The organism is Microbacterium oleivorans NBRC 103075 (assembly GCF_001552475.1).
In the GTDB taxonomy this organism is placed as follows: Bacteria; Actinomycetota; Actinomycetes; order Actinomycetales; family Microbacteriaceae; genus Microbacterium; species Microbacterium oleivorans.
On the sequence record NZ_BCRG01000007.1, the window covers coordinates 112,052 to 165,628 of the forward strand.

The window sequence follows — 53,577 nt, forward strand, 5'->3', positions numbered from 1 at the left end:
CGATGACGTCGAGCGCCCTCCCGTCATCGTCCGCGCATGGCTGGGCCTCGCCCACATCGCGGGCGGGATGTTCCGAGCGTTCGGATCCGAGGCGCTCGAGAAGGAGCAGCGACGGGACGGGTTCCCGTTCCTCCTGGTCCTGATGGCGATCGCGGGGGCGGTCGTGGAGTGGTTCCTCATCGGCACCGACGTCGGCACGAACGTCAGCGCCTACACCGTGGGAGCCCTGATCGGGCGCGAAGCGTTCGTCTTCCCCGTCATCCTGCTCCTGCTCGCCGGGTGGCTGTTCCGGCATCCGCCGTCCGTGAACGACAACGGGCGCATCGGCATCGGCGCGGGACTGTTCATCCTGGCTGTGGCAGGGTTCTGCCACATCGTGGCGGACCGTCCGAAGCCCAGCGAGGGCCTGGTCGCGCTGAGCGCCTCCGGCGGACTCTTCGGGTGGGCCATCGGTGAGCCGCTGACGGTTCTCACCGAGATCGGTGCAGGAATCGTCCTCGGGCTCCTGGCGTTTCTGAGCGTCCTCATCCTCACCAAGACACCGCCCAACCGCATCGGTCGCCGCCTCGGCGACCTGTACGCCTGGTTGTTCGGCGCCGAGCGACCCGATCCCGACGCGGCTCCGGCGAAGGGACAGACCGGACCCACGGTCGCTTTCGACGCGCCCGACGAAGAGGGCGACTCGTTGCCCTGGTGGCGCCGCAACAAGTCGGGCCGCGAGGAGGATGCCGACGGAGGCCTCGGTGCCGACGATCTCACTGCGCTCCTCGAGGCGAGCGGCGACGGCAGCTTCGACAACCCGGTCACGACGCCGACCCCTGAGGTCATGCCCGACGCGGTGACCGAGATCATCGCGCCGGCGCCTCCTCGCACGCCCGGCCGCAAGCGCGACGCGATTCCCGACGCGCCTCCCATCCCACCGGTGCCGGACTTCGTGGCGGCCAACCTCGACTCCGTCGATCCCGACGCTCCCGACTACACGCTCCCGTCCTCCGACGCCCTTGCCGCAGGCACGCCGCACAAGGCGCGGTCCGAGGCGAATGACGCGATGGTCCGCGCGATCATGGGCGTCTTCGAGCAGTTCTCGATCGACGCCAAGGTGACCGGTTTCTCCCGCGGCCCGACAGTGACGCAGTACGAGATCTCGCTCGGCTCGGGCGTCAAGGTCGAGCGCATCACGGCGCTGACGAACAACATCGCCTACGCGGTCGCCTCCAATGAGGTGCGCATTCTCGCGCCCATTCCCGGCAAGAGCGCGATCGGCGTCGAGATCCCGAACACGGATCGCGAGATCGTCACCCTCGGCGACGTCCTCCGCTCGCCTAATGCTCAGCAGGCGACGCACCCGATGACGATCGGTATCGGCAAGGATGTCGGCGGCGGGTACGTCGTCGCGAACCTCGCCAAGATGCCTCACCTCCTCGTCGCCGGGTCCACGGGCTCCGGCAAGTCCAGCTTCGTGAACTCGATGATCACGAGCCTCCTCATGCGGGCGAAGCCGTCGGATGTCCGCATGGTGCTCATCGACCCGAAGCGCGTCGAGCTCACGTCCTACGCCGGGGTGCCGCACCTCATCACGCCCATCATCACGAACCCCAAGAAAGCCGCCGAAGCGCTGCAGTGGGTCGTGAAGGAGATGGACATGCGCTACGACGACCTCGCGTCGTTCGGCTTCCGTCACATCGATGACTTCAACCGCGCCGTCGTCGCCGGCGAGATCCAGCTTCCCGTCGGGAGCGAGCGCGTACTCAAGCCGTATCCGTACCTCCTCGTCGTCGTCGACGAGCTCGCGGACCTCATGATGGTCGCGCCTCGCGATGTCGAGGACTCGATCGTCCGCATCACGCAGCTGGCGCGTGCCTCCGGCATCCACCTCGTCCTGGCGACGCAGCGCCCCTCGGTCGACGTCGTCACCGGTCTCATCAAGGCGAACGTCCCGTCCCGACTCGCCTTCGCGGTGACGAGCGTGACGGACTCGCGCGTCATCCTCGACCAGCCCGGCGCCGACCGTCTCATCGGCCAAGGTGACGGGCTGTTCCTCCCGATGGGGGCCTCCAAGGCCGTCCGCGTGCAGGGTGCGTGGGTCGCCGAGAAGGAGATCGAGAAGGTCGTCAACCACGTCAAGAACCAGGCCCGACCCGAGTACCGCAAGGATGTCGAGGCGGTCATCGAGAAGAAGGAGATCGACGCCGACATCGGTGACGACCTCGAGCTCCTCCTGGCTGCCGCGGAGCAGATCATCACGACGCAGTTCGGGTCGACCTCGATGCTCCAGCGCAAGCTCCGCGTCGGCTTCGCCAAGGCGGGGCGCCTCATGGACCTCCTCGAAGCGCGCGAGATCGTCGGACCCTCCGAGGGTTCGAAGGCTCGCGACGTTCTCGTGACCCCCGATGAGCTCCCCGCCGTGCTCGCACGGCTCCGGGGTGAAGAGCCCCCGCAGGATGCCGTTCCCACGGCGGCACCGGCAGCTCCGGCGCGCGCGGCGGACCCGTACGGTCCCGACGCGGTGACGGAGCAGTTCGAGGGCTACGAGGTCGTCGAGTCCGAGGGTGACGAGGATGCCTGGGGCCTCACCGGCCGCGACTGAGACCGTCGGCGCCTCGGCTCGATAGGCTCGAGGCGTGACGATTCCGCGGCAGCTGCCCAACGCCATCACGATCGTGCGCATCCTATGCGCACCGGTGTTCGTCTGGCTCCTCCTCGCCGACGACGGGACGGACGGGGCGCTCCGGTGGTGGGCGGCCGCGCTGTTCATCGTGGCGATCGCGACCGACGGAATCGACGGCTACCTCGCCCGTCGGTACGAGATCGTCACCGACCTCGGCAAACTGCTCGATCCGATCGCCGACAAGGTGCTCACCGGGTGCGCATTCGTCGCCCTCTCGATCCTCGGTGAGTTGCCCGTGTGGGTGGTCGTCCTCGTGCTCGTCCGCGAGCTCGGGATCACCCTGCACCGACTTCTGGTCGCGACCGACCACGTGGTCGCGGCGGCGTGGATGGGAAAGCTCAAAACCGTCGCGCAGGCCGTCGCCCTCTCCCTCGCTCTGCTTCCGCTGTGGACGCTGGTGGGGGAGTGGATCCACATCGTCAACGCGATCACCATGACGATCGCCGTCGTGCTGACGGTCGCCAGCGGCCTCGACTACGTCGTCACCGCCGTCCGCGCCCGCACGTCCCGGCGGGCATGATGCGCCGGAACCCCAGTGAGCTGCCCGATGAGCTCGAGGAGACCGCGGTCGCGAGCGGACCGCGGTCCGATCCCGAGCGTCTCGTGGAGCGGCTCAAAGAGCTGGGATGGACCCTCGGAGTCGCCGAATCGCTGACGGGGGGTCTCGTCGCGGCATCCGTCGTCTCGGTCTCGGGAGCGTCCGCGGTGTTCCGCGGCGGGATCGTCGCCTATGCAACCGAGCTCAAAGAGCGGCTGCTCGGTGTGGACGCCACGCTCCTGGACGCTCACGGGCCCGTGCACCCTCGCGTTGCGCGGCAGATGGCGGAGGGCATCCGGAGAGCGGTGGGCGACGATGAGCCGGCCGATGTGGGCATCGCGACGACGGGCATCGCCGGGCCGGTGTCGTCGGACGGCCAGCCGGTCGGGACGGTTCACATCGCCGTCTCGACACCGCTCGGGTCGAGGGTGGAGTCCCTGATCCTGGAGGGCGATCGGGACGAGATCCGGACCGCCGCGGCGGCCCGAGCGATCCTCCTCGCCGTCGAGGCGTTGTAGGGCGGGAATAGGCGTCGTTCCGGGCATGTTACGTCTCGGTGATTCCCATCCATTCCCCAGCGCTCGGGGTCTAGGGTGACATCCAACGTGTTGTACCGTGGTTCTCCCGTCAGGGACTCGGTGGATCTAAGCAGAGGGAGGGCCCACGCATGATCCTGGTTCGTCAAGAGATCGGCGACGTCCTCCGCGACTTCCGGCTGCAGAAGGGCCACACGCTTCGTCAGGTGTCCGGCAAGGCGAGTGTTGCGCTCGGCTATCTCAGCGAGGTCGAGCGTGGCCAGAAAGAGGCGTCGAGCGAGATCCTCGCTGCCGTCGCCGAAGCCCTCGACGTACCGATCTCGGCGATCATGCGCGAGGTGGGTGACCGCATCTCGGTCCTGGAGGGACTGCACCCCATCACCGATGTCGTCCCCGACGACCTCGCTTCGCTCGGTGACGGTGTTCCCGCGCCGGAGCTGTCGCTGCGCTGACCCTCGATGCGTCACAGCGAATTCGATCGCGCTGTCGCCGATGAGTTCGGCGCGGGCGGCGCCGCCCTCGTCGCCGATCTCGTGCTGACCGCGGTCGGCAACCGCACCGCTCGCGAGGCCCTTGCGGAGGGCGTCGCGCCGCGCGAGGTCTGGTACGCGCTCTGCGCCGAAACCGATGTCCCGTCCGCCCGCCGTCATGGCGCGGGAAGGCTCGAGCCGCGACGCTGAATCGGCGTGTCGCATCGAAGATGCGTTCGAGTCGGCCTAGTCTCCTACACAACGGGTGTCGTAGAGACGTCGTCCACCGAAGAGCTCGTTCCTGCCTCGATGTCGGAACCCCCTCCTAGCGTGGGACACGTCAGATGACACCCACGCCCTGTCGCAGCATCCGATCCATCGGTGACGAGCGCGACAGCCTACGGGCGACGGAACCGCGAGCACCAAGGAGCACGACATGCCATCAGTTGCCGACCGCGAGAAGGCCCTCGAATCGGCCCTCGCCCAGATCGATCGCCAGTTCGGCAAGGGATCGATCATGCGACTCGGGAGCGACGAGCGCGCACCGGTCGAGGTCATTCCGACCGGGTCCATCGCCCTCGACGTCGCGCTCGGTATCGGCGGTCTGCCCCGCGGCCGCGTCGTCGAGATCTACGGTCCGGAGTCCTCGGGTAAGACGACCTTGACGCTCCACGCCATCGCCAACGCCCAGCGCGCCGGTGGCATCGCCGCCTTCATCGACGCAGAGCACGCGCTCGATCCGAATTACGCCGAGAAGCTCGGCGTCGACATCGACGCGCTCCTCGTCTCCCAGCCCGACACGGGCGAGCAGGCGCTCGAGATCGCGGACATGCTGATCCGCTCCGGTGCGATCGACCTCGTCGTGATCGACTCCGTCGCGGCACTCGTGCCCGAAGCCGAGATCAAGGGTGAGATGGGTGACTCTCACGTGGGTCTCCAGGCCCGACTGATGTCTCAGGCTCTCCGCAAGATCACCGGTGGTCTGAGCCAGACCAAGACCACTGCGATCTTCATCAACCAGCTGCGCGAGAAGATCGGCGTTTTCTTCGGTTCGCCCGAGACGACCGCCGGTGGTAAGGCGCTCAAGTTCTACGCGTCGGTGCGGCTCGACATCCGCCGCATCGAGACACTCAAGGACGGATCCGACGCCGTCGGTAACCGCACGCGCGTGAAGGTCGTCAAGAACAAGATGGCCCCGCCGTTCAAGCAGGCCGAGTTCGACATCCTCTACGGTGTTGGCATCTCTCGAGAGGGCAGCCTCATCGACTTCGGTGTCGAGCACGGCATCGTCAAGAAGTCCGGTGCGTGGTACACGTATGAAGGTGAGCAGCTCGGTCAGGGCAAGGAGAACTCGCGCAACTTCCTGTTGAAGAACACCGACGTCGCGGCAGAGATCGAGAACAAGATCAAGCAGAAGCTCGGGATCGGTCAGCCGAAGGTCGAGGCTGTCGCCGCGCCCGACGAGCTGACGGCTCGCCGCCCGGCCTGATCATGACGGAGTCGACCGGGGGCGAGCGGGACTCGCTCGCCCCCGTCATCCCCCTGTTCGGGAGCCGCGCGGATCGCACTCCGACCCCGTCGCAGACGGGTGACAGCGACGGGGCCGCGACCTGGCACGCGACGTGGATCGCGGATCGTGCCGCGTCCGACCGCTCGGCTGCTCGCGCGGCTCATCCCGCAACCGGCACCGTCCCCGTTGTCGCACCCGCGGGTGAAGACGACGCCGCTGCAGTGGCGGAGCGGGTGCTTCTTCGCAAACTCCGGACCCGGTCGCTCTCGATTCGAGAGGCTCGCTCGGTTCTCCGGGAGCATGAGCTCGAGGAGAGCGAGATCGAGGGAATCGTCGATCGGTTCCTGTCGCTCGGGTATCTCGACGACGCCGCCCTCGCGGAGCAGCTGATCGATAAGGCGACCTCGCGCAAGGCGCAGGGTCGCATGGCGATCGCGCAGGGGCTGTCGCAACGTGGCATCCCTCGCGAGGTCATCGACGAGGCGCTCGATCAGCTTCCCGATGACGAGGCCGAACGGGCGCTCGAATTCGCACGGTCCAAGGCGCGGGGGCTCGAGGGTCTCGACCGGGACACGGCGCTGCGACGCCTGGCGGGTCAGCTCGCGCGGCGTGGTTACGGCTCGGTTGCGCTCTCGGTCGCCCGTCAGGCTCTGGATGAGTTCGCCGCGCCCCCGCGGCGGGGAGTTCGCTTCGAACCCTGAGCACGGCAGCGCGGGGTCTGACACACTCGGGCTACGCGCGTCCGGCGCGAGGGGGAAGGGCGCACGTGGCGATCGAGGTCGAGGGTCTGGTCAAGTCGTACAAGTCGGTGACCGCTGTGGACGGCATCACTTTTTCGGTGCCGGACGGTCAGCTGTTCGCATTTCTGGGAGCGAACGGTGCAGGGAAATCGACGACGATCGGGTGCCTGACGACTCTGCTCCGCGCAGACAGTGGCGTCGTGCGCGTGGCCGGCCACGACGTGCGGAGCGACAGCGAGAGCGTGCGGGCGAACATCGGGGTGGTGTTCCAACGCTCGCTGCTCGATGACGGGCTGACGGTCCGAGAGAACCTGGCTCTTCGCGCCACACTGTCGCGCATCGATCGTCGGCGCTTCGCTTCGCGGCTCGCGGAACTGTCGCAGCTCATCGAGTTGGATGACTTCCTGGACCGCGCGTACGGCCGGCTGTCCGGCGGACAGCGCAGACGCGCGGACATCGCACGGGCCCTCATGCACGAGCCATCGATCCTCTTCCTCGATGAGCCGACCGCGGGGCTCGATCCCGCGAGTCGGGTCGCCGTCTGGGCGGCGATCGACCGGCTGCGGTCCGAACGCGGCCTCACGGTTTTTCTCACAACCCATTACATGGCGGAGACGGAAGAGGCCGACCAGGTGACGATCATCGACTCCGGGCGAGTCGTCGCCACCGGCACCCCGACCGAGCTCCGCGCGCGACACAGTCGCAGCATCCTCACCGTGACGACGCGTGATCCCGAGGCCCTGGCTGCACTCGCGGGTCGGGAAGGCCTCGCCGTCGGGCGTGAAGGCAGCATCCTCACGGTGGAGGTCCCGGATGCGCTCCCTGCGCGCCGCCTCCTGGCGGCTCATGGCGACGACGTCGTCGACTTCGAATTCCGACACGGCCGCATGGACGATGTCTTCCTGGCGCTCACGGGCCGCAGCGACGTCGTGGAGCACGTCGCGTGAGGGTCGTCGGGGCCATCGTCCGCCGTAATCTGACGCTGTTCTTCCGCGATCGGATGAACGTCTTCTTTTCGCTCCTGAGCGGCCTCATCCTCTTCGTCCTCTACACACTCTTCCTCTCTCGCCTGCAGGTGGACGGGCTTGGCCAGACGCTGCCGAGAGCGTCGCGCGAGGATATCGAGGCGTTCGTGGACAGCTGGATGCTGTCCGGCATCGTCCTGCTCACAACGGTGACCTCGGGGATGGGAGCCGTGTCCGTCTTCGTCGACGATCGCGCCACCGGCCGGTTCGCCGACTTCCTCGTGGCGCCGATCCGGCGGTCGCAATTGGTGCTCGGCTACCTCCTGTCTTCGGTGACCGTCTCGATCATCATGTCGGGCGTCATCTTCTTCCTGACCGTGCTCCAACTCGGCCTCGCCCGCGGCACGTGGCTCAGCCCCGTTCAGATCCTGGCTGCGATCGGCGCCACTGTGCTCTGCTGCGTCGCCTTCACCGCGCTCGGCGCGTTCGGCGCCTCCTTCCTCAAGACGACGGGCGCGTACTCTGCGTTCTCCACCGTCGTCGGAACGGTTCTCGGGTTCATCGCAGGCTCCTACATCCCCGTCGGCTCGCTCCCCGAAGGAGTCGCTTCGACGATCAACGCGTTCCCCTTCGCGCAGGGCGCGATGCTGCTGCGCCTGCCCTTCACCGAAGACACCCTCGCCGCCCTCGCCGGTGGTGACAGCGAGGCGGTCACGGACCTCCGAGAGTTCTACGGGGTCGACCTCTTCGTCGGGTCCACTGCCGTACCGGTGTGGGTGGCAGTCTCCGTCCTGGCCGCCGTCGCGGTGGTCTTCAGCGCGATCTCGGCTGCCCGCATCCGCTCGCTTCTGCGCTGAGCGAGCGAACGGTTTCGCGTGAGGCGGCTCGTAGAATGGCCTGATCATGACCAGCCCTTCCGCTGCCCCCACCCTCATCGCCCCGTCCACCGCGGCCGTCGCCGCTGACGGTCGCTCACGCACCTACGAGGTGCGGACGTTCGGGTGCCAGATGAACGTCCACGACTCCGAGCGGCTCTCCGGATCGCTCGAATCGGCCGGCTACGTCCGCGCCGATGCCGGGACGGACGCCGATGTCGTGGTCATCAACACGTGCGCCGTGCGCGACAACGCCGCAGGCAAGCTGTACGGCACCCTCGGGCACCTGAAGAGCCGCAAGGACAAGCACGACGGCATGCAGATCGCCGTCGGCGGATGCCTCGCGCAGATGGACAAGGATGCCGTCCAGCAGAAGGCCCCCTGGGTCGACGTGGTGTTCGGCACCCACAACATGGGTTCGCTGCCGAGCCTCCTCGAGCGCGCGCGCCACAACGGCGACGCCGAGCTCGAGATCCTCGAGTCACTCGAGGTGTTCCCTTCGACGCTGCCGACGAAACGCGATTCGGCCCACAGCGGCTGGGTGTCCATTTCGGTCGGCTGCAACAACACCTGCACGTTCTGCATCGTTCCGAGCCTCCGCGGCAAGGAGAAGGACCGCCGCCCCGGTGACATCCTGAACGAGATCCGCCTCCTCGTCGACGACGGCGCCATCGAGGTCACCCTCCTCGGCCAGAACGTGAACAGCTACGGTGTCGAGTTCGGCGACCGCCAGGCGTTCAGCAAGCTGCTCCGCGCGGCGGGGGAGATCCCCGGTCTCGAGCGTGTGCGCTTCACGAGCCCGCATCCGGCAGCGTTCACAGACGACGTCATCGACGCCATGGCCGAGACGCCCGCCGTCATGCCGCAGCTCCACATGCCGCTGCAGTCCGGATCCGACCGCATCCTCAAAGCGATGCGTCGCTCGTACCGGAGCGAGAGGTTCCTCGGTATCCTCGACCGCGTCCGCGAGAAGATGCCGCACGCGGCGATCTCGACCGACATCATCGTGGGTTTCCCCGGCGAGACCGACGAGGACTTCGAAGACACCATGCGCGTCGTCGAGCAGGCGCGCTTCGCCAGTGCGTTCACCTTCCAGTACTCCATCCGCGAGGGAACCCCGGCGGCGACGATGCCCGACCAGGTCCCCAAGGAGGTCGTGCAGGAACGCTACAACCGGCTCATCGCGCTGCAGGAGCGCATTTCGCTCGAAGAGAACCAGGCCCAGCTGGGCCGTACTGTCGAGGTGCTCGTCTCCACGGGCGAGGGCAAGAAGGATGCGGCGACCCGCCGTCTGACGGGCCGCGCCGAGGACAACCGCCTCGTGCACTTCGAGGTGCCCGAGGGGTCGCCCATGCCGCGTCCGGGAGATGTCGTGACGACCGTCGTGACGCACGCCGCTCCGTTCCACCTGCTCGCAGACAGCCCGGACGGCGCGCCGCTGCGCATCCGCCGTACCCGTGCGGGGGATGCCTGGGATCGCGCGCAGGCCGACTCGTGCGGCGTGCCCGCACCGGTGGGAGCCGCGGGTCCCCGCGCCGTGTCGCTCGGCCTTCCGGCGATCCGCACCGCGACGCCCGGACTCTGAGCAGGTGGGCGCGCCGCGCCTGTGGGCGATCGTCGGGGCGACGGGCACCGGCAAGACCGCCCTGTCGTTGGACCTCGCTGAGGAGCTGATTCGTCGGGGCCGCGGTGCCGAGATCATCAATGCCGACGCGATGCAGCTGTACCGCGGCATGGACATCGGCACCGCGAAGGTTCCGGTCGCCGAACGTCGCGGCATCCCGCACCACCTGTTCGACGAGTTCGAGGTGACCGAGGACGTCGCCGTCGCGGTGTACCAGGAGCGCGCACGGGCCGCGATCCAGGATGTCTTCGATCGGGGGAGTGACGCGATCCTCGTGGGCGGGTCCGGACTGTATGTCTCGAGCGTCGTCTTCGACTTCCGATTCCCACCGCGCGACCCCGCCCTTCGGACGCGTCTCGAGGCTGACTTGGCCGAGCAGGGTTCGTCGGCCCTGATCGACCGAATCCGCGGAATCGACCCCGCTGCGGCCGACCGCCTCGATCCCCGCAACAGTCGTCGCGTGGTGCGGGCGCTCGAGGTCGTCCTGCAGGGAGCCGAGACGCACGGTGCTGCCCTTCCGGACGCTCCCGTGCTGTGGCATCCCGATACCGTCCTCGTGGGTGTCCACCTCGATCGTGCGACGCTCGTCGGACGGCTCGACGAGCGCGTGCAGGGGATGTGGTGTGACGGGATCCTGGCAGAGGTCGATTCGCTCCGCTCCCATGGGCTCGAGTCGGGGCCGACCGCGCCGCGCGCTATCGGATACGCGCAGGCACTCGCGCAGCTCGCCGGACGGATGACGGAGGCCGAGGCCATCGCGGAGACCCAGGCGCTCACGCGACGATATGCGCGCCGGCAAGTCTCCTGGTTCCGTCGCTACCCCGATATCCGGTGGGTGGATGCCGGCACCCCCGCAGCCCGACTCGTCGAGGACTTCCTTGCTCCGAACGCTTGACAAGCTAAAGCTAATAGCCGTAGCCTTCAGCCATCGAACACGATGCTGAGGAGACGGCGATGAGCGAGAAGTTGAGCGTGGCGGGCGGCGAGATCGCCTTCGATGTGGCGGGGGAGGGTCCGTTGGTGGTTCTGGCGCACGGGATGGGCGACTCGCGTCGCTCGTACCGCTTCGTGATGCCGGCGTTGGTCGCGGCGGGATACCGCGTGGCGAACGTCGACATTCGCGGCTGCGGCGAGTCGAGCTCGACGTGGGCGAGCTACGGACGCGGCGACATCGCCGGCGACCTCCTCGCCGTCATCCGTCATCTGGGAGGACCGGCGGTCATCGTCGGCCAGTCGATCAGCGGTGGCGCCGCGACGGTCACGGCCGCGACGGCACCTCAGGATGTCGCGGGAGTCATCGAACTCGCGCCGTTCACCCGGCTCCAGCGCTTCGACGCGAGGGGCTTGCTCCGAAACTCCCACCACCGGAAGGGGATGATCCGCCTCGCCGGAATGCTCCTGCGTGGCAGCGTCTCCGCGTGGCTGAGCTATCTCGATCTCGCAATTCCCCGCAAACCCGTCGATTGGGAAGAAGAGCGGGCGAACATCTCCCGCGACCTCAGTGATCCTGCCCGGATGGCGGCCCTTCGAGCTATGGGGCGGACGACCCCCGCAGACGCGGGTGCGCAGCTGCCTCACGTCTCCGTGCCGGTGCTCATCGTCATGGGGAGCGCCGACCCCGACTGGGCCGACCCACGCGCCGAGGGTGAAGGAGTGCTGGGGGAGCTGCCGACGGGCATCGGGGAGCTCGCGGTCATCGACGGCGCTGGGCACTACCCTCACGTCGAACGACCCGACGAGGTCGTCGACCTCGCCTTTCCGTTCCTCCGCACCGTGTTCGCAGCCCATGCGGGGTCGACGGATGCCTAGGGTCGGTCTCGATACCGCGGCCGTCACCCGTGCCGCGGCGGATTTGGTCGACGAGCAGGGGCTCGCTGCCCTGACGATGACGACCCTGGCGGAGCGGGTCGGGGTTCGACCCCCGTCTTTGTACAAGCACGTCCCGGGCGGGCTCGCCGAGCTCGTGCACCGTGTGGCCACGCTCGCGGCGGAAGATCTCGCCGACGTGTTCCGGACGACAGCGTCGGGGCAGAGAGGAGAGGCCGCCCTCACGGATGTGGCGGACGCCTTTCGGCACTACGTCCGTGTGCACCCGGGGCGCTACGCGGCGACGGCGGCAGCGGATCCGGTGGACGATGAGGACCCGCTGAGCATCGCGCTCCGCGACAGCCTCGACGCGCTGGGCGGCGTGCTGGAGGGATATGGGTTGCCGCAGGAAGACCATGTGCATGCGCTCCGGATGCTGCGGAGCCTGCTCCACGGCTTCGCCGTCCTGGAGGCGTCGGGCGGGTTCCGCATGGGGGTCGCCGTCGAGGAGAGCGTTGCGTGGTCGCTGCGCCTCATGGACGCGGGGCTCCGCACGGGAGGCCGCGCCTAGACTGGGCGGGTGTCGACGATCGCATTCACCAAGGGTCACGGAACCGGCAACGACTTCGTCATCATCGCCGACCCCGACGGCTCGCTTCACCTCACCGGTGAGCAGATCGCGGCGCTCACCGACCGTCGATTCGGGATCGGCGGTGACGGACTGCTGCGCGTCGTCCGCTCCGCTGCCATCGACGCGGGAACTGCAACGCCAGACGCCGAGTGGTTCATGGATTACCGCAACGCCGACGGCTCGATCGCGGAGATGTGCGGCAACGGCGTCCGCGTCTTCGTGAAGTACCTCCTCAGTGCGGGATACGCCACGCTCGGCTCGGGTGACACGCTCCGGATCGGGACTCGCGCGGGAACGAAGACCGTGACGCTCTCCGAAAACGGCTTCGAGGTCGACCTCGGCCTCTGGCGGTCGACGTCCGACGAAGTGTTGGTCCGGGCCCACGGGCTGAAGGTCGCCCGTCCAGGTCTCGGCATCGACGTGGGCAACCCGCACGTCGTCGTCGCGCTGTCGAGCGAGGCGGAACTCGACGGCCTCGACCTGATGGTCCAGCCGATACTCGATCCCGTGCCTGCTGACGGCGCGAACGTCGAGTTCGTCGTCCCGGCTGAACCGTTGATCACCGACGGTGTCGGTGCGATCCGGATGCGGGTCTTCGAACGCGGCGTGGGCGAGACCCTCTCGTGCGGGACCGGGGTCGCGGCATCCGCTCTCGCCGTCCGCCACTGGGCAGGCGCCGGCGCTCCCGACCGCTGGACCGTCGACGTCCCCGGCGGCCGTCTCGGCGTTCGGGTCGTGCGAACCGACGCGGGGGAGCGGGTTCTGCTGTCCGGGCCCGCGTCACTCGTCTTCTCGGGCGAGATCGCCCTCGCCTGACTCGCGCCGAGGGGCGTCAGGGAAGCGTGATCGTCCCCGTCTCGGTCGAGCCGTGGCGACGCACCTTCAGCACGCGGAAGCCTCGTCCCGTCGCCGCGCGGGTCACCGAGTACCCGCGATCGAGGGATGCCGCGAGCCATCGCTGCAGCGAATCCGAGCCCAGGTTCCGCTGCACGACGAGCCACGCATCGCTGCGTTCGGCGAGCCGCGGAATCCACGTCTCCAACATCCCGTGCAGCACGTCCTTACCCACACGGATGGGAGGGTTCGACCGGATCGTGCGGAAGGTCACGTCGCTCGGAACATCCTCGGGCTGAACGGCGTTGACGTTATCGAGGCCGAGTTCCTCCGCGTTCCGACGCACGAGGTCCAGAGCCCGCTCGTTGACGTCGACGGCCCAGATGGTCGCCCGCGGAGCGTCGATGGCCAAGGAGAGCGCGATGGGGCCCCAGCCGCATCCGAGATCCAGCAGGTGTCCGCCCGCCGGCGGAGGAGGAGTGTTGGACAGGAGCACGGCAGTCCCGCCGTCGACGTGCTCGGGACTGAAGACCCCGCCCGCCGTGGTCACCTCGACATCGCGACCGGCGAGGGACACACGGATGCGGCGGAGGTTCTCAGAGCTGGACGGGGACGCGCTGAAGTAATGGTCGCTCCCCATGCGACGAGCGTAGCGGAGGCGGTGGAAGCCGCGGGAAGCTAGAGTGCACGGATGGCCGAGAGGCCGCGAAAGGAACACATGACAGACACCACCACCCCTGCCGCGACGGACGAACCGGTGGACCCGGTCGACCGCGTGCTGGCGCACGCTGAGGCGCGTTCGGGGGTGCGCGTGTTCGGCGCGGCACAGGCGCTGCAGGACCAGAGCACCGTCGCCTACGGCGACACGGACGGCGACCAGTGGGACCGCGAGGAGCGCGCTGCGCTCCGCCGCGTGCCGGGGCTGTCCACCGAGCTCGAAGACGTCACCGAGGTCGAGTACCGGCAGCTGCGTCTCGAGAACGTCGTCCTCGTGGGTGTCTACCCGCAGGGCTCGACGGAGGATGCCGAGAACTCGCTCCGAGAGCTCGCCGCGCTCGCCGAGACCGCGGGAGCCGTCGTCCTCGACGGTGTCCTCCAGCGACGTCCCACGCCCGACCCGGCGACCTACATCGGTCGCGGTAAGGCCGCAGAGCTCCGCGAGCTCGTCGTCGCCGTCGGTGCAGACACCGTGATCGCCGACACCGAGCTGGCACCGAGCCAGCGCCGCGCGCTCGAAGACGTCGTCAAAGTCAAGGTGATCGACCGGACCACCGTCATCCTCGACATCTTCAGCCAGCACGCCAAGAGCCGTGAGGGCAAGGCGCAGGTCGAACTCGCCCAGCTCGAGTACCTCCTCCCGCGCCTTCGCGGGTGGGGTGACTCGATGAGCCGTCAGGCCGGTGGCCAGGTCGGTGCCGGCGGTGCCGGTATGGGCTCTCGTGGTCCGGGTGAGACGAAGATCGAGCTCGACCGCCGCCGCATCCGTACCCGCATGGCGATGCTCCGCCGTCAGATCCGCGACTACAAACCGGCGCGTGAGGCGAAGCGTGCTGAGCGCAGGCGCAACACGATCCCTTCCGTCGCGATCGCCGGCTATACGAACGCCGGTAAGTCGAGCCTTCTGAACAGACTCACGAGCGCGGGGGTGCTTGTCGAGAACGCGCTGTTCGCGACGCTGGATGCCACGGTCCGCCGCGCGCAGGCTGCCGACGGTCGCGTGTACACACTGACCGACACCGTCGGCTTCGTGCGCAATCTCCCGCACCAGCTCGTCGAGGCGTTCCGCTCCACGCTCGAAGAGGTCGGCGACGCCGACGTCATCGTCCACGTGGTCGACGGCTCGCATCCCGACCCGGCGGCGCAGCTCGCGACCGTCCGTGATGTCATGGGCGACGTCGGTGCGCGCTCGACGAACGAGATCGTCGTGTTCAACAAGGCCGATCTCATCGATCCCGACACGCGTCTGGTTCTGCGAGGTCTCGAGCCGAAGGCGCACTTCGTGTCGTCGCGGACCGGCGAGGGTGTCGCTGAGCTGCGGGCGACGATCGAGGAAGCGTTGCCGCTGCCCGCGGTCGAGGTCCACGCTCTCGTGCCATACGACCGCGGCGACCTCGTCAACGCGGTCCATGAGTCCGGCCACATCCTGTCGACCCGTCACGAGGAGGGCGGCACCGCCGTCCACGCCCACGTGTCGGAGCGTCTCGCGGCTGAGTTGGCGCCCTACTCGCGCTGAACGAAGCGTCGCTCAGTCGAGCGTGATCGCGGCCACGCCGGGAGTCTCGAATCCGAAGACCTGACCGAGGAACGCGAGTTCGGATTCCAGTGCGTGAATGACGGTTTCGGAGCGTCGGAAGCCGTGCCCCTCGCCGTCGTACAGCACGTAGGCGTGGGGGATGCCGCGCTCTGCCAGGGCGTCGCGGATGGCCTCTGCCTGAGTCGGCGGCACCACGGCGTCCTCCGCGCCCTGCAGGAGAAGGACGGGGACTCGGAGGCCCTCGGTGTGCCCCAACGGTGAGCGCTCGAGGTAGAGCGCCTCAGCCTGGGGAAGCGGTCCGATGAGTCCATCGAGGTAGCGCGCTTCGAAGTCGTGCGTATCCGTGGCGAGGAGGCGTGCGTCGCCCACCCCGTAGCGCGAGATCCCTGCGCCGAACACGTCCGTTCCGACAAGGGCGGCAAGAACGGTCCAGCCACCGGCCGAACCCCCTGCGATCGCGATGCGACCCGCATCCGCTCGTCCATCTGCGGCGAGTCCGGCCGCCGCGGCGGCGACGTCGTCGCGATCGACGACACCCCACTGGCCGAGCAGTCGCTGCCGGTAGGCCCGGCCGTAGCCGGTGGAACCGCCGTAGTTGACCTCGAGGATGCCTATGCCACGACTCGTGAAGAAGGTGATCCGGCTGTCCGCCACGCCACCGACGTGCGCGGTCGGACCGCCGTGCACAAGGACGACGTAGGGCGGGAGCTCGCCGTCGGGAGCGGTGAAGCGGGGATTGGTGGGGGGGTGATCGAACGCATGGACCTCGCCGTGGGCGCCGGGGACCGTGAGTGGCCGGACTGCGGGGATCCACTCGTCGCCGAGGTCGGAGCGGGTTCCGACGACCAGCCGTACCGACCCGTCGTCGGCGATCTCCCAGATCCCCGTCACGCCCGGTGCCGCGCCCGACACCAGCACGCGCGAGCCGGTCACGTCCTCCACGACCGCGCGCGAACGTACGGGCACGTCGACCGTCGAGGCGCGTCCCTCCGCGTCGATCCGTACGACCTCGTCGGTGCCGTTCGTGCGGATCGCGACGAACCTGCCGTCCTCGAGCGGTGCGTACCAGCGCACTCCGAGCACCCACAGGCCACCGCCGGTATCCGCGTCCGCCGGAGCGATGGCCTCGGCCGAAGCATCGGATGCGGCATCCCGCCGCCAGAGGTTCCACCGTCCGGTCGGCTCGTCGACGTACGCGAGGCGGCCGGCGGCATCCCACTCAGGCTGCAGGGCGGCCGTGTCTCCGGACGTGACCGACCGCCATGTCGTGACCGCACCGTCGGCAAGCTCGCCCACCCGGATCTGCGTGCGATCCCAGGGCATGTGGGGGTGGTCCCACGCGACCCAGGCGAGGTGACGCCCGTCGGGGGAGAGAGCAGGCTGGGCGAGGAAGTCGCTGCCGGCGACGACCTCACGAACGTCCCCTCCCGTGAGGGGGATGGAGACGATCGAGCGCCGGGGGACGGGGCTGTCATCGTGGACCTCGCGGATCGCGAGCAGGACGCCGTGTTGCCAGCGGAGGCCACCGTGGCGCGCGTGCGGATTCTCAGGGGTGAGCGGCATCGGCTCCCCGCCGGGGTGGAGTGCCCAGACGCGCTGGTCAGACCTCTCCACGAAGTAGAGGCGGCCGGCGGCATCGGCCGTCCATGACCCGCCGCCGTACTCGTGCACGCGTGAGCGAGCGCTCCACGGCGCGGGGAGGGCATCCTCGATGACACCGTCGACGCTGCGCCGCACGGACGAACGCCCGCCCTCTTCGGGAAGCGACTCACCCCACCAGATCTCGCGTCCCACGAACCGTGCGCCGTCGTAGCGGGCGGCGGCCGCGGAGGCATCCGCCGCCGACAGCGGCGAGATCCAGGAACCGTGCGGGGCGATCGACGTCATGCGACCACGCTACGCGGCGTCACACGGCGCAATGGGGCGTCACACACCTGTCGGAGGTGTGAGAGGCGTGGCTAGCATGACCGCATCAGTGGCCCGGAGACCCCGGGTCCGGAGCGACAGCCGAGCCCGGCACCCGCCCGCGATGTCCCCGCACCCTGCGTGCGGTCCGCGGCCGCCAGGCCTTCCGATCCGTCTCCGGAGCTCCCATGTCGATCATCCAGACCCCGTCCGTCACCTCGGTGCCGGTCTCGTTCGAGGTCTACCCGCCGCGCGATGACGCGGCCGACGCGGCGCTGCACGAGACGATCGCGAAGCTCGCCGCCGTCGATCCGTCGTTCATCTCGGTCACGTACGGTGCCGGAGGATCCACGGGCGGCCGGTCGCTCGAGGTCTTGACGCACATCCTCCGCGAGACCCGGGTCGAACCCCTCGCCCATCTCACCTGCGTCGGCAGCTCCTACCGCGAGGCGGCGACGCTCATCCGCGAGTTCCTCGACGCCGGAGTCCGTTCGTTCCTCGCGCTCCGAGGCGATCCGCCGGAGGGCGGTGGGGCCGAAGCGAGGGGAGACCTGGAGAGCGCGGCGCAGCTCGTCCAGCTCATCGACCGCGTGCAAGCGGAGTGCTCGCCGTACACGGAGGAGCCCATCCCCGGTGTGCCGGGCGCTGCCCGCGTCGAGCGACGCCGACACGTCGACATCGCCGTCGCCGCCTTCCCCAACGGGCACCCCCGCTCGCGTTACCCGGCTGAGCACCTCGACGCCCTCCTGGCGAAGCAGGCCGCCGGCGCCACCCTCGCGATCACGCAGCTGTTCTTCCACGCCGACGACTACCACGCCTTCGTCGCCCGGGCCCGTGCCGCCGGGGTCGAGATACCGATCCTCCCGGGCATCATGCCCATCACGTCGCCCTCCCGCTTACGCCGCGTCGTGGAGCTGACCGGTGAACCGGTTCCCGGCACCCTCGCCGTCGATCTCGACGTGGAGCCCACGGTCGAAGGGCGACGCGAGGTCGGGATCCGCTACGCCGGCGAGCTGTGCCGCGCCGTCCTCGAGGGCGGCGCCCCCGGCATCCACTTGTACGCCTTCAACCACCACCGCACCGTTCTCGCCACCCTGGCCGAGGCCGGCGTCATCACCCCGATCGAGGAGACAACATGACTGATTTCGCTGCCGGGACGATCCTCGGCTACCCCCGCATCGGGCGGCGCCGAGAGCTGAAGCGCGCCGTCGAAGCTCACTGGCGTGGTGACATGGACGCAGCAACGCTCGAAGCACGCGCGGCTGACCTCCGTCGTGCGACGCGCGACCGACTCGCCGACCTCGGTCTGGGGCGCACCGACTCCGCGATCCCCGAGTCCTTCTCCTACTACGACCAGGTGCTCGACGTCGCCGCGTCGGTCGGCGCGCTTCCCGAACGGTTCGCACATCTGCGCGACGACGACGGTTCGATTCCCCTCGCCGCCTACTTCACGGCGGCGCGCGGCGAGGGTGACGCCGCCCCACTGGAGATGACGAAGTGGTTCGACACGAACTACCACTACCTGGTTCCCGAGATCGGACCCGAGACCCGCTTCGCGATCACGAGTGACCGCTTCGCACGCCAGGTCGCGGAGGCCGTCGCCCAGGGGTATGTCACCCGGCCGGTTCTCGTCGGACCGGTGACCTTCCTCGCCCTGTCGAAGCCGACGGATGCCGCGGCCCGGACCCGTCCGCTGGACCGACTCGACGATCTGCTTCCGGTCTACGTCGAACTCCTCGCGAGACTCCGGTCCGCCGGCGCCGACTGGGTCCAGCTCGACGAGCCCGCCCTCGTCAGCCAGTCGCTCGGGTACACCGACGACGAGCTCGCCGCCGCCGCCGCGCGGTCGGCGGACGTGCTCGCGTCCGCCGCTGACCGCCCGTCGATCCTCGTCGCCGCAGGGTACGGAGCCCTGTCCGGGGCGGCGTGGCAGGCGCTGGTGTCCTCCGCGATCGAGGGCATCGCCATCGATCTCACCCGCGGTGAGGTGCCCGTCGCCGTCCCCGGGCTCGACTCGAAGGTGCTCGTCGCGGGAGTGATCGACGGCAGGAACGTCTGGCGCGGAGACCTCGCCGCGGCCGCTGACACCCTCTCCGCAGCGGCAGGGTTGGGCTCCGCTCGAACGGTCGCCGGCACCTCGACGTCGCTGCAGCACGTTCCCCACGACCTCGCCGATGAACCCGAGCTCGACCCGAGGCTGGTGTCTTGGCTCGCGTTCGCCGACCAGAAGGTCGCGCAGGTCGCCACTCTCGCTGGGGGGCTCCTGAACGGTCGGGAGTCGATCTCCGCTGAACTGCATGCCGCGACCGCGGCGCTCGCCGACCGCCGCAGTGCGGACGGTGTGCGCGACCACGCCGTCCGCGCGCGGTTGGCGGAGCTCACGCCGACCGATCGGACGCGAACCGCGTTCGAGGTCCGCGCCGCGGCCCAGGATGCCGCGCTCGGGCTGCCCGTCCTACCGACAACGACGATCGGGTCGTTCCCGCAGACGGGGGAGATCCGTCGGGCGCGCGCGGAGTTCGGTCGAGGAGCGATCGACGCGGACGCATACGAGGGCTTCCTCCGTGAGGAGATCGCGCGCGTGATCGAGCTGCAGGAGGGCATCGGCCTCGACGTCCTGGTGCACGGTGAGGCGGAGCGCAACGATATGGTGCAGTACTTCGCCGAGAACCTGGACGGCTTCGCGGTCACGCGGAACGGGTGGGTGCAGTCCTACGGGTCACGGGCGACGCGCCCCTCCATCCTGTGGGGCGATGTCTCGCGATCCGCGCCGATCACCGTGCCCTGGGCGGCATACGCCCAGTCCCTGTCCTCCGCTCCCGTGAAGGGGATGCTGACCGGGCCCGTGACGATCCTCGCGTGGTCGTTCGTCCGCGACGACCAGCCCCTGAGCGACACGGCCGACCAGGTGGCGCTCGCTCTTCGCGACGAGATCACCGATCTCGAGCGCGCGGGCATCGCGATCGTGCAGGTCGACGAACCGGCCCTTCGCGAGCTCCTTCCGCTCAGAACCGCGGATCAGGGCGCCTACCTCGACTGGTCGGTCGGGGCGTTCCGCCTCGCGACGGCCGGCGCTGCCGACGAGACGCAGATCCATACGCACCTCTGTTACTCCGAGTTCGGCATCGTGATCGATGCGATCGCCGCGCTCGACGCTGATGTCACGTCGATCGAGGCCGCCCGCAGTCGCGGCGAAGTGATCTCGGATGTCGCCGCCTCCGGCTTCGACCATGGGATCGGGCCGGGCGTCTACGACATCCACTCGCCCCGGGTTCCGTCTAAGGCGGAGGTCGCCGACATCCTCCGGCGTGCGGTGAGCGAGCTGGATGTCCGCCGTCTCTGGGTGAACCCGGACTGCGGTCTCAAGACTCGTGGCTACGACGAGACGCTCGCATCGCTGCGGAACATCGTCAGCGCTGCTCGCGCGGTGCGCGCACAGGTGGCCGCCGGGGTCTGACGACGCAGAAGGGGGGATGCCGCGCGGCATCCCCCCTTCTGCACACCCGCTCGTGCGTCACACGGCGCGAAGGACCGCGACCACCTTGCCGAGCACGACGGCGTCGTCCCCGAGGATGGGCTCGAAAGCGGAGTTGCGGGGGAGGAGCCACGTGTGGCCGTCCCGCTGGCGGAAGGTCTTGACGGTCGCTTCGCCGTCGAGCATCGCGGCGACGATCTCCCCATTCGACGCATCGGCCTGCGACCGGATGACGACCCAGTCGCCGTCGCAGATGGCGGCATCGATCATGGAGTCACCGGACACCTTGAGCATGAACAGTTCGCCCTTGCCGACGAGCTGACGCGGCAGGGGGAAGAACTCCTCGACCTGCTGATCGGCCGTGATCGGCACGCCGGCCGCGATGCGACCCACGAGCGGAACCATCGCCGCGTCGCCGACGGCGGGAGCGGTGTCTGCGGGGTTCTCTCCGGCGGCGCCCGGGAGATCGATGAGCACCTCCATGGCGCGCGTCTTACCGGGATCGCGGCGGAGGTACCCGCTGAGCTCGAGTTGGTTCAGCTGGTGCGTCACGCTCGACAGCGACTTCAGGCCGACAGCGTCGCCGATCTCACGCATGCTCGGCGGATATCCGTGCCGGGCGATGGACCGCTGGATCACCTCAAGGATCGCGAGCTGCTTGTCGCTCAGGCTCTTGCGCCGTCGCGTCTGCGGCTTGTCGCTCATGTCGTTCCTTTCACAGCCGGGGTGATTCAAGGCCGACTTCTCGGGCCCTGAGCGTCCCGCCGGGGGCACTCGCCTTCGAATGTCGGAGGTTGGTGATGGGCTCTGGTTATCGAAACCGTATCCGGTGTCGATGAGATCGTCCCGCAGCCGACCGCGTGTCGTCTTCGATCGATCTGCGGACAACCGCTCCCTTGACAGTGTACGAACATCGAAGATAGATTCGGAAGAGAACTTCGCACCCGCCCGTCCCGGCCGATGGGCGGGGGCGAAGATCTCATCTGACCGGGGTCACCCGAGGAGGACACCATGAACTCGATCACCACCACAACCGCCCGTCCCGTGGCGGGAACGCGTCTGCGCATCACGTCGCGCGGTCGCCGCGTGCTCGCGACCGTCGCGGCTCTGCCCGCCGTCGTCGCGCTCGGTGTCGGCATCGTGTCGGGCGGCGGTGCGCTCGCCAGCGGTGACGCAGGTGCGCCCGCCGGGTCCTTCGAGAAGGTCACCGTCCTTCCCGGCGATTCGCTGTGGACGATCGCGCAGGATGTCGCTCCCGACCGCGACCCTCGCGACGTGATCGACGACATCGTGCGGCTCAACGCTCTCCCGTCGTCCGTCGTCGATGCGGGGCAGTCGCTCGCAATCCCGGCTGCCTACGCGGCGCAGGCGGCCGAGTAACCGCGCGACGTCCTACGATGGCGGGGTGAGTGCGAGTCTCGACGACCTACCCCTCCGCGACGACCTGCGCGGGCAGATCCCTTACGGTGCACCGCAGGCATCGCTTCCCGTGACGCTCAATGTCAACGAGAACACCCACCCGGTGCCTGAAGAGGTGGCCGACGACATTCTGGACGCGATCGCGCAGGCGCTGCGCGACATCAACCGGTATCCCGACCGTGAGTTCACCGGACTTCGGGAAAGCTTCGCAGACTATCTCGGACATGGGCTGGAGCCCGAGCAGATCTGGGCGGCGAACGGATCCAACGAGGTCCTCCATCACTTGCTCCAGGCCTTCGCCGGACCCGGGCGGACGGCCTTCGGATTCTCACCGACGTACTCGATGTACCCGCTTCTCACCGGAGCGACGGGAGCGACGTACGTCAGCGGCACGCGGGGCGAGGACTTCACGCTCAGTGCGGCTGATGCGGCCGAGCAGGTCGAGCGGGCCCAGCCGGACGTCGTCTTCCTCTGTTCGCCGAACAACCCCACAGGGACGCCCCTGTCGCTCGATGTCGTGGAAGCGGTTTACGAGGCGTCGCAGGGGATCGTAATCGTCGATGAGGCCTACCAGGAGTTCGCGCCGCACGACGAGCCGTCGGCTCTGACCCTGCTTCACGGACGGGAGAGGCTGGTCGTCTCCCGCACGATGAGCAAGGCTTTCGCTTTCGCGGGCGCTCGCGTGGGTTACCTCGCCGCCGATCCCGCCGTGATCGACGCGCTTCGGCTCGTGCGGTTGCCCTACCACCTCAGCGCTCTCACACAGGCGGCCGCGACCGCCGCGCTTCGCCACGCCCCCACCATGCTCGGGATGGTCGACGACATCGTCGCTCAGCGCGATCGGATCTCCGCGACCCTGTCCGCTCTCGGCTACTCGCCGTATGAGAGCTGGTCGAACTTCGTCCTCTTCGGTGGCGTCGATGACCCGGCCACCACGTGGCAGGGCCTGTATGACCGCGGCATCCTCGTCCGCGATGTCGGACTGCCTCACACCCTCCGCGTCTCCGCGGGCAGCGAGGAAGAGTCGACAGCGTTCCTCGAAGCTCTGGCTTCGCTCTGAATCGGCCGGTCGTCACGAGGGCGGGACGGATGCCGCGCGTCGATAGACTCGACGTATGAGCACCCCCGCGCCCCGCACTGCCTCTGTTCGGCGTGCGACGAGCGAATCGACCATCGAGCTCGACCTGGATCTCGACGGCTCCGGTCAGAGCACCATCGAGACGACCGTCCCGTTCTTCGACCACCTGCTTACCGCCTTCGCGAAGCACTCCCTCATCGACCTGACGGTTCGTGCGACGGGCGACATCCACATCGACGCACACCACACGGTCGAAGACACCGCCATCGTGCTCGGACAGGCGATCCGTCAAGCCCTCGGCGACAAGGCTGGCATCTCTCGCTACGGCGATGCCCTCGTCCCCCTCGACGAGGCGCTGGCCCAGGCCGTCGTCGACATCAGTGGTCGCCCCTACCTCGTCCACTCCGGCGAGCCTGAGGGCTACGAGTTCCACCTCATCGGCGGCCACTTCACCGGTTCGCTGGTCCGGCACACGTTCGAGGCGATCGCGTTCCACGCGGGTCTCACGGTGCACGTCACGCTCGTAGCCGGGCGTGACCCTCACCACATCGCCGAAGCCGAGTACAAGGCTTTCGCGCGCGCATTTCGTCAGGCGAAGTCGCTCGACCCGCTCGTTCAGGGCATCCCCAGCACGAAGGGCGCGCTGTGACCGCAGCACCGCTGGTCGCGGTCCTCGATTACGGTTCGGGCAATGTCCACTCGGCGGTCAAGGCGCTGAACGAAGCGGGCGCAGATGCGCGCTTGACGCGTGATCGCGGTCTGATCGCGGATGCCGCGGGGCTACTCGTGCCGGGCGTGGGGGCGTTCTCCGCCGTCATGTCGGCGCTCGCAGCCAGCCGCGGCGACGAGCTCATCGGCCGTCGCTTGGCGGGCGGGATGCCGGTGCTCGGCATCTGCGTCGGCATGCAGGTCATGTTCGAGCTCGGCGTCGAACGCGGTGTCGACACCGAGGGCCTGGGAGAGTGGCCGGGGTCGGTCACCGAACTCGAGGCGCCCGTCCTCCCGCACATGGGGTGGAACACCGTCCGCGCCGGAGAAGGGTCAACCCTGTTCGCAGGCCTCGAAGAGGAGCGGTTCTACTTCGTCCACTCCTACGGAGCGCAGGACTGGACCCTCGATGTGATCAAGCCGTTCCGCGAGCCCGTGCTCACGTGGTGCGATTACGGCAAACCGTTCCTCGCCGCCGTCGAGAACGGTCCGCTGTCGGCGACGCAGTTCCACCCGGAGAAGTCGGGGGCCGCCGGCATCCGGTTGCTCTCGAACTGGATCTCCTCGCTTCCCGCCGCCTAGTACTCTGTCCCCTTGTGCGCGCGCCCGGCGTGCACACCGTCCCACCCGGAGCCATGAACGATTTCGCATCTACGCCCGAATTGATCCTGCTGCCCGCTGTCGATGTCGCCGGCGGTAAGGCTGTCCGCCTGACGCAGGGCGAGGCCGGCACAGAGACGAGCTACGGCGACCCGGTCGACGCAGCTCAGGAATGGGCTCGCCAGGGCGCCGACTGGATCCACCTCGTCGACCTCGACGCCGCCTTCGGTCGCGGCTCGAACGCGTCGCTCATGCGCAAGGTCATCAAGTCACTCCGCGGCGTGCAGATCGAGCTGTCGGGCGGCATCCGCGACGACGAGTCGCTCGACGCCGCGCTCGACTCGGGTGCGACCCGCATCAACCTCGGCACCGCTGCGCTCGAGAACCCCGAGTGGGCGGCCGATGTCATCCTGCGCTACGGCGAGGCGATCGCCGTCGGTCTCGACGTCCGCGGCACGACGCTCGCTGCGCGCGGGTGGACCCGCGACGGCGGGGACCTCTGGCACGTTCTCGATCGTCTGGAGGATGCCGGTTGCAGCCGGTACGTCCTCACCGACGTGACGAAGGATGGCACCCTGCAGGGGCCGAACATCGAGCTGCTCCGCGAGGTTGCCGTCCGCACCGACAAGCCGGTCGTCGCCTCGGGCGGGATCTCGAGCCTCGACGACATCGTCGCGCTTCGCGAGCTCGTCCCGTTGGGCGTCGAGGGTGCGATCGTCGGGAAGGCTCTCTACGCCGGTGCGTTCACGCTGGCCGAGGCACTGGATGTCGCCGGACACTGACCCGCACTCCGGCGGCTCGGCTGATTCCGCCGGTGTCCCCTGGGAAGGCCGGAGCTTCCAGCCGAACCCGCACAGCGGCGACGACGGGAGTGCCGACCCCGCCTTGCTGGCCGCGTTGATCGCGTTCCATGCGGGGGAGGGGCCCGCCGCCGATGTCGTGGACGCCTACCGCAGCGCCCGGCTCCTCATCCCACTCGTCGCCCAGAAGGGCGAGGAGGGCGTCGGTCCGACCGGGCTCACGGTGGACAAGACGCAGGAGCTGTCGATCGTCACGGTCGCTGCTCCCGACGGCCGCAAGGTCCTGCCGGTGTTCTCGTCGGTTGCGACGATGTCGCGATGGGATGCGGCCGCTCGCCCTGTCCCCGCCGATGGCATCCGCACGGCTCTGTCGGCGGCAGCGGATGACACCGAGCTCATCGTCATCGACCCCGGAAGCGACACCGAGTTCGTGCTGCGGCGTCCCGCGGTCTGGGCCATCGGACAGGGTCACCCGTGGGAGCCCCCGCATGTCTCGCCCGAGGTCTTCGCAGGCCTGCAGGAGTCGATCGGCACCGAGCTCGGCGTCCTCGACCTCTCCGTCGCCGCGGGAGATGTGCACTCACGGCTGCGGGGACCGGAGCTCGTCGTGAGTCTGCACCTCGTCGACGGCCTCGACCAGGCGGCGCTGGACGCCATCCTGCAGCGGCTCGCGTCGCGTTGGGCGTCCGACGATCGTGTCGCGGTCCTCGTCGACTCCCTGACGGTCAAGCTCGTTCGCGCGTGAGGGGTGGATGCCGCGGCATCCACCCCTCACGCGCTGCGATGTCAGTTGACGGGACCAGTCCACTTCTCGCCAGGCCCCTTGCCGATCGGGTCGGGGATCGAGGAGGCCTCGCGGAACGCGAGCTGGAGCGTCCGGAGCCCGTCCCGGAGCGAACGTGCGTGCATGTCGCTGACTTCGGGGGCTGCCGCCGTGATGAGGCCGGCGAGTGCGTTGATGAGCTTCCGTGCCTCGTCGAGGTCCTTCTGCTGGTCGGGGGCGTCGGCGAGGCCGAGTTTCACGGCCGCGGCGCTCATCAGATGGACCGAGGTGGTGGTGATCACCTCGACCGCCGGGACGTCCGCGATGTCGCGCGTGGCCGACTGCGCGACCCGTTCCTGTTCGTCCCAACGCGAGAGGCGCTCGGGGTCGTGATCACTGTGGTCGGCCGGAATAGTACTCACGTGCTGCTCTCTGCTAGACTTCTGCGGGCACCGGAGTGTTCTGCTCCGTGTCGAAAGAGGATCACATCCCACCCGCGCTTGCCGCTCCAGGCTACCGGGTCTCGCACTCCGCCTCGCTCGTTGAGGTTGTCCAGGGTGCAGAACACAGAACGCCGATGCGTGCATCGTGCGGGGTGGACGTGACGATCTTCCGCCCGGCGACACATTTTCCGTGTCACCGGAGGCTGTCCACCGCACGAAGAGGAGTTCCGCATCAGCGATCCCCGCACCAATGACCGCATCCGCGTTCCCGAGGTACGCCTCGTGGGACCCGCGGGTGAACAGGTCGGCGTCGTCCGCATCGAGGTGGCCATGCGCCTGGCCCAAGAGGCCGAACTCGATCTCGTCGAGGTAGCCCCGAACTCGAAGCCCCCCGTGGTCAAGATCATGGATTACGGCAAGTTCAAGTACGAGGCTGCGCAGAAGGCAAAGGAAGCGCGGCGCAATCAGGCGAACACCGTCCTCAAGGAGGTTCGGTTCCGTCTGAAGATCGAGGCGCACGACTACATAACCAAGCTCAAGCGCGCCGAAGGCTTCCTCCAGGCGGGCGACAAGGTGAAGGCGATGATCCTCTTCCGCGGTCGCGAGCAGTCGCGTCCCGAGCAGGGCGTACGTCTCCTCCGCAAGTTCGCTGAGGACGTCGCCGAGTTCGGCACCGTGGAGTCGAACCCAATGATCGATGGCCGCAACATGGTCATGGTCGTCGCACCCCACAAGAACAAGTCCGAGGTCAAGACCGAGCAGAACGCCGTTCGCGCGGCGTCGAAGCAGGCTGCGCGCGATGCGCGTGGCGGTCAGGCCGACGGCGAAGAGACCACCGCTTCCGCCCCGGCGGAGTAAGCGCACCACAGACTCCCGCCCGCGGGATCCCCAACGAAGGAAGAGATATGCCGAAGCAGAAGACCCACTCGGGTGCCAAGAAGCGTTTCAAGGTCACCGGCAGCGGCAAGCTGATGAAGCAGCAGGCAAACCTGCGCCACAACCTTGAGGGCAAGTCGACCCGTCGTACCCGTCGCCTCGACCAGGAGCAGGTCCTGGCCAAGGGTGACGCCAAGGTCGCCAAGAAGCTCCTCGGCATCTGATCGCCGACGCACATTAGGAAGTAGAAGAAATGGCTAGAGTCAAGCGGGCTGTCAACGCCCACAAGAAGCGTCGCGTCATCCTCGAGCGCGCCTCCGGTTACCGCGGACAGCGTTCGCGTCTGTACCGCAAGGCGAAGGAGCAGGTCACCCACTCGCTCGTCTACGCGTACCGTGACCGTCGCAAGCGCAAGGGCGACTTCCGTCGCCTTTGGATCCAGCGCATCAACGCCGCTGCCCGCCAGAACGGCATCACGTACAACCGCTTCATCCAGGGCCTCGGCCTTGCCGGTGTCCAGGTCGACCGTCGCATGCTCGCCGAGCTCGCGGTCAACGAGCCCGCCGTCTTCACCTCGCTCGTCGCGACGGCGAAGGCTGCGCTGCCGGCTGACGTGAACGCCCCCAAGGCCTGATCGCGTCACCTTTGTGAAAGGGCGTCCTCTTCGGAGGGCGCCCTTTCGCGTGTCCGCCGGACGTGCGCCCCTACACTGAGAACGTGCTCGAGAACCCCCGGTCGCCGCGTGTCCGTGCTGTTGCGAAGCTGACCAAGCGCGCAGCTCGTCAGGAGACGGGGCTCTACCTCCTCGAAGGGCCGCAGGCCGCCCGAGAGGCCCTCACCTGGCGACCCGACACGCTGGTCGAGCTGTACGCCACCCCCTCGGCGTGGGAGAAGCACCAGGACATTCGCGAGGCGGCATCCGATGCGGGAGTCGAAGCGGAATTCGCGAGCGAGGCCGTCATCGAGGCCATGGCCGACACGGTCACCCCGCAGGGCATCATCGCCGTCGCCCGCCAAGTGCCGACGTCAGTGCGCGACATCTTCGCCGATGACCCGAAACTCATCGTGATCTGCGAGGAGGTGCGGGACCCGGGAAACCTCGGCACGATCATCCGTGCCGCGGATGCCGTCGGTGCCGACGCGGTCATCCTCACCGGTCGCACCGTCGACCCCTTCAACCCCAAGGTGGTCCGTGCAACGACCGGCTCGCTCTTCCACCTTCCGGTGGCGGTCGGCATCGAACTGGCGGATGCCGCGGGTCGTGCCCGCTCGGCGGGGCTCCGGATCGTTGCGGCCGATGTCGGGGGAGAGGACTTCGTCGATCACCGCGGGACCCTCGCCGAGCCGACCGCCTGGGTGTTCGGAAACGAGGCCCGAGGCCTCGACGACGATGCGCTGGCGTTGGTCGATCTGTCGCTTCGCCTGCCGATCTACGGTCGGGCCGAATCGTTGAACCTCGCCACCGCCGCGAGCGTCTGTCTGTACGAGTCCGCTTTCGCCCAGCGCGCGGGCAACGGACCCGAATGATTACGGAACTGTAAACCCCGCGCAACCAGGCGGGTCTCCGGACGTCATCCCCCATAGGGTCGGAGCATGACCACTCCTGCTGCCGATCCTGCGCCGCGCACGTCGAACATCGACGTCCGCCGAGGCCAGCCGCTCGTCGTCATGACGAACGTGCAGAAGCACTACGGCGACTTCCAGGCCCTCACCGACATCGACTTGTCGGTCAACCGCGGCGAGGTCGTTGTCGTCGTCGGCCCGTCCGGGTCGGGCAAGTCGACGCTCTGCCGCACCATCAACCGGCTCGAGACGATCACGAGCGGGTCGATCACCATCGACGGAGCCGACCTCCCCGCCGAGGGCAAGGCGCTCGCGGCGCTCCGTGCCGACGTGGGCATGGTCTTCCAGTCGTTCAACCTCTTCTCCCACCTCACGATCCTCGAGAACGTCACCCTCGGGCCGATCAAGGTCAAAGGCATGAAGAAGGCGGATGCCGACAAGCTCGCCCGTGAACTGCTCGACCGTGTGGGCGTCGGGCACCAGGCCGACAAGCTGCCTGCGCAGCTGTCCGGTGGCCAGCAGCAGCGCGTCGCGATCGCCCGTGCTCTGGCGATGAAGCCGAAGGTGATGCTCTTCGACGAGCCCACGTCGGCTCTCGACCCCGAGATGATCAACGAGGTCCTCGACGTGATGGTCGGCCTCGCGCAGGACGGGATGACGATGATCGTCGTCACCCACGAGATGGGCTTCGCCCGCAAGGCGGCTGACCGGGTGGTCTTCATGGCCGACGGGCAGATCGTGGAAGAGGCAGCTCCGCAGGAGTTCTTCACCAACCCGAAGAGCGATCGGGCGAAGGACTTCCTCTCCAAGCTCATCACCCACTGAGACGTCCGCGCCCTGCACCGGCGCGACGAACGACGAACGACACGAAACCAGGAGGATCACATGCGTAAGACTCGACTTGCCGGCGCCTTCGCCGGAATCGCGATCGCGGCACTCGCGCTCGCAGGCTGCAACAGCGGCAGCCCGACCAGCCCCGGCGGCGCCAATGGCGGCGGCGAAGAGACCGAAGGCCTCTGGGAGGTCGCGAGCGACGTCAAGCTCGATGGCAGCCCGACGTTCGACGCAATGACGGAGCGCGACAAGGTCGTCGTCGGCGTCAAGAGCGACCAGCCCGGCCTGGGCTACGAGGACGCCGCTTCCGGCGAACGTACGGGCTTCGACGTCGACATCGCGCGGTGGATCGCGGCGTCGCTCGGCTTCGAGGAGAGCAAGATCGAGTACAAGTCGATCCCCTCTGCCAACCGCGAGCAGTCCCTCGTCAACGGGGACATCGACTACTACGTAGGCACGTATTCGATCACTGACTCCCGCAAGGAGCAGATCGACTTCGCAGGTCCTTACTTCGTCACGGGTCAGGGTCTGCTCGTCGCCAAGGACAACACCGACATCACGAGCCCCGACGACCTCGCCGGCAAGGTCGTGTGCTCGGTGACCGGTTCCACCCCGCTGCAGCGGATCCGTGACGAGTACAAGCCGGGCGACACCCGCGAGTACGACACGTATTCGCAGTGCATCGACCAGCTCCTGCAGGGCCAGGTGGATGCGATCACGACCGATGAGGCGATCCTCGCGGGTTACGTTGCGCAGCAGCCCGACAAGCTGAAGATCGCCGGAGAGCCTTTCAGCACCGAGAACTACGGCGTCGGCCTCCCCAAGGGGGACACGGTGCTCAAGGAGCACATCAACAAGCTGTTCACCGACGGTGGAGATGTGTGGACTGCTCTGTTCGACGAGCACCTCGCGCCCTCGGGCATCAAAGCAACCCAGCCTGCCGTCGAGAACTGACGACGATCGGGGGCGGCGCAAGCCGCCCCCGATCCCGATCCACCGGGAGGAACGCCCATGGGCGTCATCACCGACAACCTCGACCTGTGGCGTGACGCTCTCGTCGGGACGCTGATCCTGTTCGTCGGAGGCGGAATACTGGCATTGGTCCTCGGGATCATCGTCGGCGCTATGCGCGTGTCGCCTGTGCCGATTGCTCGTGGGGTCGGAACCCTCTACGTCAACACCATCAGGAACACGCCGCTCACTCTCGTCTTCTTTGGGTTCGCCTTCGCGCTACCGCCTCTTCTCGAGCTCCGCATCGACCCCGTCCAGTTGGGCATCGCAGCGCTCGGTATCTATACGGCCACCTATGTGGCAGAGACCATCCGCTCCGGCGTCAACACCGTCCCCGTCGGGCAGGCGGAAGCCGCCCGAGCGCTCGGCCTGACGTTCGGACAGGTGATGTCCCTCGTGGTCATGCCCCAGGCGTTCCGCTCCGTCATCCCGCCGATGATGAGCGTCTTCATCGCACTCCTCAAGAACACCACGGTCGCGGCGGGCTTCTCGGTCGTCAACCTCGGGTCCATCCGTGCTTACCTGAGCGAGCGCGGCGAGAGCCAGATGGCCGTGATCCTCTGGGTGATGGTGATCTTCATCGCGCTCGTCCTGCTGCTGTCGTGGCTGCAGCGACGACTCGAGCTCCGTTGGAAGGTGGCGCGATGAGCAGCGTTCTCTACGATGTTCCCGGTCCCAAGGCGGTCGCACGCAACCGCGTGATCGCAGTCGTGACGATCTTGCTCGTCGCCGCCGTCATCGGCTTCTTCGTCTGGCGTCTCGCAGCCACGGGACAGTTCACCGCGGAGAAGTGGTACGCCTTCACGTTCACGAACGTGTGGATCAACGTTGCGAAGGCGGCCGGCAACACCCTCGCGGCCTTCGGTGCGGCGGCCGTCGGCGCTCTCGTCTTCGGTTTCGTCCTGGCCATCGGCCGACTCTCGGACCATGCATGGGTGCGTGCCCCGTTCACCGCCGTGATCGAGGTGCTGCGCGCAATCCCTGTCCTGGTGATGATGTTCCTGTTGTACTACGGCCTCCCGGTCGTCGGCGTGCGCCTCGAGCCCTACTGGGCGGTCGTCATCGCGCTCATCGCGTACAACGGATCGGTCTTGGCGGAGGTCATCCGAGCGGGCGTCGAGTCTCTGCCCCGTGGGCAGAAAGAAGCCGGCTACGCGATCGGACTCCGCAAAAGCGGCGTCATGCGACTCGTTCTTCTGCCGCAGGCGGTCCGGACGATGATGCCGGTGATCATCGCACAGCTCGTGGTGACTTTGAAGGACACGGCACTCGGATACATCATCACGTACGAGGAACTGCTGTTCTACGCGCGCTTCATCGGGTCGCAGTCCACGTATGGCTCTCCGATCGTGCCCGCGACCCTGATCGTCGCGGCGATCTACATCGCCCTGTGCCTTCTGCTGTCGCTGGTCGCGAATCGCGTCGAGAAGCGTCTGCGTCGCTCGCCGCGCACGACCGGGGCTGCACCGAGCCGCCCTCTCGGCGAGACCACTGACACGGAGCTCATCATCGCCCAGCGCGGCGGGGGGAAGTTCAACCTCGGTGCTGGCGGGGGCGACGGGCGCATCTGACGACGCACCGGCGGGCCGCACTTCGGCCCGCCGGTAGACTCGTTTCTCGTGTCCGACGCACCTGAGATCACCCCCGAGGCGGTGGATGCCGCCGTCGCTGACGCGCTGGCAGCCTTCGCCGCCGCCCCCGACACCGCAGCGCTGAAAGCGGCTCGTTCCGCCCACAGCGCTGAGGGGTCGCCGCTCGCGCGGTTGAACGCGCAGCTGCGGAATGTGCCGAACGACCAGAAGGCTGCCTTCGGCAAGCTCGTCGGCCAGGCACGTGGACGCGTCAATCAGGCCCTCGCTGCCCGCGAGGCGGAGCTCGCTGCCGCCGAGACGGCCGCGAAGCTCGAGGCCGAGCGCGTCGACATCACGGCGATCGCCCCCCGCGGACGCGTGGGCGCCCGGCATCCCATCTCCCTCCTCCAGGAGGAGATCGCGGACCTGTTCGTCGGCATGGGGTGGGAGATCGCGGAGGGACCCGAGCTCGAGCACGAGTGGTTCAACTTCGATGCGTTGAACTTCGCCCCCGATCACCCGGCGCGTCAGATGCAGGACACCTTCTTCGTAGACCCGGTCGCCCGCCACCTCGTCATGCGCACGCACACGAGCCCCGTCCAGGTGCGCTCGATGCTCGAGCGCGACGTGCCGATCTACATCCTCTGCCCGGGTCGGGTGTACCGCACCGATGAGTTCGACGCGACGCACCTCCCCGCCTTCACGCAGTTCGAGGGGCTCGTTATCGACAAGGGCATCACGATGGCGCACCTCAAGGGCACGCTCGACCACGCCGCGAAGGTGCTCTTCGGCGCCGAGGCGAAGACCCGGTTCCGCACCAATTACTTCCCCTTCACCGAGCCGTCCGCCGAGCTCGATCTGTGGCACCCCACTTTCCCCGGTGGCGCCCGCTGGATCGAATGGGGCGGATGCGGGATGGTGAACCCCAACGTCCTCCGCGCCGCGGGCATCGACCCCGAGGTGTACTCGGGGTTCGCCTTCGGGATGGGCATCGAGCGGACGCTGATGTTCCGCAGCGATGTGCAGGACATGCGCGACATGGCCGAGGGCGATGTCCGCTTCAGCGAGCAGTTCGGAATGGTGGTCTGATGCGCGTCCCTCTTTCTTGGCTCGGCGAGTACGTCGACGTCACGCCCGGTACGACTCCCGAGGACGTTCTCGCTTCCTTCGTCTCGGTCGGCTTCGAGGAGGAAGACGTTCACGCGTTCGACCTCACCGGGCCTATCGTCGTCGGTCGGGTCGTCTCGTTCGACGCTGAGCCGCAGTCCAACGGCAAGACGATCCGCTGGTGCCAGGTGGATGTGGGCGAGGTGAACGGCGGTGTGCGCGGCATCGTCTGCGGAGCCGGCAACTTCTTCGAAGGCGACAAGGTCGTCGTGACGCTCCCCGGCGCAGTTCTCCCCGGTCCGTTCCCGATCGCCGCCCGCAAGACCTACGGCCACGTCTCCGACGGCATGATCGCCTCGGCGAAGGAGCTGGGCCTCGGCGAGGAGCACTCCGGCATCCTGCGTCTCACCGAACTCGGTCTCGACCCCGAGGTCGGCACCGACGCGATCGCGCTCCTCGGACTCGACGACGTCGCGGTCGACATCAACGTGACTCCCGACCGCGGCTACGCGCTCTCGATCCGCGGCGCCGCCCGCGAGTACGCTCACGCGACACGCGCCTCCTTCACCGACCCGGGTCTCCGCCCGTTCGAGGACCTCGAGCAGCCCACGGGCGGCTTCAACGTCACCGTCGATGACGCGTCCCCGATCCACGGCAAGCCGGGCGTGAGTGAGTTCGTCGTGCGCATCGTGCGCGATGTAGACCCCTCCCGGCCTACGCCGCCGTGGATGACGGCGCGGCTCTCGCTCGCCGGCATCCGGTCCCTCGGCATCCTCATCGACATCACCAACTACGTGATGCTCGAACTCGGCAACCCGATCCACGGCTACGACCTCGACACGCTGTCGGGTGGCATCACCGTACGACGCGCGGCGGCGGGGGAGAAGCTCACGACTCTCGACGGCAAGGAACGCACGCTCGACGCCGAAGATCTCCTGATCACCGACGGCTCGGGTCCCATCGGCCTCGCTGGCGTCATGGGCGGCGGCAAGACCGAGATGGGGGATGCCACGCGCAACGTCCTCATCGAAGCCGCGATCTTCGATCCCGTGTCGGTCGCCCGCACCGCCCGCCGGCACAAGCTCCCCAGCGAAGCCTCGCGCCGTTTCGAGCGCGGCGTCGACCCGCTCATCCCGTTCGTCGCGGCGCGCCGCGTCGCCGATCTCATGGTCGAGCTCGCGGGTGGGACGCTCGACACGACCACGGGCGGAGCTCTCTTCGCCGAGGTGTTCGTCCCCTCCGTCGAGCTCCCGACCGCGTTCGTCTCCGGCCTCATCGGCGTCGACTACACGTCCGACGAGATCGTCGGCGCGCTCGAGACGATCGGCTGCGAGGTCCTCGACGCTGACGGTGGCTGGGAGGTCATCCCGCCGTCCTGGCGTCCCGACCTGACCGATCGCTGGACCCTCGCCGAAGAGGTCGCGCGCCTTCATGGGCTCGACCGCATCCCTTCGATCCTTCCGACGCCGCCCTCGGGCCGTGGCCTCACCGCCCTCCAGCGCGGGCGTCGTCGCGTCGTGAACGCGCTGGCTGCTGCCGGTCACGTCGAGGTCGTCGCGTTCCCGTTCACGACCGAAGAGCAGAACGCCCTGCACGGCTCACCGTCGGGGGAGCACCTTCCGTCGATTCGCCTGGCGAACCCGCTCGACGGCCAGGCGCCGTTCCTGCGTCGTTCCCTTCTGCCGGGTCTCCTGCAGATCGCACACCGCAACGTGTCGCGTGGCTTCACCGACCTGGCGCTGTTCGAAACCGGCACCGTGTTCACGCCGGCACCGGGGGCCGAGTACGGCACGACGACCGTTCCGCCGCTCGCCCAGCTGCCCGACGAGGCGACACTCGCCGCGCTGCACGCCTCGATCCCGCCCCAGCCGCGCCATGTCGCCGTCCTTCTCCACGGCCACGCCGTGTCGAAGGCCCCGGGCCAGCAGGCGATCTCGTTCGATCTCGCCGACGCGCTCGGCGCCGTCCAGACGGTCGCGACCGCTGCGGGCGTGACGATCGACGTCCGTCAAGCGCAGCGCGCTGCCCTCCACCCGGGCCGCGCGGGTTCCCTCTTCGTGGGCGATGCCGAGGTCGGCTACGTGGGCGAGCTCCTGCCGACGGTCGCCGAGGCGGCCGACCTGCACGGGCGCGTCTTCGTCGCCGAGATCGATGTCGACGCGGTGCTGGCACTGACCCCTGCCCCGGATGCGACGCCGTCGCTCGCGACCTACCCTGCCGCGACTCAGGACGTGTCGCTCGTCGTCCCCGCTGACCTCGCCGCCAGCGAGGTGAGCGGCGCGCTCGCTCACGGCGCAGGCGCGTTGCTGGAGGACCTCCGCCTCGTGGACGACTACCGCGGCGCGGGCGTCCCGGACGGGTCGAAGAGCCTGACGTTCGCACTGCGCTTCCGCGCCGACGATCGCACGCTGACGGCGGCGGAGGCCACGGAGGCCAAGCTCGCGGGTGTGGCTGTCGCGGCGGAGCGGTACGGGGCCTCGATCCGGGACTGACGCACCAGGCGTTCCGCTCAGCCGCTCGCGGTGTCGGTTCGTCGCCGTCCTCAGGCGGTGAGGCTGGGATCAGTCGCGCTCGAAGCGCATGCCGCAGCCACGTGCGTCCACGTCGACCGCGACTGTTCCTGTGCGCGCGAAGGCCGCCCAGACGCGGCGCACGGTACGTCCGCGTGCGGCGACCTCCGGCCACGACTCCGGCGGCACGAGGCTCGTGCGCGTCCACGCCTCTCGCGTGCCGAGGATGAGCGGGACGTCGACCGTGTGCCCCACGCCGATGGGGCTGGATGGGGGAGCGGCCTCTAACACGTATCGCACCGCACGACCGCCCGCTGCACGGTGGCGCTCGGCGAACGCCTGGACAGGCCGGGTGTAGACGAACCGCGTCATCGGGCGGACCATCACCCCCATGAGGATCGCCCGGAGCGCTCGACCGAGCACCGGCACACGCAGGAGCGGCGCGATCACGGGCAGGGCCGGCAGGTACATCGCGATCTCGTCCCTGGTGGTCCCGATGAGGAGGTCGACCTCCGGCGCGACCGCGCGCCACGCGGCATCCCGGTCCTCCTCTCGGGGAAGCGGTGCGTGACCGTAGCGCGGACCCCACGGCAATCCCGAACGGATGCCGGAGGCCCACGACGCGCGCTCTGCCCGTGCCTGACGCCGCAGCACGGCATCCACCGGCGCGTCCGTGGGAAGCGCCCGCGTGATCCGAGCCATCGCGCGGAACATCCGCTCGCGCCCGGTCGTGATCCCGAGCGGCGGGCTCTGCACGATCGCCCTTCGGATGAGGCCGCGCGCACCGTCGCTGATCAGGAGGTGCAGGATCGCGTCGGCACCTGCGGACTGCCCCATCGCGGTGACCGTCTCGGGGTCGCCGCCGAACGCGGCGATCGAGTCGTGGATCCAGCGCAGCGCCTCGATCTGATCGAGCAGGCCGAGGTTGGCGGGCGCTCCGTCATGGGGACGCCTCGGACCAGATCCGCCCCCGCCGAAGCCCAGCATCCCCAGCCGTGAGGTCACGGCGACGACGATCACGCGCTGTTCGACGACGAGCGCGTGGGGATCGTAGATCGCCAGGTCGCCCGCTCCCGTCGTATATCCGCCGCCGTGGAACCAGACGATGACAGGCACGACCTCGCCGGAGCGAAGGTCGGCGGGCAGCGTGATGGAGAGGCGCTGGCAGTCCTCCGACTGCGGGACGCCGTCGAGGGCGCCCTGCATCAGGGTCTCGAGAATCCGTGACGACGGTTGCGGGCACGCCGGTGCTGTATCCGTCGCTCGCAGCACGAGAGGTTCACCGTCGAGTCCCGTCGGCGGTGCGGCCGGCGCGGGCGGCGCGCCGCGGTCGGCGTTCGCGTAGGGGATCCCGGAATAACGGATCACGTCCCCGTCGCGGCGGCCGGTGACGGGGCCGGAACGCGTCGGGATCGGACCGGGAACAGCGAGCGGCGGCATCCGGCAACGCTACCCGTCGCCGGCGATCCTCAGCGCTTGCCCCAGTTCCACGGCGGACCGTCCAAGCGTCCCTGGCCCTCCACCGCCGTCCCGTCGAGGCGGCGCTCGAGGGAGACCCGGTTGGCCTCGGGAATCGCGTCGACGAGGCCCGCCGCGTGCGACACCAGGATCACCTGCGTCTGCTCGGATGCCGCACGGACCAGGTTCGCCAGAGGTCCGAGCAGACTCGTGTGAAGGCTCGACTCGGGCTCGTTGAGGACCGTCAGTGGCGCCGGCCGCGCCGGCAGCAGGGCCGCGCACAGGAGCAGGTAGCGGAGCGTCCCGTCGGAGAGCTCTGCGGCATCCAGAGGTCTGAGGAGCCCCGGCTGCCGCACTGCCAGTCGGAGGACGCCGTCGGATGCCTCGACGGTCACCCGGCTGCCGGGGAACGCCTCGTCGACCGCGCGGTCGAGTTGGGGCCCGAATCCCGCGTCGACGACAGTCGCCCACACCGCCGCGAGGTTCGATCCGTCGTGGGCGAGCAGCGGCGACCGCGTCCCGACCTGCGGACGCCGGGCGGGCGCGTCGGCATCCACTCGGAAGTGGTCGTAGAACCGCCAGCCGTTCATGATGCGGCGGAGCCCCAGCAGCTCGGGTGCCGTGTCTCCCTCGGCGAGGTCGGTGATGATGCTCTCGAACGGCGCGAGCTTCTGCTCGAGGGACACCCAGGCGCCGTCGCGGATGCGGGTCTGGGAGCGGAGGCGGTCGATGAGCAGGGTGGCGGGTTTGGCGAAGGGACCGGCAAACACCTGCTCGCGCTTGATCTCGGGATCGCGGGCGAACACACTGTCCTGAGCGATCTGCGGGATGCCGAGATCGACGAGGTACCCCAGCTCATCCGATGAGAACCCCAGCTGCACGGCGATCGGGTTGCGGCGGACCGTGCCCTGATCGCCGCCTTCTTCCGGTCCCGCCCACAACAGTGACGGAAGACCGCCTTCACGGGCCACCGCGCCGACGAGGTCGCCCGTCGCCGCCGACGCGAGCAGGCGAAGCGCCCGGTAGAGGTTCGACTTGCCCGAGCCGTTCGGTCCTGTGACGACGGTGAGTTCGCCGAGCGGAAGCACGACATCGCGGAGGGACCGGTAGCCGGAGACTGCGAGCGTTCGGAGCATACGGACACTGTGTCAGGTGGGGCTGACATCGGAGCGAGGGCGTTCGCTAGGCTCGCCGGGTGAGTGAGCCACGAACCGTCCCCGCCCTCCAACTCTCCGGTCTCTTCAAGCAGTTCGGATCGACTCCCGCCGTCGCCGGGATCGACCTCGTCGTCCCCGCCGGCTCGTTCTATGGGCTCGTCGGGCCGAACGGCGCGGGAAAGACCACGACTCTCTCGATGGCGACCGGCCTCCTCCGCCCCGACGCCGGTGGCGCCTGGGTGCACGGCATCGACGTGTGGCGCGACCCCGTTGCGGCGAAGCGCATCATCGGCAACCTGTCCGATGGCATCCGGCTGTTCGACCGCCTCACGGGCGAGCAGCTCATCACCTACACCGCGATGATGTTCGGCCTACCGCGCACGGAGATCGCGCCGCGCGTATCCGACCTCCTCGACTTGATGGACCTGCGACCGGCGGCCGGGACGATCGTCGCCGACTATTCCGCCGGCATGACCAAGAAGATCGCGCTCGCGTGCGCGCTCGTCCACGCTCCGCGTCTCCTCGTCCTCGACGAGCCGTTCGAATCCGTTGATCCCGTCTCGGCGGCGAACATCGAGGACGTCCTCCGGAGCTACACGGCCTCGGGTGGATCGGTCATCGTGTCGAGCCACTCGATGGACCTTGTGCAGCGCATGTGCGACCACGTCGCGGTCATCGCGGCGGGTCGAGTGCTCGCGGCCGGCACAATCGACGAGGTCCGCGGCGGGCAGAGCCTGCAGGACCGCTTCGTCGATCTCGTCGGCGGTCGTCACCAGAGCGAGGGGCCGCAGTGGTTGCGACAGTCCTGAAGCTCCGGTACCGCGCCCTCTTCAACACCCTCGCCCGGCGGCCCTGGCAACTCGTCGGGTTCATCTTCGGGGTGCTGTGGGGGCTCGGCATCCTGACCTCGCTCACCGCGGGCATCGTGTCGCTCAGCCTGTTCGGGTCGCTCGAGGCCGCGGCCGAAGTCAGCATCATCGCCGGGAGCGCGCTCATCCTCGGGTGGGTTCTCGGTCCCATCATCGTCGCCGGAATGGATACGTCCATCGATGCGCGGCGCCTCGCGCCTTTCCCGTTCACCCGCCGTCAGACGATGCTCGCGCTCGTCGGCACCGCGGCGACCGGCATCCCCGGGGTCGTCACGACCCTCCTCGCCCTGATCTCTCTCGTCCTCTGGCTCCGCTGGCCGCTGGCTGCCCTCGCCGGCATCCCCGCCGCCGTCGTCGGGGTGGCGATCTGCGTCGTCGCCTCCCGCCTCGTCGCGGAGCTGTCCGGCGGTTTCGGCGGCAACCGGCGCGGGCGCGAGTTCATCGGCACGCTCGTCCTCGTCGTCGCGATGCTCTCGGGGCCTCTTCTCACGGGGATACTCGCTCTCCTCGACGGCGGAGGCGGCTCGTTGGGCGATCGGCTCGCCGCCGCGGCCGACGTCCTGCCGTGGACGCCTCTCGGGGCCGCGTGGAGTGTCGCTCCCGCGCTCGCCGCGGGTGACGGGCTGCTGGCCCTCGCTCGCGCGGGCGTTGCGATCGTCAGCCTGGTCCTGCTCTGGTGGGCCTGGTCGCGGGCCGTCGACGGCGCGACCTCGTCTCCGCCGCATCAGACGAGTCGCCGGGTGAAGGCGGGAAAGCTTGGACTCTTCGGCGTGATGCCGACCGGCGGCATCGGGGCGACCTGGGCGCGCTCGCTCACGGCCTGGCTCCGCGATCCGCGATACATCCGTCAGCTCCTCGTCGTCCCGATCTTCCCGGTCCTGTTCGCCTTCATCGGGGGTGTCGACGGCTTCGGGTTCGCCGCGTCGCCCGTCCTGGTCGCCTTCATGCTGGCCATCGCGAGCTACACCGACATCTCCTACGACGGCACGGCGTACGCGACGGTCCTGGCGACCGGGATCCGGGGGCGGGACGATCGGCTCGGGCGTCTGCTCGGAGCGGCGTGCGTCGGCATCCCGCTCGTGGTCGTCCTCTCGGTCGTCACCGTCGTCCTGAGTACGGATGCCGGGCGTCTGCCGCTCGTCCTCGGCGCCGCTCTCGGGGTCCTGCTCACGGGGTACGGCGTCTCGGCGGTGACGTCCGCGATGATCATCACCCCGGTCGCCGCTCCCGGGGACAGCCCGTTCAAGAGCGTCCCGGGCCAGACTTTCGTCAGCGGCCTGATGGCGTTCGTCGTCTGGGCCGTGATCGGCGTCCTCTCCCTTCCCACTCTCGTGCTCGCCGTCACCGGCATGGTGCAGGGCGGCGAGGGCTGGGCGTGGGCGACGCTCGCCACGGGCGTGATCGTCGGCGGGGGAGTCGTCGTGCTCGGCGTGTTCCTCGGTGGACGGACGTTCGACCGCTCCGGGCCCGAGCTCTTCGATCGCATCCGGTCACTGCCGACATGAGCGACCGCGTCCTCGTTCTCGGCGGAACAGGCTGGGTCGGCCGCCTCGTCGCGCAGGCGTGGGTCGAGCGCGGCGCGCGGGTGACCGTGCTCGCGCGGGGCGACAGGCCCGCCCCCGCCGGGGCGGATCTCGTGGTGGCCGACCGCTCCGAACCGGGCGCGTACGACGCCGTCGACGACGTCGAGTGGGACGAGATCGTGGACATCTCCTCGAGTCCCGGCCACGTGGCGCAGGCTGCGTCCGCACTGGGCGAGCGTGCCGCACACGCGACGTACATCTCCAGTGTGTCGGTCTACGCCGAGGCCGATCGCCCCGGCGCCGACGAGCGCGCCGCGGTGGTCGAGCCGCTGGGCGACGGCGAGCCGTACGACTACGCGCGAGCAAAGGTCGCCTGCGAACACGCGGCCGCCGCGCTCGCCGTCCGCGTCGCCGTCATCCGCCCGGGACTCATCGTCGGCCCCGGCGATCCGACCGACCGATTCGGCTATTGGCCCGCGCGGTTCGCGGCGGCAGCCGCCGAACCCGTCCTCGTCCCCGATGCCGCGGGCCTTCGCGCCCAGGTGATCGACGTCGACGACCTCGTGGCCTTCATCGTCTCGTCGGGAGCCCGAGGGTTCGACGGCGTGGTCGACGCGGTGGGGACGTCGCATCCCCTCGGTCACGTTCTGGATCTCGCGAAGGATGCCGCCGGCCACAGCGGCGAGGTGCACTCCGCGACCTCCGACTGGCTCGAGCGACATGGCGTCGCGCACTGGGCGGGACCACGGTCACTGCCGTTGTGGTTGCCGGGCGACATGCCGGGGTTCGCCACTCGAAGCGGTGCGGCGTACCGGGCGGCGGGCGGCGGCAACCGTCCCCTGTCGGAGACCATCGCGCGAGTTCTCGAGGACGAGCGCGTCCGCGGAGTCGCGCGGTCCCGGTCGACCGGCCTCGAGCGAGCTGAGGAGCTCGCTCTCATCGAGTCTCTCCGGGCCGGTCGCTGAGCGTCGATTTGCGACGATGGATGCCGCGGCGCTACCGTCGCGGTATGTCCTCGCCCGCGACCCTCACCGTTTCGACGGTGGTCCGCGCGCGTCGACGTCTGGGCGACCGCCGACGCTAGGCGACCCCTCCCGCTCTCCGCGCTTCGCGGATCGAGCCGCAGGTGTCGCCGTCCTCGGCCCATCCACCCCAGACAATAAGGTTGACTCCATGACCTTCTCGGTCGCCGTCTCCGGCGCTTCCGGCTATGCGGGCGGCGAGATCCTCCGCCTCCTCGCATCGCACCCCGACGTCGAGATCCGCACCGTCACGGCGCACTCCAACGCCGGGCAGCCCCTCATCGACCATCAGCCCCACCTGCGCTCGCTTGCGCACCTGACGCTGCAGGACACCACCCCGGAGGTGCTCGCAGGCCACGACATCGTGTTCCTCGCGCTGCCGCACGGTCAGTCGGCGCAGTACACCGACATGCTGTCCGACGCCCCGCTCGTGATCGATGCGGGTGCGGACCACCGCTTGACCGACTCGGCCGCCTGGGACGCCTTCTATGGGGGGGCGTTCTCAGAGCCCTGGGCGTACGGTGTGCCCGAACTGGTCGTCGCATCCGAGAAGCAGCGCGGCGCACTCGTCGGTGCGCGCCGGATCGCGGCTCCGGGATGCAACGCCTCGACCGTCTCGCTGAGTCTTGCCCCCGGTGTGGCCGCGGGGGTCATCGATCCGGGCGACATCGTCACGGTCCTCGCCGTCGGCCCGTCCGGTGCGGGAAAGAGCCTCAAGACGAACCTGCTCGCGTCCGAGATCCTCGGCACCGCCAACCCGTATGCCGTGGGTGGCACGCACCGGCACATTCCCGAGATCCGGCAGGCGCTCGCCGCCGCCGCGCCCGCAGCCGGCGACATCCGCATCTCGTTCACTCCCGTGCTCGTCCCCATGTCCCGCGGCATCCTCGCCACCTCGACTGCCCCGATAGTGCCCGGTGTCACCGATGCGCAGATCCGCGATGCCTGGGAGTCGGCCTACGCCGACGAACCGTTCGTGCACCTGCTTCCGGAAGGCTCCTTCCCGCGGACCGCGGATGTGCTGGGTGCGAACACCGCACTCCTCGGCCTCGCGATCGACCGCTCCGCGGGCCGCGTCGTGGTGGTGGCAGCGGTCGACAACCTCGTCAAGGGCACCGCAGGTGCCGCGATCCAATCGATGAACATCGCCCTCGGTCTCCCTGAGACCACGGGCTTGAGTGTGAACGGAGTGGCACCGTGAGCGTCACGGCAGCGCAGGGTTTCGAGGCGGCCGGAGTCGCCGTCGGTCTGAAGTCGACGGGGGCGAACGATGTCGCCGTCGTCGTGAACCGCGGACCGAAGAAGGTCGGTGCCGCCGTTTTCACGACGAACCGCGCCAAGGCGAACCCGATCCTCTGGTCGGAGCAGGTCATCGGTGACGGTCTTGTCGAGGCGATCGTCCTGAACTCCGGTGGGGCCAACTGCTTCACAGGGTCCTTCGGATTCCAGACCACTCATCAGACTGCCGAGAAAGCCGCCGAGCTCCTCGGCATCGGTGCCGGCGACGTGCTCGTCTGCTCGACCGGTCTCATCGGCACCGGTGACGAGGTCTTCCGCGGCAAGGTGCTCGACGGTGTCGACCAGGGCATCGCCGCCCTCTCGACGGACGGGGGAGAAGCGGCATCCCTCGCCATCATGACGACGGACTCGCGGCCGAAGCGTTCCGTCGTCACTCGGGGCGGCTGGACGATCGGCGGCATGGCCAAGGGGGCCGGCATGCTGGCGCCCGGGCTCGCGACGATGCTCGTCGTCGTCACCACTGACGCCGACCTGGATGCCGCGGCCGCCGACGCTGCGCTGCGCGAGGCCACGCGGGTCAGCTTCGACCGGCTCGACTCCGACGGCTGCATGTCGACGAACGACCAGGTGACGCTCCTCGCGAGCGGAGCCAGCGGCATCCGTCCCGACCCTGTGGAGTTCACCTCCGCGCTCACGGAGCTCTGCCTCGATCTCGCCGCGCAGTTGCAGGGGGATGCCGAGGGGGCGAGCCACGACATCACGATCGAGGTCGTCGGGGCTGCGAACGAGGACGACGCCGTCACCGTCGGCCGCTCGGTCGCTCGCAACAACCTCTTCAAGGCCGCGATCTTCGGAAACGATCCGAACTGGGGCCGCGTGCTCGCCGCGATCGGCACGACGGATGCCGCCTTCGACCCGTACGACGTGGACGTGTCCTTCAACGGCGTTCGGGTCTGCACCGCAGGCGGGCCCGACCGCCCCCGCGAGGAGGTCGACCTGACGCCTCGCGCCACGCACATCCTCGTCGACCTGCGCGTCGGCGATGCGGCGGCGACGATCCTCACCAACGACCTCACGCACGACTACGTCCACGAAAACAGCGCCTACTCGTCATGACCGACATTCAGCAGACCACTCCGGAAGAGGCCGCCGGCAAGGCCGCCGTCCTCGTCGAGTCGCTCCCGTGGCTCAAGCGGTTCCGTGACCAGATCGTCGTCATCAAGTACGGCGGCAACGCGATGGTGAGCGAGGAGCTGCAGGCGGCCTTCGCTGAGGACATTGCCTACCTGCACCACGTCGGTGTGAAGCCTGTCGTCGTCCACGGCGGCGGACCGCAGATATCCCAGATGCTCGACCGGCTCTCCATCCCCAGCGAGTTCAAGGGTGGATATCGCGTCACGAGCACAGAGGCGATCGGCGTCGTCCGCATGGTGCTGGCCGGGCAGATCAATCCGCAGCTCGTCTCCCGCATCAATGCGCACGGGTCGTTCGCGACGGGCATGTCGGGGGAGGACGCCGGTCTCTTCGAGGGCCGGCGACGTGGTGTCGTCGTCGACGGCGCCGAACACGACCTCGGCCATGTCGGTGACGTCGTCGGCGTCGACCCGACGGCTATCCTCGACCACTTGGCGGCCGACCGTGTGCCCGTCGTGTCGTCGATCGCGCCCGACATCGATCAGCCGGGCAGTTCCCTCAACGTGAATGCGGATGCTGCCGCAGCCGCCCTGGCGGTCGCGCTCGGAGCGGTCAAGCTCGTGATCCTGACCGACGTCGCAGGCCTGTACGCCGACTGGCCGAACCGCGATTCGCTCGTCTCGCACCTGACGGCAACGGAGCTCCGCACGATGCTGCCGAGCCTGGAGTCGGGGATGATCCCGAAGATGCAGGCCTGCCTTGACGCGGTCGACGGTGGCGTCGACCGGGCGGCGATCATCGACGGCCGGCAGCCGCACTCGGTGCTGGTCGAGCTCTTCACGCAACGCGGAATCGGAACAGAGGTGGTGGCGGGATGACCGCGCAGGCGACAGTGAGCTGGAAGGACGATGCCTCTCGCGACCTCGTCCTCAACTCGGGTGACCGGTTCGCGCTGCTGGTGCGCGGCGAGGGTGCGCACCTGTGGGACGACGAGGGCACTCGTTACCTCGACTTCCTCGGCGGTATCGCCGTCATCTCCCTCGGCCACGCCCACCCGGTGTTCGTGAAGGCCGTGGCGGATCAGGCCGCGACCCTCGGGCATGTCTCCAACTACTTCGCGACGCCTCCGCAGCTGGGGCTCGCTGCGCGACTCAAGCGCCTCGCCGGCACGGGCGAGTCCGGCCGGGTCTACTTCGGCAACTCGGGCGCCGAGGCGAACGAGGCGGCCTTCAAGCTCGCTCGTCTCCACGGCGGGGCGGATCGCCCCCGCATCCTCGCCCTGAAGAACGCCTTCCACGGCCGCACAATGGGAACGCTCGCCCTCACCGGTAAGCCTGCGATGCAGCAGCCGTTCGAGCCGATGGTTCCCGGCGTCGAGTTCCTCGACTCGACGATCGAGGCGCTCGAAGCTGCCATCGACGACCGCGTGGCAGCGCTGTTTGTCGAGCCGATCAAGGGGGAGGCCGGTGTCCTCGAGTTGCCGGAGGGATACCTCGCCGCAGCCCGCGAACTCACCGAGCGCCACGGCGCGCTGCTGATCATCGACGAGATCCAGACGGGAGCCGGTCGCACCGGCGCATGGTTCGCCTTCCAGCACACCGGCATCACACCCGACGCCATCACCGTCGCGAAGGGCATCGGCAACGGCATCCCGATCGGCGCTCTCATCACGTTCGGTGCCGCGAGCGATCTCTTCTACCCGGGCACGCACGGGTCCACGTTCGGCGGCAACCCACTGGCGACGGCCGTCGCGTCGGCCGTCCTCGACGAGATCGAGAGCGCCGGGTTGGTCGACGCTGCCGCGGAGCGTGGTCAGCAGATCCGCGACGCGGTGACGGCGATCGGTTCCGCCCTGGTCGAGGGATGCCGCGGCCAGGGCCTCCTGATCGGGGTCGCTCTGCGGCATCCCGTCGCCGGCGCGGTCGTCGCCGCAGCCCAGCAGCACGGGCTGATCATCAACGCGGCCAACGACTCGACGATTCGTCTCGCCCCGGCGCTGACGATCGGTGACGTCGAGATCGACGAATTCCAGAACCTTTTCGCCCGCGCCCTCGCGACCGTCGAGGACGCCCTGATGCTGGACGACACCCACGAGACCACGGAGGCCTCCGCATGACCCGCCATCTGCTGCGCGACGATGACCTGACCCCTGCCGAGCAGGCCGAGATCCTCGACCTCGCCCTCGAGCTGAAGGCCGATCGCTGGAGGGAGAAGCCCCTCGAGGGGCCGCAGACCGTCGCGGTCATCTTCGACAAGTCCTCCACGCGCACCCGGGTGTCGTTCGCCGTCGGCATCGCCGACCTGGGCGGATCGCCACTCATCATCTCGACGGCCAACAGCCAGCTCGGCGGCAAGGAGACCCCGTCCGACACGGCGCGGGTGCTGGAGCGACAGGTCGCGGCGATCGTGTGGCGGACCTACGCGCAGGCCGGCCTCGAGGAGATGGCCGCGGGGACACGGGTTCCCGTCGTGAACGCGCTCAGCGACGACTTTCACCCCTGCCAGCTGCTCGCCGACCTGCTCACGATTCGCGAGCACAAGGGGTCGCTCGCCGGCCTCACTCTCGCGTTCTTCGGCGACGGACTGTCGAACATGTCGCACTCCTACGCCCTCGCCGGCGTCACCGCCGGCATGCACGTGCGTATCGCGTCACCTGAGGCCTATGCGCCGCGTCCCGATGTCGTCGCGGATGCCGATCGCATCGCCGCGTCGACGGGTGGGTCGCTGACCCTGTACACCGATCCCCTCGAAGCGGCGGCCGGTGCCGACGTGATCGTCACCGACACGTGGGTGTCGATGGGTAAGGAAGAGGAGAAGATCGCGCGGCTGCGTGACCTGGGTTCGTACAAGGTCACCCAGGAGACGATGACGCTCGCTCAGGACGACGCGATCTTCATCCACTGCCTCCCCGCCGACCGCGGGTACGAAGTGGATGCCGACGTGATCGACGGGCCGCAGAGCGTGGTCTGGGACGAGGCGGAGAATCGTCTGCACGCGCAGAAGGCGCTTCTGGTGTGGCTGCTCCGTCAGCAATGACCGATGCCTGGCGGAGCTGGAACGGCCCCGCCAGGCTCCACGGCATCGACCTCGCCCGGGCGCTCGCCGTCTTCGGCATGCTCGCCGCTCACCTGCTGACGATCGAAGAGCCGTTTTCTCTCTCCGACCCGCCGACCTGGGTCGACCTGGTCAACGGTCGGTCCTCGATCCTGTTCGCCACCCTCGCGGGGGTGTCAATAGCCCTGATGACGGGCGGGAGGATGCCGCACCGCGGCGCGCGGCTCCGAGTCAGCAGGCGTCGACTCGCCGTCCGCGCCGTCGTGCTCTGGGCGATCGGAATGCTCCTCACCCAGACCGGCGTCCCGATCTACGTGATCCTCCAGGCGTACGGCATCCTCTTCCTTCTCGCGCTGCCGCTGTTGACTCTGTCCGCGGGCGTCCTCTGGGTGATCGCGGCATCCGTCGCCCTCGTCGTTCCCTGGGTGCTGCCGTTCCTCGAGGAACTGCCGTTGTGGACCGGCGACGCGGGTCAGATGTTGTTCTTCGTCACCGGGTGGGCGTATCCGTTCCCGCTGTGGATCGCTTTCGTGGTCGCGGGGATGGCGCTGGGTCGCACCGATCTGAGATGTGCATCGGTGCAGGTGATGGTCTTCGCGGGAGGCGTCGCTGCCGCCGTCCTCGGTGGGGTCCTCGGGATCCTGGTGGATGCCGCCGGAATCTCGCAGGAGGGAACCCCCCTCGCCTCCGCCCTCGACGGAGCGGCGCACAGCGGTGGCCTCGTCGAGGTCGTCTCCTCCGGCGGTTTCGCCGTGGCGGTCCTGGGAGCGTGCCTTCTGATGTGCCGCACACCGCTGACCTGGATAGTGGCCCCGATGCGCGCCGTCGGGTCGATGCCGCTGACCGCCTACGTCGGCCAGGTCCTGGTCTGGGCCGTGGTCGCCCTGGCGATCTTCGACACCACCACCGATCTCGGCGCCTTCCGAGATCTCGGTCTCTTCTGGTGGTTCTCCGCCGGCGCGGTGATCTTCTGCACGGCGTGGGCGGTGTTCCGCGGTCAGGGACCCCTCGAGTCGGCCCTCGCGCTCCTGTCCCGTCGGTTGGTGCCCCGGGACGACCTGGACCGCGCCGATAGGGTGGTCACGTGAGTGAGAGCAAGAGCGAAGCGACGAATCAAGGGTCATTGTGGGGCGGGCGGTTCGCGACGGGGCCGTCTCCGGAACTGGTCGCCCTGAGCCGTTCCACGCATTTCGATTGGGCCCTGGCGGAGTACGACATCGCCGGCTCGCACGCGCATGCGCGTGCCCTGGCCGCGGCCGGGTATCTCACGACCGACGAAGAGGAGCGGATGCACGCCGGCCTCAACGCGTTGCGTGACGCCGTGCGCTCCGGAGACCTGGTCGCTGCCGAGTCCGACGAGGACGTCCACGGCGCGTTGGAGGCTGCCCTCATCCGCGAGGTCGGCCCTGAACTCGGGGGAAAGCTCCGCGCGGGCCGCAGCCGGAACGACCAGATCGCGACCTTGGTGCGCCTGTTCCTCCTGGACCACTCCCGAGTGATCGCACGCGATCTGGTTCGCGTGATCGACGCGATCGTCGCTCAGGCCGAATCACACCCCACCGCGATCATGCCCGGCCGCACGCACCTCCAGCATGCTCAGCCCGTCCTGCTGGCCCACCACCTGCAGGCGCACGCCTGGCCTCTGATCCGCGACCTCGAGCGCCTTCGCGACTGGACGGCGCGGGCATCCGTCTCACCGTACGGCGGGGGAGCGCTCGCCGGGGCGACGTTCGGCCTGGATGCCCAGGCCGTGGCGCAGGACCTGGGCCTCGCCCGCCCGGCGGAGAACTCGATGGACGGGACGTCGTCCCGTGACGTCGTCGCGGAGTTCGCCTTCGTCACCGCGATGATCGGCGTCGACATCTCCCGGTTCGCCGAGGACATCATCATCTGGAACACGCGCGAGTTCTCCTTCGTTCGCCTTGACGACGGCTTCTCGACCGGTTCGAGCATCATGCCGCAGAAGAAGAACCCCGACATCGCCGAGCTCGCTCGGGGGAAGTCGGGTCGCCTGATCGGCAACCTCACCGGCCTGCTCGCGACGCTGAAAGCTCTTCCGCTCGCGTACAACCGTGATCTTCAGGAGGACAAGGAGCCGGTGTTCGACTCGGTGTCGACGCTCGAGGTGCTCCTCCCTGCGTTCGCCGGGATGATCGCGACCCTGCGGTTCGACACGGATCGCATGGTCGCCTCGGCCCCAGAGGGTTTCTCGCTCGCGACGGACGTGGCGGATTGGCTCGTGAAGCGGGGCGTGCCCTTCCGCGATGCGCACGAGGTCTCCGGTGCCCTGGTTCAGGCGTGCGAGCAGCGGGGGATCGGGCTTGAGGATGCCGACGACGACCTGCTGGCGCAGGTCTCGCCGCACCTCGATGCCGGTGTCCGCGACGTGCTGACGGTCGACGGCTCCGTGGCCAGTCGCGACGGCGCCGGGGGGACGGCACCTGTTCGGGTGGCCGAACAGCGCGCGTCGCTGGTCGCCCGCGCGCAGGATCTCGCCCGCGATCTCCAGCTGTGACGGTGGAACTTATAAACCGAGGAAAATAAGCAAAACGCTTATTGCACTCCGAAGATAACCGACGTAACCTGCGTTCCATGACACTTCGCGTCGCAGTGATCGCCGACATCGTCGGTTCTCGGACCCTCGCTGATCGCGCGGGAGCGCAGCGATCGATCGTGGCGACCGCTGGTCGCGTCCACGCGGACCACCCTGTCGCGGCATCTGCGTTGGCCGCCACGGTCGGCGACGAGTTCCAGTCCGTGTATCGCACTCTCACCGCCGCGTTGACCTCGCTCCTCTTGATCCAGCTGGACCTCCCCGAGGGGGTGCAGCTGAGGTTCGGAATCGGAGTGGGTGCGGTCGGCCCCGTCGATGAGGCGATCACGGACGGACCCGGGTGGTGGGCCGCGCGCGCGGCGATCGATGAAGCGCACCGCCTGCAGGACCGCGCCGTGCCGCACGCGCGCACGCGGATCGCCGCGACCAAGGAAGAGGATGCCGTCATGCTCGAACGCATCGCGTACGCCAACGCCTACGTCCTCGCTCGCGACGAGCTCGTCGCATCTATGAGCGAACGGACCCGGCGCCTCACGTACGGCCGGTGCCTCGGGCGCACCCAGCGGGAGCTGGCGGATGCCGAGGGGATCACGCAGCCGGCGGTCTCTCAAGCACTCGCGACCGCCGGTTCAGCCGCGCTCGTCGCGGGGTTCGCCGACCTGGCGAAGGACCCGTCGTGATCGGGGCGGGGATCGTCCTCCTGGCAGTGGGCCTCGCGGACCTCATCCGACTGCACGTGTCAGGGCGCCGGCGCGGAGCGATCTACGTCCTGGCTGTGCTCGCCGTCGTCATCGGAGCCGCCGGAGCGGATGCCGCAGTCTGGGCATTCGTCGCTGCGGGAGTCTCCGCGCTGTGGATCTTGGCGACACGCGGCTCGACGGGCGGTCGATCAGGACTGTGGCCGTTGGTCGGTGTCGCGCTGGTCACCGTCGGAGCGGTCGCGTTCGTCGGCGTCCGGGCGGACCAGGGGCCGCTGGGGGCAGTCTGGCCGGTCGGCTCGCCGCTGGGCGCGGTCAGTCTCGACGTCGGGGTGCTCGTGGGGGGAGCCCTCGTCTTCCTGACCGAGTCCGGCAACGTCGTGGTCCGCTCCGCGCTCCGTGGCGGTGATGTCGCGGTCGACGCGCCGACGGTGCTGAAGGGCGGGCGGCTCATCGGACCCCTCGAGCGCGTCCTCGTGTTCGCGTTGACCGTGACGGGCGCATTCACGCTGCTCGCCGCCGTCCTCGCCGCGAAGGGAATCGTGCGGTTCCCGGAGATCTCCCGCGACACCGATCTCGGCACGCGGGCCGAGTACTTCCTCATCGGGAGCCTCGTCAGCTGGGCGACGGCTCTCGGTGCGGCCTTTCTGCTCTGGTGGGGAACGTCCGCCTGATCCTTGCCCGTCCTCGGCGCATCTGGTTTTCTCTGGTCATGGCGAAAATGGAGCACTTCGAGATCCCCGTCGATGACATTCGGCGGGCGCAGACCTTCTACAAGGACGTCCTCGGCTTCGACTACACCCCGTGGGGCGACGACATGGGGACGATCACGCATCCCGACGGCGAAGGCTCGAACGGCGACCTTCACGTCCGCGGTGTTCTGCCCCATCCCACGGTCGTCTTCACGGTGGACCGGATAGAGGACACCATCGACCTTGCGGTCGCAGCCGGCGGTGAGCAGATGGGGGAGATCCAGCCACTCGATGAGCGCTCGCGCTGGGTGTATCTCCGCGACTCGGAGGGCAACGTCATCGGACTGTACGACGAGGTCGCCCCGGACTGATCCGCCGAGAGCCCGCTGGTAGCCTGGAGGGCGTGTCTGAAACCGTTTCGAGCGCTGACCTGACAGCACTCGCGCCCGCCAATGACCCGTCCTTCGAGAACGTATGGGACGAGATCGTCTGGCGCGGCCTCGTGCACGTGTCGACCGATGAGCACTCGCTGCGCGAGCTTCTGTCCGGGGACCCGATCACGTACTACTGCGGCTTCGACCCGACCGCACCGAGCCTGCATCTCGGCAACCTGGTGCAGCTGCTCCTCCTGCGCCGGCTCCAGCTGGCGGGACACAAGCCGCTCGGTCTGGTCGGCGGCTCCACGGGCCTCATCGGTGACCCGCGTCCCACGGCAGAGCGGACGCTGAACACCCGCGAAACCGTCACCGATTGGGTTGAACGACTGCGTGGCCAGGTGGGGCGCTTCCTGAGTTTCGAGGGCGACAACGCGGCGCGACTCGTGAACAACCTTGACTGGACCGCGCCGATGAGCGCGATCGATTTCCTGCGCGAGGTCGGCAAGCACTACCGCGTCGGCACCATGCTGAAGAAGGATGCGGTCGCCGCCCGTCTGAACTCCGATGCAGGCATCAGCTACACCGAGTTCAGCTACCAGATCCTGCAGGGGATGGACTACCTCGAACTCTTCCGCCAGTACGAGTGCGTCCTGCAGACCGGCGGCAGTGATCAGTGGGGCAACCTCACGAGTGGCACGGACCTCATCCATCGCGTCGAGGGCAGGTCGGTTCACGCGATCGGTACGCCGTTGATCACCAACAGTGACGGCACGAAGTTCGGTAAGAGCGAGGGCAACGCGGTCTGGCTGGATGCCGAGATGTGCAGCCCGTACCGCATGTACCAGTTCTGGCTCAACACGGACGACGCTGATGTCATCTCCCGCCTGAAGATCTTCACGTTCCTCACTCGCGCGGAGATCGAGCAGTACGAGCGACTCGTCGAGACGGAGCCCTTCCGCCGTGCGGCACAGCGCCGTCTTGCGATGGAGGTGACGACGACCGTTCACGGACTGCAGGCGGCGTCGGCCGTCGTCGCCGCATCGGAGGCCCTCTTCGGGCAGGGGGATCTGACGGCCCTCGACGCGCCCACACTGCGAACCGCACTCGAGGAGCTTCCGAACGTCACGGCCGTCGATCAGATCTCCGTGGTGCAAGCGCTCATCGAGACCGGCCTCGTGTCGAGCGCCGGTGAGGCCCGTCGGGCGATCTCGCAGGGCGGCGTGTCCGTCGACGGCGTCAAGGTCGTCGACGGGGAGCAACTCATCACGGGCACCCTCCCGGGAGGCGTGTCCGTTCTCCGCCGAGGAAAGAAGACCCTCGCGGGCGTGTTCGCATCCTGAGCACCCTCGTTACGAAGAGGCCGCCCACCCCATCGCGGGGGAGGGCGGCCTTCCTCGTTTGCCGGCTCCGCCTGCGCGACACGCCCGGGGTGCGAGCAGGATTTGCCGGACCTCCGAGCCCCGCGTAACTTATTACTTGTTCGCCCCACAGGGAAGAGCGAGAGACCGGAAGGCCTCCCCGCCCCCTCAAGCGGAGAACAAAATCCATCCCAAACCTCTCCTAGAGAGAACATGACCTTTTGGTCTAGGATGGGGACTCCACCTCGAAGCCCGTGGTGATGAGCTCGCATCGATCTTCAGATCGGCGTGTGCCGTCTCGTTCGGGAGTCGAGCGGAGAGCAGTGAC

53 protein-coding genes (1 of these 53 running past the window's edge) are annotated in these 53,577 nt (G+C 68.7%); 47 read left to right on the top strand and 6 right to left on the bottom strand.

Translation table 11 applies throughout. The annotated features are described in order from the left end of the window. From MO1_RS08700 to dapF, 14 genes are all read left to right on the top strand, one after another. On the top strand, window positions 1-2,587 hold the 3' portion of the coding sequence (locus MO1_RS08700) for an FtsK/SpoIIIE family DNA translocase (protein WP_060915810.1). It extends 122 nt beyond the left edge of the window; the window shows 2,587 of its 2,709 coding nt (coding positions 123-2,709); its start codon lies beyond the left edge, outside the window; its stop codon occupies window positions 2,585-2,587. Window positions 2,588-2,621: 34 nt separating this feature from the next. After that, window positions 2,622-3,188, top strand: coding sequence for a CDP-diacylglycerol--glycerol-3-phosphate 3-phosphatidyltransferase (gene pgsA, locus MO1_RS08705; RefSeq protein WP_036313696.1), 567 nt, complete (start codon window positions 2,622-2,624; stop codon window positions 3,186-3,188). Continuing rightward, a complete protein-coding gene (locus MO1_RS08710; RefSeq protein WP_060915837.1) occupies window positions 3,188-3,724 on the top strand; it encodes a CinA family protein in 537 nt (178 codons plus the stop codon). The genes pgsA and MO1_RS08710 overlap by 1 nt, the downstream gene beginning before the upstream one ends. Before the next feature lie 149 nt (window positions 3,725-3,873). Further along, the gene (locus MO1_RS08715; protein ID WP_036313699.1) at window positions 3,874-4,194 is read left to right on the top strand and encodes a helix-turn-helix domain-containing protein; all 321 of its coding nucleotides are present in this window, start codon (window positions 3,874-3,876) and stop codon (window positions 4,192-4,194) included. 6 nt (window positions 4,195-4,200) lie between these two features. Next, the gene (locus MO1_RS08720; RefSeq protein WP_036313702.1) at window positions 4,201-4,422 is read left to right on the top strand and encodes a DUF3046 domain-containing protein; all 222 of its coding nucleotides are present in this window, start codon (window positions 4,201-4,203) and stop codon (window positions 4,420-4,422) included. 226 nt (window positions 4,423-4,648) lie between these two features. Next, window positions 4,649-5,701 carry a recombinase RecA gene (gene recA / locus MO1_RS08725; protein ID WP_060915811.1) on the top strand — a complete coding sequence of 351 codons (1,053 nt, stop codon included), beginning with the start codon at window positions 4,649-4,651 and terminating at the stop codon, window positions 5,699-5,701. A gap of 2 nt (window positions 5,702-5,703) precedes the next feature. Then, window positions 5,704-6,423 (top strand): regulatory protein RecX, encoded by a 720-nt coding sequence (locus tag MO1_RS08730; RefSeq protein ID WP_060915812.1) that lies wholly within the window; start codon window positions 5,704-5,706, stop codon window positions 6,421-6,423. A 65-nt stretch (window positions 6,424-6,488) separates the two neighbouring features. Continuing rightward, a complete protein-coding gene (locus MO1_RS08735; RefSeq protein WP_036313710.1) occupies window positions 6,489-7,409 on the top strand; it encodes an ABC transporter ATP-binding protein in 921 nt (306 codons plus the stop codon). Further along, window positions 7,406-8,284, top strand: a complete 879-nt coding sequence (locus MO1_RS08740) for an ABC transporter permease (protein ID WP_036313712.1) — start codon at window positions 7,406-7,408, stop codon at window positions 8,282-8,284. The genes MO1_RS08735 and MO1_RS08740 overlap by 4 nt, the downstream gene beginning before the upstream one ends. A gap of 46 nt (window positions 8,285-8,330) precedes the next feature. Beyond that, window positions 8,331-9,887, top strand: coding sequence for a tRNA (N6-isopentenyl adenosine(37)-C2)-methylthiotransferase MiaB (gene miaB, locus MO1_RS08745; protein WP_036313714.1), 1,557 nt, complete (start codon window positions 8,331-8,333; stop codon window positions 9,885-9,887). A gap of 4 nt (window positions 9,888-9,891) precedes the next feature. Continuing rightward, window positions 9,892-10,821: a tRNA (adenosine(37)-N6)-dimethylallyltransferase MiaA gene (miaA, locus tag MO1_RS08750; RefSeq protein WP_060915813.1), complete on the top strand. Its 930-nt coding sequence runs from the start codon at window positions 9,892-9,894 to the stop codon at window positions 10,819-10,821. 59 nt (window positions 10,822-10,880) lie between these two features. Then, entirely contained in the window at window positions 10,881-11,735 is an 855-nt protein-coding gene (locus MO1_RS08755; RefSeq protein WP_060915814.1) for an alpha/beta fold hydrolase, read from the top strand. Continuing rightward, entirely contained in the window at window positions 11,728-12,303 is a 576-nt protein-coding gene (locus tag MO1_RS08760; protein ID WP_036313721.1) for a TetR/AcrR family transcriptional regulator, read from the top strand. The genes MO1_RS08755 and MO1_RS08760 overlap by 8 nt, the downstream gene beginning before the upstream one ends. Before the next feature lie 9 nt (window positions 12,304-12,312). Beyond that, entirely contained in the window at window positions 12,313-13,179 is an 867-nt protein-coding gene (gene dapF / locus MO1_RS08765) for a diaminopimelate epimerase (protein WP_060915815.1), read from the top strand. 16 nt (window positions 13,180-13,195) lie between these two features. On the opposite strand, the gene MO1_RS08770 is transcribed toward dapF, so the two are convergent. Further along, window positions 13,196-13,837, bottom strand: coding sequence for a class I SAM-dependent methyltransferase (locus tag MO1_RS08770; protein ID WP_060915816.1), 642 nt, complete (start codon window positions 13,835-13,837; stop codon window positions 13,196-13,198). A gap of 78 nt (window positions 13,838-13,915) precedes the next feature. Between MO1_RS08770 and hflX the strand changes: the two genes are divergently transcribed. After that, window positions 13,916-15,430 carry a GTPase HflX gene (gene hflX, locus MO1_RS08775; RefSeq protein WP_036313729.1) on the top strand — a complete coding sequence of 505 codons (1,515 nt, stop codon included), beginning with the start codon at window positions 13,916-13,918 and terminating at the stop codon, window positions 15,428-15,430. 12 nt (window positions 15,431-15,442) lie between these two features. On the opposite strand, the gene MO1_RS08780 is transcribed toward hflX, so the two are convergent. Continuing rightward, window positions 15,443-17,338: a S9 family peptidase gene (locus MO1_RS08780; RefSeq protein WP_060915817.1), complete on the bottom strand. Its 1,896-nt coding sequence runs from the start codon at window positions 17,336-17,338 to the stop codon at window positions 15,443-15,445. Window positions 17,339-17,544: 206 nt separating this feature from the next. Between MO1_RS08780 and MO1_RS08785 the strand changes: the two genes are divergently transcribed. Further along, window positions 17,545-18,495: a methylenetetrahydrofolate reductase gene (locus MO1_RS08785; protein ID WP_060915818.1), complete on the top strand. Its 951-nt coding sequence runs from the start codon at window positions 17,545-17,547 to the stop codon at window positions 18,493-18,495. Next, window positions 18,492-20,813, top strand: a complete 2,322-nt coding sequence (gene metE, locus MO1_RS08790) for a 5-methyltetrahydropteroyltriglutamate--homocysteine S-methyltransferase (protein WP_060915819.1) — start codon at window positions 18,492-18,494, stop codon at window positions 20,811-20,813. The genes MO1_RS08785 and metE overlap by 4 nt, the downstream gene beginning before the upstream one ends. 57 nt (window positions 20,814-20,870) lie before the next feature. Here metE and lexA read toward each other — a convergent pair whose 3' ends face one another. Next, entirely contained in the window at window positions 20,871-21,536 is a 666-nt protein-coding gene (gene lexA, locus MO1_RS08795) for a transcriptional repressor LexA (protein WP_036313738.1), read from the bottom strand. Window positions 21,537-21,842: 306 nt separating this feature from the next. Between lexA and MO1_RS08800 the strand changes: the two genes are divergently transcribed. From MO1_RS08800 to MO1_RS08825, 6 genes are read left to right on the top strand one after another with little or no spacing between them, the layout of a single operon-like run. After that, window positions 21,843-22,211 carry a LysM peptidoglycan-binding domain-containing protein gene (locus tag MO1_RS08800; RefSeq protein WP_036313742.1) on the top strand — a complete coding sequence of 123 codons (369 nt, stop codon included), beginning with the start codon at window positions 21,843-21,845 and terminating at the stop codon, window positions 22,209-22,211. 25 nt (window positions 22,212-22,236) lie between these two features. Beyond that, complete coding sequence (locus MO1_RS08805) at window positions 22,237-23,310, top strand: histidinol-phosphate transaminase (RefSeq protein ID WP_060915820.1); 1,074 nt, start codon at window positions 22,237-22,239, stop codon at window positions 23,308-23,310. Between the two features lie 55 nt (window positions 23,311-23,365). After that, window positions 23,366-23,977, top strand: a complete 612-nt coding sequence (gene hisB, locus MO1_RS08810) for an imidazoleglycerol-phosphate dehydratase HisB (protein ID WP_036313748.1) — start codon at window positions 23,366-23,368, stop codon at window positions 23,975-23,977. Next, entirely contained in the window at window positions 23,974-24,618 is a 645-nt protein-coding gene (gene hisH, locus MO1_RS08815) for an imidazole glycerol phosphate synthase subunit HisH (RefSeq protein ID WP_036313751.1), read from the top strand. Before hisB ends, hisH begins: the two co-directional genes overlap by 4 nt. Before the next feature lie 53 nt (window positions 24,619-24,671). Beyond that, window positions 24,672-25,418: a bifunctional 1-(5-phosphoribosyl)-5-((5-phosphoribosylamino)methylideneamino)imidazole-4-carboxamide isomerase/phosphoribosylanthranilate isomerase PriA gene (gene priA, locus MO1_RS08820; protein WP_036313754.1), complete on the top strand. Its 747-nt coding sequence runs from the start codon at window positions 24,672-24,674 to the stop codon at window positions 25,416-25,418. Continuing rightward, a complete protein-coding gene (locus MO1_RS08825) occupies window positions 25,402-26,181 on the top strand; it encodes an SseB family protein (protein ID WP_060915821.1) in 780 nt (259 codons plus the stop codon). The genes priA and MO1_RS08825 overlap by 17 nt, the downstream gene beginning before the upstream one ends. Window positions 26,182-26,222: 41 nt before the next feature. Here the strand turns inward: MO1_RS08825 and MO1_RS08830 are convergent, their stop codons facing one another. After that, entirely contained in the window at window positions 26,223-26,621 is a 399-nt protein-coding gene (locus MO1_RS08830) for a DUF1844 domain-containing protein (protein WP_036313760.1), read from the bottom strand. A 252-nt stretch (window positions 26,622-26,873) separates the two neighbouring features. On the opposite strand from MO1_RS08830, the gene infC reads away from it, so the two are divergent. The 10 genes from infC to pheT all read left to right on the top strand — a co-directional run bounded on the left by infC (window position 26,874) and on the right by pheT (window position 36,096). Then, a complete protein-coding gene (gene infC / locus MO1_RS08835; RefSeq protein WP_095996061.1) occupies window positions 26,874-27,500 on the top strand; it encodes a translation initiation factor IF-3 in 627 nt (208 codons plus the stop codon). A gap of 47 nt (window positions 27,501-27,547) precedes the next feature. After that, on the top strand, window positions 27,548-27,742 hold the full coding sequence (rpmI, locus tag MO1_RS08840; RefSeq protein WP_036313763.1) for a 50S ribosomal protein L35: 195 nt from the start codon (window positions 27,548-27,550) through the stop codon (window positions 27,740-27,742). A 29-nt stretch (window positions 27,743-27,771) separates the two neighbouring features. Beyond that, entirely contained in the window at window positions 27,772-28,152 is a 381-nt protein-coding gene (rplT, locus tag MO1_RS08845; protein ID WP_036313766.1) for a 50S ribosomal protein L20, read from the top strand. 83 nt (window positions 28,153-28,235) lie between these two features. Next, window positions 28,236-29,045: a TrmH family RNA methyltransferase gene (locus MO1_RS08850; protein ID WP_036313888.1), complete on the top strand. Its 810-nt coding sequence runs from the start codon at window positions 28,236-28,238 to the stop codon at window positions 29,043-29,045. A 141-nt stretch (window positions 29,046-29,186) separates the two neighbouring features. Beyond that, window positions 29,187-29,906, top strand: coding sequence for an amino acid ABC transporter ATP-binding protein (locus tag MO1_RS08855; protein WP_174520574.1), 720 nt, complete (start codon window positions 29,187-29,189; stop codon window positions 29,904-29,906). 60 nt (window positions 29,907-29,966) lie between these two features. Beyond that, the gene (locus MO1_RS08860) at window positions 29,967-30,869 is read left to right on the top strand and encodes a glutamate ABC transporter substrate-binding protein (protein ID WP_036313772.1); all 903 of its coding nucleotides are present in this window, start codon (window positions 29,967-29,969) and stop codon (window positions 30,867-30,869) included. Between the two features lie 57 nt (window positions 30,870-30,926). Next, on the top strand, window positions 30,927-31,574 hold the full coding sequence (locus MO1_RS08865; RefSeq protein WP_036313774.1) for an amino acid ABC transporter permease: 648 nt from the start codon (window positions 30,927-30,929) through the stop codon (window positions 31,572-31,574). After that, window positions 31,571-32,497, top strand: coding sequence for an amino acid ABC transporter permease (locus MO1_RS08870; RefSeq protein ID WP_036313777.1), 927 nt, complete (start codon window positions 31,571-31,573; stop codon window positions 32,495-32,497). The genes MO1_RS08865 and MO1_RS08870 overlap by 4 nt, the downstream gene beginning before the upstream one ends. 48 nt (window positions 32,498-32,545) lie before the next feature. Beyond that, window positions 32,546-33,586 (top strand): phenylalanine--tRNA ligase subunit alpha, encoded by a 1,041-nt coding sequence (gene pheS / locus MO1_RS08875; RefSeq protein WP_036313780.1) that lies wholly within the window; start codon window positions 32,546-32,548, stop codon window positions 33,584-33,586. Beyond that, the gene (gene pheT, locus MO1_RS08880; protein WP_060915822.1) at window positions 33,586-36,096 is read left to right on the top strand and encodes a phenylalanine--tRNA ligase subunit beta; all 2,511 of its coding nucleotides are present in this window, start codon (window positions 33,586-33,588) and stop codon (window positions 36,094-36,096) included. The genes pheS and pheT overlap by 1 nt, the downstream gene beginning before the upstream one ends. A gap of 69 nt (window positions 36,097-36,165) precedes the next feature. Here the strand turns inward: pheT and MO1_RS08885 are convergent, their stop codons facing one another. After that, on the bottom strand, window positions 36,166-37,554 hold the full coding sequence (locus MO1_RS08885) for a carboxylesterase family protein (protein WP_036313786.1): 1,389 nt from the start codon (window positions 37,552-37,554) through the stop codon (window positions 36,166-36,168). Window positions 37,555-37,583: 29 nt separating this feature from the next. Continuing rightward, the gene (locus MO1_RS08890; RefSeq protein WP_036313789.1) at window positions 37,584-38,708 is read right to left on the bottom strand and encodes an AAA family ATPase; all 1,125 of its coding nucleotides are present in this window, start codon (window positions 38,706-38,708) and stop codon (window positions 37,584-37,586) included. A gap of 59 nt (window positions 38,709-38,767) precedes the next feature. On the opposite strand from MO1_RS08890, the gene MO1_RS08895 reads away from it, so the two are divergent. From MO1_RS08895 to tyrS, 14 genes are all read left to right on the top strand, one after another. Continuing rightward, a complete protein-coding gene (locus MO1_RS08895; RefSeq protein ID WP_036313792.1) occupies window positions 38,768-39,538 on the top strand; it encodes an ABC transporter ATP-binding protein in 771 nt (256 codons plus the stop codon). Next, the gene (locus tag MO1_RS08900) at window positions 39,520-41,103 is read left to right on the top strand and encodes a hypothetical protein (RefSeq protein ID WP_060915823.1); all 1,584 of its coding nucleotides are present in this window, start codon (window positions 39,520-39,522) and stop codon (window positions 41,101-41,103) included. The genes MO1_RS08895 and MO1_RS08900 overlap by 19 nt, the downstream gene beginning before the upstream one ends. Beyond that, complete coding sequence (locus tag MO1_RS08905; protein ID WP_060915824.1) at window positions 41,100-42,086, top strand: NAD-dependent epimerase/dehydratase family protein; 987 nt, start codon at window positions 41,100-41,102, stop codon at window positions 42,084-42,086. Before MO1_RS08900 ends, MO1_RS08905 begins: the two co-directional genes overlap by 4 nt. Before the next feature lie 208 nt (window positions 42,087-42,294). Next, window positions 42,295-43,344, top strand: a complete 1,050-nt coding sequence (gene argC / locus MO1_RS08910; protein ID WP_060915825.1) for an N-acetyl-gamma-glutamyl-phosphate reductase — start codon at window positions 42,295-42,297, stop codon at window positions 43,342-43,344. Next, window positions 43,341-44,498, top strand: coding sequence for a bifunctional glutamate N-acetyltransferase/amino-acid acetyltransferase ArgJ (gene argJ / locus MO1_RS08915; protein WP_060915826.1), 1,158 nt, complete (start codon window positions 43,341-43,343; stop codon window positions 44,496-44,498). The genes argC and argJ overlap by 4 nt, the downstream gene beginning before the upstream one ends. Next, a complete protein-coding gene (gene argB, locus MO1_RS08920; protein ID WP_060915827.1) occupies window positions 44,495-45,394 on the top strand; it encodes an acetylglutamate kinase in 900 nt (299 codons plus the stop codon). Before argJ ends, argB begins: the two co-directional genes overlap by 4 nt. Beyond that, window positions 45,391-46,632 (top strand): acetylornithine transaminase, encoded by a 1,242-nt coding sequence (locus tag MO1_RS08925; RefSeq protein ID WP_060915828.1) that lies wholly within the window; start codon window positions 45,391-45,393, stop codon window positions 46,630-46,632. The genes argB and MO1_RS08925 overlap by 4 nt, the downstream gene beginning before the upstream one ends. Next, window positions 46,629-47,552 carry an ornithine carbamoyltransferase gene (gene argF, locus MO1_RS08930; protein ID WP_036313808.1) on the top strand — a complete coding sequence of 308 codons (924 nt, stop codon included), beginning with the start codon at window positions 46,629-46,631 and terminating at the stop codon, window positions 47,550-47,552. The genes MO1_RS08925 and argF overlap by 4 nt, the downstream gene beginning before the upstream one ends. Beyond that, entirely contained in the window at window positions 47,549-48,658 is a 1,110-nt protein-coding gene (locus MO1_RS08935) for a heparan-alpha-glucosaminide N-acetyltransferase domain-containing protein (RefSeq protein WP_036313809.1), read from the top strand. Before argF ends, MO1_RS08935 begins: the two co-directional genes overlap by 4 nt. Further along, a complete protein-coding gene (argH, locus tag MO1_RS08940) occupies window positions 48,655-50,085 on the top strand; it encodes an argininosuccinate lyase (RefSeq protein WP_036313810.1) in 1,431 nt (476 codons plus the stop codon). The genes MO1_RS08935 and argH overlap by 4 nt, the downstream gene beginning before the upstream one ends. Before the next feature lie 77 nt (window positions 50,086-50,162). Next, window positions 50,163-50,804 carry a SatD family protein gene (locus tag MO1_RS08945; protein ID WP_036313811.1) on the top strand — a complete coding sequence of 214 codons (642 nt, stop codon included), beginning with the start codon at window positions 50,163-50,165 and terminating at the stop codon, window positions 50,802-50,804. Beyond that, window positions 50,801-51,496 carry a hypothetical protein gene (locus MO1_RS08950; RefSeq protein ID WP_060915829.1) on the top strand — a complete coding sequence of 232 codons (696 nt, stop codon included), beginning with the start codon at window positions 50,801-50,803 and terminating at the stop codon, window positions 51,494-51,496. Before MO1_RS08945 ends, MO1_RS08950 begins: the two co-directional genes overlap by 4 nt. Before the next feature lie 38 nt (window positions 51,497-51,534). Then, complete coding sequence (locus tag MO1_RS08955) at window positions 51,535-51,885, top strand: VOC family protein (protein ID WP_235186156.1); 351 nt, start codon at window positions 51,535-51,537, stop codon at window positions 51,883-51,885. A 32-nt stretch (window positions 51,886-51,917) separates the two neighbouring features. After that, window positions 51,918-53,231 (top strand): tyrosine--tRNA ligase, encoded by a 1,314-nt coding sequence (gene tyrS, locus MO1_RS08960; protein WP_060915830.1) that lies wholly within the window; start codon window positions 51,918-51,920, stop codon window positions 53,229-53,231. Window positions 53,232-53,577 lie beyond the last annotated feature (346 nt).

What these genes read in the sequence shown, in the direction of transcription:
- MO1_RS08710 (WP_060915837.1), top strand. Translation starts at nt 3,188, where the DNA reads ATGCGCCGGAACCCCAGTGAGCTGCCCGATGAGCTCGAGGAGACCGCG.
- MO1_RS08715 (WP_036313699.1), top strand. Translation starts at nt 3,874, where the DNA reads ATGATCCTGGTTCGTCAAGAGATCGGCGACGTCCTCCGCGACTTCCGG.
- MO1_RS08720 (WP_036313702.1), top strand. Translation starts at nt 4,201, where the DNA reads ATGCGTCACAGCGAATTCGATCGCGCTGTCGCCGATGAGTTCGGCGCG.
- recA (WP_060915811.1), top strand. Translation starts at nt 4,649, where the DNA reads ATGCCATCAGTTGCCGACCGCGAGAAGGCCCTCGAATCGGCCCTCGCC.
- MO1_RS08730 (WP_060915812.1), top strand. Translation starts at nt 5,704, where the DNA reads ATGACGGAGTCGACCGGGGGCGAGCGGGACTCGCTCGCCCCCGTCATC.
- miaB (WP_036313714.1), top strand. Translation starts at nt 8,331, where the DNA reads ATGACCAGCCCTTCCGCTGCCCCCACCCTCATCGCCCCGTCCACCGCG.
- MO1_RS08755 (WP_060915814.1), top strand. Translation starts at nt 10,881, where the DNA reads ATGAGCGAGAAGTTGAGCGTGGCGGGCGGCGAGATCGCCTTCGATGTG.
- MO1_RS08760 (WP_036313721.1), top strand. Translation starts at nt 11,728, where the DNA reads ATGCCTAGGGTCGGTCTCGATACCGCGGCCGTCACCCGTGCCGCGGCG.
- MO1_RS08770 (WP_060915816.1), bottom strand. Translation starts at nt 13,837, where the DNA reads ATGGGGAGCGACCATTACTTCAGCGCGTCCCCGTCCAGCTCTGAGAAC.
- hflX (WP_036313729.1), top strand. Translation starts at nt 13,916, where the DNA reads ATGACAGACACCACCACCCCTGCCGCGACGGACGAACCGGTGGACCCG.
- MO1_RS08780 (WP_060915817.1), bottom strand. Translation starts at nt 17,338, where the DNA reads ATGACGTCGATCGCCCCGCACGGTTCCTGGATCTCGCCGCTGTCGGCG.
- MO1_RS08785 (WP_060915818.1), top strand. Translation starts at nt 17,545, where the DNA reads ATGTCGATCATCCAGACCCCGTCCGTCACCTCGGTGCCGGTCTCGTTC.
- metE (WP_060915819.1), top strand. Translation starts at nt 18,492, where the DNA reads ATGACTGATTTCGCTGCCGGGACGATCCTCGGCTACCCCCGCATCGGG.
- lexA (WP_036313738.1), bottom strand. Translation starts at nt 21,536, where the DNA reads ATGAGCGACAAGCCGCAGACGCGACGGCGCAAGAGCCTGAGCGACAAG.
- MO1_RS08800 (WP_036313742.1), top strand. Translation starts at nt 21,843, where the DNA reads ATGAACTCGATCACCACCACAACCGCCCGTCCCGTGGCGGGAACGCGT.
- hisB (WP_036313748.1), top strand. Translation starts at nt 23,366, where the DNA reads ATGAGCACCCCCGCGCCCCGCACTGCCTCTGTTCGGCGTGCGACGAGC.
- priA (WP_036313754.1), top strand. Translation starts at nt 24,672, where the DNA reads ATGAACGATTTCGCATCTACGCCCGAATTGATCCTGCTGCCCGCTGTC.
- MO1_RS08825 (WP_060915821.1), top strand. Translation starts at nt 25,402, where the DNA reads ATGTCGCCGGACACTGACCCGCACTCCGGCGGCTCGGCTGATTCCGCC.
- rpmI (WP_036313763.1), top strand. Translation starts at nt 27,548, where the DNA reads ATGCCGAAGCAGAAGACCCACTCGGGTGCCAAGAAGCGTTTCAAGGTC.
- rplT (WP_036313766.1), top strand. Translation starts at nt 27,772, where the DNA reads ATGGCTAGAGTCAAGCGGGCTGTCAACGCCCACAAGAAGCGTCGCGTC.
- MO1_RS08855 (WP_174520574.1), top strand. Translation starts at nt 29,187, where the DNA reads ATGACGAACGTGCAGAAGCACTACGGCGACTTCCAGGCCCTCACCGAC.
- MO1_RS08860 (WP_036313772.1), top strand. Translation starts at nt 29,967, where the DNA reads ATGCGTAAGACTCGACTTGCCGGCGCCTTCGCCGGAATCGCGATCGCG.
- MO1_RS08865 (WP_036313774.1), top strand. Translation starts at nt 30,927, where the DNA reads ATGGGCGTCATCACCGACAACCTCGACCTGTGGCGTGACGCTCTCGTC.
- MO1_RS08870 (WP_036313777.1), top strand. Translation starts at nt 31,571, where the DNA reads ATGAGCAGCGTTCTCTACGATGTTCCCGGTCCCAAGGCGGTCGCACGC.
- pheT (WP_060915822.1), top strand. Translation starts at nt 33,586, where the DNA reads ATGCGCGTCCCTCTTTCTTGGCTCGGCGAGTACGTCGACGTCACGCCC.
- MO1_RS08885 (WP_036313786.1), bottom strand. Translation starts at nt 37,554, where the DNA reads ATGCCGCCGCTCGCTGTTCCCGGTCCGATCCCGACGCGTTCCGGCCCC.
- MO1_RS08890 (WP_036313789.1), bottom strand. Translation starts at nt 38,708, where the DNA reads ATGCTCCGAACGCTCGCAGTCTCCGGCTACCGGTCCCTCCGCGATGTC.
- MO1_RS08905 (WP_060915824.1), top strand. Translation starts at nt 41,100, where the DNA reads ATGAGCGACCGCGTCCTCGTTCTCGGCGGAACAGGCTGGGTCGGCCGC.
- argC (WP_060915825.1), top strand. Translation starts at nt 42,295, where the DNA reads ATGACCTTCTCGGTCGCCGTCTCCGGCGCTTCCGGCTATGCGGGCGGC.
- argB (WP_060915827.1), top strand. Translation starts at nt 44,495, where the DNA reads ATGACCGACATTCAGCAGACCACTCCGGAAGAGGCCGCCGGCAAGGCC.
- MO1_RS08925 (WP_060915828.1), top strand. Translation starts at nt 45,391, where the DNA reads ATGACCGCGCAGGCGACAGTGAGCTGGAAGGACGATGCCTCTCGCGAC.
- argF (WP_036313808.1), top strand. Translation starts at nt 46,629, where the DNA reads ATGACCCGCCATCTGCTGCGCGACGATGACCTGACCCCTGCCGAGCAG.
- MO1_RS08935 (WP_036313809.1), top strand. Translation starts at nt 47,549, where the DNA reads ATGACCGATGCCTGGCGGAGCTGGAACGGCCCCGCCAGGCTCCACGGC.
- MO1_RS08945 (WP_036313811.1), top strand. Translation starts at nt 50,163, where the DNA reads ATGACACTTCGCGTCGCAGTGATCGCCGACATCGTCGGTTCTCGGACC.
- MO1_RS08955 (WP_235186156.1), top strand. Translation starts at nt 51,535, where the DNA reads ATGGCGAAAATGGAGCACTTCGAGATCCCCGTCGATGACATTCGGCGG.